The organism is Lancefieldella parvula DNF00906 (assembly GCF_000758945.1).
In the GTDB taxonomy this organism is placed as follows: Bacteria; Actinomycetota; Coriobacteriia; order Coriobacteriales; family Atopobiaceae; genus Lancefieldella; species Lancefieldella parvula_C.
In genome coordinates, this window is sequence record NZ_JRND01000024.1 from 1 (window position 1) to 57,671 (window position 57,671).

Genomic DNA, 57,671 nt, shown 5'->3' on the forward strand with positions numbered 1-57,671 from the left:
GCAAAAATTACGTATTCATGGAAATGAATATTACAACCGGATTATGCAAAAAAGGGTCAGAGCGGAACGTTCTAACCCTTTGATTTGCAATAAAACCTGCGACCAGCTTTGCCACAAGTAATTGGGCAAGTAATTTCTGCAAGTAGCAACAGGCAGTCTTAAACGACAGCTACTTAATCAGGACGTTTCCTTCATAGCTGTCATGAACATCCTGAGGCGTGACGCCCATGTGCTTCTTATATAGTCTGCTGAAATAGAACGGATCGCTATAGCCAACCGCCTCGGAAGTCTCTCGCACAGAAAGACCAGATTGAAGTAGCTGTTGAGCATGATCAAGACGCTTTGCAATAATGAATGTCATTGGGCGAACGCCAAATGTTTGGACAAAATTGTTGGAGAAACGTTGAGTGCTCATTCCGCAACGTTTAGCCAGGCCAGGGATGGTAATTGGATCTGCAAAGTGGAGCTCAATGTACGTGCGAGCCTCAGCCATGCTCTCCTGAACCTTTTGGCTGTTGGTGAGTAGGAACATAGACTTGATGAGCTCGGTGCCATTGACAATCTGAGCAACACGATTGTCCAGCGATGGGGTGGTGTTAAGTTTTTCCAGGTCAAGCACCTTATCAAGAATGCGGTCGAATCCCTGAGGATCAAATGCATAGGCATTGAAGATTGGGCTGGTGACATCGCCTTGAATGCCATCATAGTAGATGTTTACGTGGTCAAACGAGCGTCCATAAAGGGTTCGATACGTTACGGTCTGACCTGCAGGAACATGTACAACCGTGGTTCCTTCGCAGACAAATTCATTTCCACCAATAGTAATCTCGGCAGCTCCAAAAACAGGAATGATGAAAACAGAATGAGCAAGCGAAAAGGTAACTTGGGAGTCAGCAATCTTCTGTTGGCGGTTGATCGAAAACACACTATACGTCTGCCGCGAATAGGTCTCTTTTAGCTCCTGCAGATTAGTCTGCATAGAATCTCCTCATTTCAAAAGCGCTCTAATGCGCCGAATATTAAAAATAACATGGAGAGTATTTTAGCCAGCAGAACCGCGATTGCAACCCCAAAATCAAATAAAATGCCATTTCAGGGGTTAAATTTTGATTAACGAGAAAGACAATTGCCTACGTAACTTTTATAGAATGATTTTAAAAAGAACAATTTATGAATAAATTTTGTCCATTCAAATTAAAGATTTTACGTTTTGATTGTTCGCTTTAAACTGCCGATAAATAGCGTTTTTTGATACCATAAATTAGTTATGCACAAATGGTTTCTTCAGGTTAACTTTAGATACTACAAACTTCTTTGAGATGTCGTAGCTTTCTTTTAGTTTTCATGAATTCCATTGGTTTTGCAGGTTTTAGGTTTAGGTTTTATTGGCTTCTGTAGAGGTTTCTCGTAGAAGGTTTGTATATGGAGCAGCTTGCACACGTTTTTTCACTTATCGTTCAGCCCGCATACGACTTGACCGGCAGTTGGTGGGCGGCAATCTTCCTTTTTACTCTTGCGACTAAAATCATCCTGATGCCCCTGGCACTTTGGACGCAACAAAATTCTATTGTTATGGTGCGCCTTATGCCCGAGACCTTCCGCTTAAAGACTCGCTACTTCGGCGACAGGGAGACCATCGAGGAGCGCTCCAACGAGCTCAACAAAAAGGCAGGATATCACCCGCTATTGAGTCTTATTCCTCTGGCAATCCAGGTAGTCATCCTGTTCGGCCTAGTTGACGTTATCCATGGCATCACCGATTCTGGTGCGCCTGGCACAGAGTTTTTGGGCATGACCCCAATCATCGATGGCGGTATCACCTGGATTATGCCACTGGCAGCAGCTTTGTCCTCGGTTGCTCTTGGTCTTGCTTCCAACAAGCTGAATCCGCTTCAGCGCGAGCAGTCTCGTGCAGAGAAGAACACCACAAACGGCCTTTCTATTGCAATGTCGCTGGTACTTGCAGTCTACGTTGTCTGTGGCATGGCATTCTATTGGGTTTGCTCAAACCTTCTCTCAATCCTGGTCCAAATTGTCTGCAACATCATCATCGACCCTCGTAAGCAGGTTGATTACGACGATCTCAATGCTGCTCGTGACGAGTTTGAGGCAATGGATGCAGCAACCAAGTCTACTCACAAGTGGTTCCAGCGCGATCCTCATGCCGCTCGCGAAAAAGAGGACTACAAACGCTTCTTTGACACCATCGGCAAGCACCTGGTCTTCTACTCCGAATCAAGCGGTTTCTACAAGTACTTCCAGGGCGCCATCGAGTGGCTGCTGGCAAACTCTGACATTCGTATTCACTATGTCACCTCTGACCCTAACGACCAGGTCTTTGAACTGGCAAAACAGCAGCCTCGCCTGATTCCGTATTACTTGGGTCAGCGTCGCCTTATCACGCTTTTCATGAAGCTCGACGCTGATGTTGTGGTTACCTCCCTCGGCGACCTGGAGAGCTCCTACATGAAGCGCTCCTACGTGCGCAAAGACGCTGAGTACATGTACATGTGCCACCATATGACCTCCATGACGGTCACCTCAACGCGCAACGAGTACACCTACTACGACGACGTCCTCTGCGTTGGCCCTCACCAGCAGCACGATCTTGAGCTGGTCGAGAAGTACTACGGTACGCCATCCAAGAGAAAGCCAGCTATTGGCTACGATCTTCTCGACAGGTCAATCAAGAACTACCAGAAACAGAATCTGGGCCAGCGCAAACCTGGCGAGAAACCCCTGTTGCTGATTGGTCCTTCGTGGCAGTATGACAACTTGATGGATAGCTGCCTTGACGGCCTGCTTGAGCAGCTTATGGGTCGCGGCTGGCGCATTGTGGTTCGCCCGCACCCTGAGTATTTGAAGCGCTATCCTGCCCGTATGGAGGAGATTCTTGCTCGCTACGCTGATGCGGACCCAGAGGAGCTCTCCTTTGAGACCGACTTCAGCTCCAATACTTCGGTTCTCTCGGCTGACCTGCTGTTTACTGACTGGTCGAGTGTTGCTGAGGAGTTCTCGTTTACCACGCTCAAGCCGTCGGTCTTCATTGACACCGCGATGAAGGAGAATAACCCTGACTGGAGCAAGATTCATTCGGATCCATGCGACATTACGCTCAGAAACGAGATTGGCCGCAGCTTTGATCCTAAGGACCTCTCGGGCCTGGGCGACGCGGTTGCGCAGATGCTCGATGAGACTGATAGCTGGTCGCACAAGATTGAAGAGATTCGCAACAACATGATCTTTAATCTCGGTCATGGTGGAGAAGCTGCAGGTAAGTTCATCCTTGAGCGCGTTCTAGCACACCAGGAAGAGGCCGCCGCGGACGCCGCAGACGACGCTACTACCAAGAAGAACGCTGCTGCGGACGCTGCAGACGACGCCGAGAAAAGCGACGCCGTCAGCTCCACTAAAGACGCCACAAAGACAACTGATGAGGACGGTGTTTCTCGTGACTAAAACAACAACTTCTACCATGAGAAACTCTTGCAGCGCCGCTATTCAAAGCAGCGCGTCCTTCCTTCATGGAGCGTTTTTTGTCGCAGTACTGACATTTGTATGGTGGGCTCTTCTGCCTGCAACAGCGCAGGCTTACGTTGACCCATCTGTCATGACCTACACCATCCAGGCGCTGGCAGCAGTTGTAGTTGCACTCTCTGCGGTCCTTGGCGTTGCGTTTAGGCGCTCTCGTAAGGTGCTCTTCCGTCTGCTTAAGATTGATGAGAACGCCAATAAGATTGTCGAAGGCAAAGTTCACAAGGTTGACGCCAAAGGTGCAGAAGCTGCAAACGTTCAGATGAAAGAAATCCTTGCAGCAGAAGCTGTTCGTCTCAAGGAACAAAAAGAGGGAACCCTCAAACCTAAGGGTCGTATTGGTGTCGCATTTCTTGTCTCTTTCTTTACTGTCTTTACTATCTTGGTCGTAGCCCCACTTGAGCTGGTGGCAAGCAATGCGCGAGACCTTTCTTTCAACCTCAACGATGTTGCAGGTCCCGTTATTATTGCAGGTCTTATCCTTACGATCATTCTTACAGTGCTTCTATCACTCCTGCGTAAGCGTGTGTTTAACGTTGCCGTTGCATTTGTAGGCGCCGTCGGTGTGGCGTCATACGTTCAGGCAGTATTCTTGAACGGTGGTATGCCACTTGCAGATGGTCACGAGGTTATTTGGTCAGATTTCACAACCCAAATGATTGTCTCTGGCCTCATCTGGCTGGCAATCATTGCAGCTGCAGTGGCCTTCTCGCTCCTAAAAGCACGTCAGCTTAGAACAGGTCTTCTAGTAACCGCAACCGCTCTTATCATTGTCCAGACAGTGGGCGTTGCAAGTCTCTGGGGTCCTGCAATCGCAGCGTCGATAGATGCTCATGCCGAAAACCAGCAGGTTATCGCAACGCGCGAGGGCCTCTACAACGTTTCCTCCAAGAAGAACGTCGTGGTGTTTGTCCTTGATACTACCGACACCGCCTTTGTTCAGAGACTCTACGATGAACGTCCAGAGACATTTGCCGGTTTAACAGGATTTACGTGGTATAGAAACTCTGTAGGTTCTATGATTCCTACTCGATATGGTGTACCATCGCTGCTTTTTGGAACACGTCCTCAGCCTGGCGAGAATTTCAACGAGTTTGTTTATAACTGGGCACAGAGTGATCAGTATCTCAGGGATATCCAGAATGCTGGATTTGAGGCTGGCCTGTACACCGACCAGCTCAATTACAACCGTTATAGAGGAACAGCTCAGAAATATTCCGTTAACTACCATCCACCTGTTGGTAGGGGACTTGATAATCAGCTGGATGTTTTTGGTGCACTGCGCATTCTCTATAAGACGGCGTTCTGCAGGGACATGCCTTGGGTGTTTAAGCCTCGATTCTGGTATTATACCGAGGATCTTAATATGCGCATGCGCAAGTCAGTCAACATGGACGAAGTTGATCTCTCTTCACAGCCATACACCGAGGACGATCTCAAGTATTATCAGGAGTTGCAGCACTACGGACTCTCGATTGACAATACTGGTCAGAACGGTTCATTCCGTTTCATTCATCTGTTTGGCTCGCATCCACCTTACACGCTTGATCGCAACGTTGAGCGCACTGAAGATCCAAGCAAGCAAAACGTTGACGAGCAAACCATCGCGGCTTACAGAATTGTTGAAGCCTACATTGCTGAGCTCAAGCGTTTGGGAGTGTATGAGAATACGTCTTTCATCATTACCGCTGACCATGGTGATTGGTACTTGACGGGCGGCGATATTCAGACACCTTCCGCTCCAGTAATCATGTACAAGCCTGCAGGTCAGACTGCTGAAGAGGCGGCTCAGCCTATGCAGATTTCTGACGCACCTGTCTGGCACTACGATATCTTGGCGCAGACGCTTAAGGACATGGGTGTTGATCAGCAGACACTATCCAACTACACCACACCTCTCGATGAGGTCCACGAGGGAGATGTTCGTCCTCGCTACTACATCGAGACTATTTCAAATGGCAAGCGAGACATCTTTGTTAGGGAGTTTGTCATCAACGGCAATGCTAATGACATGAAAGACTGGAGTCTTACGGGCAACGAATGGCCTGTTGAACCATGGCACGACTAAGTTAGGTGTCCGGCAATCTGCCTGCTGGCGAGAAACCTGGTGTACCCGTCGTCGAGAAATCCAACTACAAGAAAAGCCGCGTCCACACGACGCGGCTTTTTTGGTGACCAGTTGTACGAGCTGTTTCGCGAAGGAAGCTTGTCTGTGAGCTGAGACTACTGTGGCAAAATCCAGGTAGGAAGACCATCAGAGAAGATACGTGCGAGGGGGTATGCCTCTTCAACAGTCAGTGTTGCAACAACGTGATAAGGGCCCTCTGCTGATGCATCAAATACCAGCGCAAGGGGTTTCTCGCCATCAGAGGTAGGAAGCGCAAGGTAGACGCAGTGCCTGGATGGATTGTAGAGCTCAACGGCCATGCGCCATCCATGTTTTGCTGCTCGCAGGGCGTTTTGCACCAGAGGCGAGTCGTCATCAAATCCGCACTCGGGATCAAAGAGCAGAGGCGCGGCACCTGGAACGGGAAGCGAAAAGTCAGCGTCAGTATGCATGAGCTGCTGCTCGTTCTTTCTGTAGACGTACGCTGCGGAAAGGCAAGCTTGCGCTGCCTGCAACGAGGGCGCGTCGCTCAGATAGGTGGTGCTAAGCGCATTCCAATCGGAGACAGGAGCCTCGTTCATGACCACGTCAACAGGGTTTATGGACAGCTGCTTTTCTGCGGCGGGCAGCTTCTCCCATGAAGCGATACCAGACTTAGGCAGACCGCGAAGCACGTCAACTGCCTGATCCTGCAGCTCACTTGCAGAAACGCTAAGCTCCAAGAGCGTCCAAGGACGCAGAGCTCCGCGTTTTGACTTGCGGATGGTAGCGGTAATTACCTCGTCTGTCTGCGGTTTTTTGTAACGCGTGTTAAACGTAAACGTGCCGCCCTTGGAAATGAGCGCGCGAGAAGACACTGCAAGTTTGAAGTCTTCCTCCAGCTGCTTGAGGACGTTGGCGTCAACGGGAGCCATCTGGTACAAAATGCCGAGAAGCTCGTTGTTGACGTGGAGTTCTTCTTCAAAATCGGCTGGGTATGTTGGGGCAGGGGCAGGAGCTTCATTCTGATTGATTACCTGCGTAGAAGTTTGGGATTCAGAAGCTGTAATGCTAGAGGCAGAACTTGTTGCACTCATTGCCTGCTGCAATACTGAAGGAGCAGCTTCAAGCGTCTTCTCTTCATCGGAGCCGTCGTAGGGGTTATAGGTTACGGTAAGCGAGATGGTTGGCTCAGGCACTACAGGTTCGGGCACTGTCGGCTCAGCAGTTTTAGACTCTGGAGCTGGCGTTTCGGTCTCGTCAGGTTCTGGAGATGCGTCATCAGCGGTTCCAGCGGGCTCTGGAGTGACATCATCGGCAGATTCTTGCTGGAGATCTTCCTCAGGCGCCTCTGCAGTAGGCGCTGTTGCAGCTGGCGCTTCAGCAGCAGACTCCTCTGCGATTGGTGCTGTTTCTGCAACAGACAGTTCCTCCGAGCTCTCCGCGATAGGCAGCTCCTCTGGCTCCGTTGGCTCTTCTTGGGTATGAAGTTCTTCCGCTTCAGGCTCCGTCTCAACTACCAGGTGCTTTGGCTTGAGAGCTCGAATGGACTTTGCTCCACGGCGACGCTTCCAAGGTTTGCCGTTGTTTTGCGACTCGACGTTTTTCTCGCCAGCTACAAGGGCAGCCTCAAAGGTGTCAAAGGTCAGAAGCGTTGCGTAGACGTAGCCTTTTTTGAACGCAGTGATTTTGATGAAATCGGGGCACGCCTCCATGAGAGCGCGGATGTCGTCAAAGCCAAAATCCTGCGGTGCAAGGTCGTCTTCAATGAGCACACCCTCAACGGTAGAGAGGGGAGTCTGTTTGGAGACGCCAATGGTTGATTTGAGTAGTTTATACAGGTAGAGAGCGTGTTCTTGTTTTATAACAGCCATGATGCTCCTGAGATAGTAGTTAGTGGACTACATACTACTCGATTTTGAACAGACAAAGATACTGATTACGCACAGAAAGTCGCAATACGTAGCGAAAAAGCGAGAACTGGACTGATAGAATAAGGCTAGATTGAAGGGAGCTTACATGATTGGTCGTTTTATTAAGAGAGCTGCAGTTAGAGCCGCAGGTTTAGCAATTACTCAGTATGCCGCAAAGGCAGCACTTCAATCCGAGGCTGGAAGAAAGTTGCTTGCCACAACGGCTTCTAAAGCTGCCAACTTGGCTGGCAATATCGCTAAAGAGCAGCTTACCGCTGGGTTTAATGCTCATATTAGGCCAGCACTGCCAAGTGGCGATGCTATTCAGTCATCAGTCGCTCGTGCTCAGTCTGCGCTTCGTTCGGCTCAGACTTCAGTTTTGGCTGCTCAGGCACAGCTTCAGTCTAATCTAGAGAATCGTTTTTCTCGCCCAAAGAACAAGCTTTCAAAGCAGCTTGCAAGCACTGCAGAGTCGCTTGAAGAGATGGGGGAGACCCTGGCCGAGCACCAGGATGCTGCCGCAGATATCGCAGTTGCAGATGTTGCTGAGGAAATTGCTGCTCAAAGCGGACAGGAATCTGACGCTCTGTTAGCTTCTACCAAGAAGCGTAAATCGTTTAGAAACGTTGCAATTGCCGGTGGCGTTGTGGCTGGTGCTGCTCTTGGTTTAGCTGCATACGGCGCTTATTCCATTGCTCCACGCAAGCAAAATGATCGCCTGCTTCTGGAGCGCTGGCACGAGATTGCTCGTCATCGCTATGCTCACCGTGGCCTCTACAACAACGAGGCGGGCATTCCAGAGAACTCCCTGCTTGCTTTCCGCGCAGCTGTCGAGAAGGGCTTTGGCTCCGAGGTTGATGTTCACCTGACCGCAGACAACAAGTTGGTAGTTGTTCACGATTCAGCACTTGATCGCCTCTGTGGCGTACAGAAGATTGTTGAGGAGTCCACGCTAGAGGAGCTTCGTGGTTTGAGGCTTCTTGCTACCGACGAGCAGATTCCAACATTTGAGGAAGTCCTTGAGGTTTATGCATGGAGTGGCTCCGGTGAGCTACCTGCACCTTTGATTATTGAGGCTAAGACACGCAACAATAACGCTGAGCAGCTGACAGAAAAGATTATGCAGGCTCTTGATCTTCGTCCCGTTCGTGCATGCATCGAGAGCTTTGACCCTCGCATTTTGCAGTGGCTGCGTCAGAACCGTCCTGAGATGCTTCGCGGCCAGCTCTCAGAGAATTTCCTGGTTGACCGTCAGACTAAGCACATGAACATTGCTACACGAGCTGGCGCTACAGCTCTCTTTGGTAATTCTGTTGGTCGCCCAGACTTCATTTCATACAAGTTTGAAGATCGCAAGAATCCCTTTGTTAAGCTGGCTTGCAATACCATGGGCGCACATCTCATTACCTGGACCGTTAGGAGCGAGGAGGACATGATTGCCTCCGAGCTTGAAGGTGCGCCTGTCATTTTTGAGGGATTCATTCCAACTCCCGCGTCGCTGATCAACTAGCTTTCCAGCTGGCGAGAAGAACGTTTGGCTTAAATTACGGCCAAAATTTATAGGTTTATCTGGGACTCCACGGGTTTCTCGCCCGTGGAGTTTCTTGTAAAAGTTCCTTAAGATTGTTGTATGAATATATGTACATATATCAATTTAAGGAGTAGACTAGGCATAACAACAACCCAAGGAGGAGCTATGAGCTCAAAGACAAAGGTGAAAATTGCTCGCATTGTCTGTTCTGCTGTTTTGCTAGGTATTGCTTACGCGGTTGAACACGCATTTGACCTGCAGCTCTGGCAGGCACTGCTGCTTTACCTGTTGCCTTACGCTGTTGCGGGATACGATGTTGTTCTAGAAGCATGGGAGAGCATCACTGAGGGCGAGTGCTTTAACGAAGACTTGCTCATGACCATTGCTACTGTTGGTGCCTTGCTCATTGGCTTTGTGCCTAACGGTTCTCCTATGTTTGATGAGGCTGTCTTTGTCATGCTGTTCTTCCAGGTAGGAGAGGTGTTTGAACACCTTGCTTCCGATAACAGCAAGAAGTCTATTGCCAAGCTTATGGATATTCGCCCTGACAGCGCAACGGTTGAACGTGACGGACAGCTGCTCACTATCTCTCCAGAAGAGATTAAGCTGGGAGAGATTATTTTGGTTAAACCCGGCGACCGTGTTCCTGTTGACGCAGAGATCGTCGAGGGTTCTACCAGTCTTGATACCGTCGCTCTTACTGGTGAGAGCGTGCCTCGTGACGCAACGGTGGGGGATAACATTATCTCAGGCTGTGTAAACCTTTCTGGTGTGGTACGAGCCCGCGTTACTCACCTCTTTGAAGACTCTACTGCTTCCCGCATCATTAAGCTGGTAGAGAGCTCAAACCAAAACAAGTCCAAGAGCGAGAGGTTTATTCGTCGTTTTTCTCGCGTGTATACTCCAGCAGTTGTTTACAGTGCCATTGCGCTGGCGTTTTTGCCACCACTGCTTTCGGGAGACTTTGTAGCTAACGTTTCTACCTGGGTTGTAAGGGCGCTCACCTTCCTTATTGCGTCTTGCCCATGCGCGCTGGTAGTTTCTGTGCCACTGGCCTTCTTTGGCGGTATTGGCGCTGCTTCAAAGGAGGGCATCCTAATCAAGGGCTCTGCGTACATTGATATGCTTTCTACCCTTGATACCGTTGCATTTGATAAGACCGGTACGCTGACCGAGGGTGTTTTTGAGGTCCTTGCTGTCCATCCTCAGGCCATTGGCGAGAAGGACCTTCTGCACCTAGCTTCTCACGTTGAGATGCACTCCACGCATCCCATTGCTGCAGCTCTTCGTGCTGCTTATCCAAGCGAGGACGATGACTGTGTTATCACGGACATCAAAGAAATTGCTGGTCAGGGCATTTGCGCTAACGTAAATGGTAAGAGCGTTGCTGTTGGCAACTGCGCACTTATGGAGAGTGTAGGAGCTTCTTGGAAAGCGTGCGAGAACCACGGAACCATCATTCACGTAGCTGTTGATGGGACCTACATGGGCCACATTGTTATTTCTGATCGCGAACGAGCTGATGCTCCAGCAGCAATCGCTTCCCTCAAAAACGTTGGCGTTTCTAAGGTTGTTATGCTCACGGGCGATAAACGCGACGTTGCAGAAGAGATTGCAGCTCAGATGGGTATCACCGAGGTTCGCTCTGAACTGCTTCCACAGGATAAGGTAGCTGCGGTCGAAGGCCTTCTCGCCCAAAAGACAGCTGGTAAGTCCCTTGCTTTTGTCGGTGACGGCATCAATGATGCACCCGTTCTTGCACGCGCTGATGTAGGCGTTGCTATGGGCGGTTTGGGGTCTGATGCTGCTATTGAGGCCGCCGACGTAGTTCTTATGGACGACAAGCTTTCTAAGCTCTCAAAGGCCGTAAAGATTGCTCGTCATACCTTGGGTATTGCAAAGCAAAATATTGTGTTTGCTATTGGCGTTAAGGTTGCTGTTTTGATCCTTGCAGCCTTTGGTTTGGCTCCCATGTGGCTAGCGGTCTTTGGAGACATAGGCGTTATGGTGCTTGCGGTTCTTAATTCCACTAGAGCTTTGAATATAAAGTCGATTAAGTAAAAGAGTCAGGGCTGCTGGCCTAAAAAAGAGCGCTCGCAAAGGAGCGCTCCTACAAAGGTTTTTTTGGCAAACGGCTGTTTCTACACATAGCCAATTACAAATTACTGAGCCTTCTTACGAAGTCTACGAGCACGGTTTGCAAGATTGCGGACCGTGCTTTCCATTCCATGAGGAACGTAGGTTAGCGATTCTAAATCTTCTGGAAGGTAGTCAACAAGACTGACAGGCTCTGTGGGTGTGAAATCTGCTGGTACAGGACCCGGAGCAATTAGGTAGGCATGAACCTTAGCGCCCTGGGCGCCAAGTTTTTGTTCGTACTCACTGGGAACATCGTGAGGAAAATCGGCTTGAGCATCTCGCGTTTTCCAAATAAAGTTGTAACCAGCAACTCCAACTTGCTCAAGAGAAAAATCAAAAAGTGGCTGACTGTCCGTTTTAAGACGAACAACACCCTCTTTAGCCAAAACATTTCTATACTGCATAAGACGCTCAGCATCAGTGAGGCGCAACTTTGCCTGCCTGATTCGAGGAAATGGTGCAGGGAAGTTGAGGTAAATAACAGAGACCTCTTCTGGCGAGAAGTACTCATCAATCTTCATACCAGTACCAGGAACTACGATGGCATTAGGTATTCCTGCCTCGTAGATTGTTTTTGCAGCGTATGAAATGCAGATAGGCTCTGTATCAATGGCTACAAAAAGCACGTTAGGATTTGCCTTAGCTTGAGCGGCAGTAAAAGATCCCTTGCCGCAGCCAAGGTCTACACGGACCTCAGAGAAGGGAACATGCCCCTCAGCAGTAATTGGCGCACACGCAGAAGCCCACGTACCTCTCAAAGCCTCTGGATGAGGTTCAATGACGCTGGAATACGCCTCTAAGCGCTCTTCCAGAACAAAGTTTTTAGGCAAACGTGCATGTAGTGCGCGCAAAGCAACTCCTCAAAAGCAGGCAAAATCAGCGTTTCTTTACAGAAGCTGATCAAGCGTTTCTCCGTACGAAGGTAGGAATTCTGTCATAAAATCGTGCACTTCTGGAAGAGAATCTGCTAAATCTTCAACAACTCCACGAGTTGAGGCTTCAGCGGTAATAAACTCTGAGTTTCCAGACTGAGCCTCCTCAATACACTTAATGAGTGCTGCAATCTTATCTGCAGCTTTAATAAGCTTTCTAAGATAAGCTTCACTCTCTGAAGCCTCAGCGCTGTGAGTAAGCACCTGAGCATAGGCATCTTGCAGGTCTTCTGGCAGTGTGGAGAGAATGGTTTTCTCGGCACGTGCCTCTACCTGATGATACGCATCTCTAATCTCTGAATTAGCATACTTTACAGGCGTGGGCATGTCTCCGGTGATAATCTCTGATGCATCGTGATATATACCAATAAGAGCTGCACGATCTGCGTCAAGATTTCTGTGATAGCGCACATTTGCAATAGTTGCGAGGCAGTGAGAAATAACGGCCACGTCAAGGGCGTGTTCAGCAAGGCTTTCTGATCGAGAATTGCGCATAAGCGACCAGCGCTCAATGTAGCGCATGCGAGAAATAAGTGCAAAAAAGCTGGATTGCGACGAAGAATTCTGAGACATTGCCCCTCCTTAATTTGTTTTCTCAACCTTACCACGGATACCGGACAAAAACTGTTTTGACACAACTATGCAATGTAGTCATAGCAAATATGAAGTAATCAAATACTTTAGATGTTTATATGAAATTATTGATATCTGAACATCCGTTCATGGGTATTTTTGCTCCGCTTACCGGCAACCATGGCTAACTTATTCTAAAGGAGTTAACCCGGGCTTACTATGCAAGTAAACCTTGTCCGTTTAAAAGAAGTGAGCGGACAACAAAGGAAGGATGGGAAACATGAGTAAGTATGCTTTTGTAGGCGGCAAGCTCGTTGACGGTACTGGCGCTGCTCCAGTTGAGGACTCCCTTGTCCTTATCGATGACGACAAGATTACCTATGCTGGTCCTCGCAAAGAGGTCCCAGAGGGATATGAGGTACGTGACGCATCCGGTCATACCGTAATGCCTGGTCTTGTTGATACACACCTGCACTTCTCCGGCAACCTGACCGACAACGATAACGACTGGGTTATCGAGTCCGTTGCTCAGAAGCAGGCATGCGCAGTCAAGCAGGCTTATGATGCTCTTACCCACGGCCTCACAACCGTCGTTGAGATTGGCCGTAACGGTATTGCTATCCGCGACCTCGTTAACATGGGCATTATGCAGGGTCCTCGTATCTTTGCTACCGGCCTTGGCCTTTGCCGCGTTGCTGGTCATGGTGACTCTCACCACCTGCCACTGCAGATTTCCAAGGACGGACACCCTTGGGGCGACCAGGTAGACGGTCCATGGGAGCTTCGTAAGGCAATTCGTCGTCGTCTCCGTGAAGAGCCTGACGGCATCAAGATCTGGGCAACCGGTGGCGGCATTTGGCGCTGGGACTCCGACCGTCTGCAGCTCTTCTGCACCGAGGAAATCAAGGCAATTGCTGACGAGTGCGCACTGGTAGGCATTCCTCTGTACGCTCACTCCTACAATAACTTTGACGCTGCATATGACTGCGTCCGCTTTGGTTGCAAGCAGCTTATTCACGGCTTCGAGCTTGACGAGCGCACCATGAAGCTTATGGCTGAGCAGGGAACATACTTCACCCCAACCATCGGCTTCCTGCCAACTTGGTACGGAACTTATCCACCAGACTGGACTCCAGAGCTTGACGCATTCCCAGGCGAGACTGTTGTCGAGAAGGGCCTTGCACGCACCTACGCTAACCTGCGTAAGGCTTATGACATGGGCATCACCATTACCATCGGCTCCGACTCCTTCAGCTTTGTCACTCCTTACGGCTACGTCACCATCGATGAGATGTATGACTTTGTCGAGAAGGTTGGCATCTCCATCCTTGATACTGTTGCAGCTGCTACTTACAACGGCGCAAAGATGCTTGGCAAGGAGAACGAGTTTGGTGCTGTCAAGGAAGGCCTCTCCGCTGATATCCTCGTAGTCAAGGGCGACGTTGCTAACAACATCCGCGACCTCACGCCTGAGAACATGGACGTCATCATGAAGGAAGGCAAGATTATTGATCGCGGTAGCTTCTAAGCTTCCAGCTCGATAATTTGTAACGCGAAGGTTGGGCCCTGACTCACTTAAGCGTCAGGGCCCACTTTTACAAGCAAGAAGTTTATTCTTTGATATAAAAGTTTGACATTTGAAGGAGCTCACTATGTCTGAACCAAAGCAGGTGAAAATTGTGCTGCTTACCGGCTATTTAGGCGCAGGTAAGACCACTATTTTGAACCACATTCTCTCTAACACTGAAGGTATTCACGCAGCAGTTATCGTCAACGACATTGGCGAGATTAACGTTGATGCTGGTCTTATTAAAGACGGCGGCTACGCTAAAGAAGGCGACGTTATTCCTCTTACTAACGGTTGCCTCTGCTGCACCCTTTCTAATGACTTGGCACTTCAGTTGGGTGATTTGGCCGATACCGAGGAGTTTGACTACATCATTATTGAGGCTTCGGGCATCTGCGAGCCAATCCCCATTACCTATAACATTTCTGCATTCTGCAATCAGAGCCAGCATGCAACTAATCACTCTCACCTCAACCTTGATAACATCGTCGCAGTTGTTGACTGTGCTCGCATGTTTGAGGAGTTCCACAACGGCGCCGATCTTCTCGACCCAGATATTGAAGAGGACGACATTGAGAACCTGCTTATTCAGCAGATTGAGTTCTGCTCTACGCTGGTACTCAACAAGACCGATCTGGTTACTCCAGAGCAGCTCCACGAGCTCAAGGCGCTTGTTCGTGGCCTGCAGAAAGACGCCGTTATTGTTGAGGCGGTCAACGGTGACATTCCAATGAGCGAGCTTATCAATACGGGCCGTTTTGACTTTGACAAAGCCTACGCCTCCGCTGCCTGGATGGATGCAATGGAGCACCCTGAGGAGCACGAGGACCCAGAGGTCTTGGAGTATGAGATTACTACCTTTGTATATCGCCGCCGTCAGCCATTTGACCTGGACAAACTTAACCAGTTTGTGGCTAGCTGGCCAAAGAACATTATTCGCGTCAAGGGTAGCATTTGGATTTCGCAAGACCCCGAGATGAGCTACGTATTTGAGCAGGCTGGCAAGCAGGTCCAGTTCTACGAGAATGGCATGTTCTACGCATCGCTGCCAGAGGATGAGCGAGAAACCCTTCTTGACGAGAAACCCGAGCTACGCGCAGAATGGGATGATGAACTGGGCGATCGTCAAACTAAGCTGTGCTTCATTGGCCGTCATATGAACCATGAGGAAATTGAAGCCGGTCTGGATGCATGCCTTACTGAATATGCTCCTGACGAGTTTGACTACTAGCGTTTTCAGCGCCAAGAGCTCCGGCGCTTGAGACGAGGGACCCAGTTTATCCGGGTCCCTTTTTTAGGTTAGAGGTGCCTAATGACCAAGATTGAGCAGCTTAAAGACTGGATTCAGTCGTCAGATAACATTGTTTTCTTTGGTGGCGCAGGCGTGTCAACGGAAAGCGGTATTCCTGATTTTAGGGGTACTAACGGTCTGTATCGCCAGGGCGGCATCAAGGTAGAAAACATGACCATTGGCCTGGGCCAAGACGGCTATGACATGGGAAAAGAAGCCTACGACCTAGGAAATGGAGTAACGGTTGACCCCGATAACGAGGAGTCTTTTGCCTACAGCAAGGCGCCAGACTTTACGCTTGAAGAGATATTCTCGCTCGATGTGTTTTTAGATTATCCTGCAGCGTATTACACGTATTTTAGAAACTCTCATCATTTGGGGGAGGCTCAGCCAAACATTGCTCACAAGTGGCTGGCAGACTTGGAAGCTGCGGGAAAGTTGCGCGCGGTGGTAACGCAAAACATCGACGGACTGCATCAAGCTGCTGGTAGCAAGCGTGTGTTTGAGCTCCACGGCAACGAGACGCGTTTTTACTGTCCCGAGTGCGGCCACACCTACACGCTTGATCAGATTGAAGAGCAGCCGTCTGTGGTGCCGCTCTGTCAATGCGGCGCAGTTATTAGGCCTGATATCGTCTTTTACGGAGAGGGCCTTGATATGGACACGGTTTATGGTGCCTTGAACGCCATCTCTCAAGCGGAGGTCCTTGTGGTTGCAGGAAGTTCGCTGGTAGTGCAGCCTGCCGCCGGTCTTCTCGACTACTATGAGGGCAACAAAATGGCCATCATCAACGACCAACCTACGCCGTACGATGCTCGCGCTAACCTGGTGATCAGAGACAGAATTGGCGCCGTCATAGAACAGCTCCTGTAAACAGCTCCTGTAGAAAAACGCCTACCCGCAAAAGTGCAGGTAGGCGTTATCATTTCAAGCAATAGCAAGAAACCCGACGCGCGAGAAACCCGTGTTAGTTGGCGTTTTCCTCGGCGAGCGTTTGAAGCGTTGCCATGAGAGATGGAACAACCTGCTTCTTACGACTGACAACACCTGGAAGAACAGCAATGTTGCCGTCAACCTTTACGTTAAAGGCGCGCTCGATGACATTGGCAGCATTTGCACCGTAGAAGAGCATCTCGGTGACCTGGCTCTTAACGTCGGTGAACATGTAGAAGACCATTGGGAGTTCTTCGGACTTAGCGGCAGTCTCCAAGAATGGTCCAACAAGTTCCTCTGCAGCTTTGCGGCTGGACTCGGTCATGAAGGAGCCCTGGCCAACGCCAAACTTTACGCCGCCACGGCTGAATACCTTGTAGTCACCATGGAAGACTTCTTCTGCAGTACGACCAGTGAGGTCTGCGCCAGCGTCGAACATCTGCTCAGAGTAGGTGTCAATGTCTTCTCCGCAAATCTCCGCAAGCTTCTTACCAGCAACGATATCGCGCTCGGTGCAGGTAGGGGAGCGGAATGCAAGGGTGTCAGAAAGAATTGCAGAGAGCATAAGGCCAGCAATATTCTTTGGAATCTCGATGCCGTACTCGTGGTAGAGGCCATAGATGATGGTGCAGGTGCAACCAACAGGGACGTTTCTAAAGGTAATTGGGTTAGAAGTCTCAATGGAGCCGATGCGGTGGTGATCAACAATCTCCATGATCTCTGCCTGCTCAAGACCATCAACTGCCTGAGTGCGCTCGTTGTGGTCAACAAGAATGACATGCTTCTTGCGAGGGTTCAAAAGACCAGGACCGCTGATAAGACCTGCAAAGGTGCCGTTCTCGTTGATAACAGGGAAGAAGCGGTGCCTTGAGTTGGTCATTTCCTTACGAGCATCATCAATTGCGGTGTTGACGCTGAACTTAAGGATGTCGTCAGTGAGCATCTTCTCACGTACAGGCATAGACATGATAAGCAGGCGAGCTACCTCAAAGGTATCGCGAGGAGTGCTAATAATAGCGCAATCACGCTTTTTAGCCAGGTCAATAACGTCCTGAGCAATTGGAGCATCGCAAGAGACAATAAGGCAGGAAGCACCGTGCTCAACTGCGATAGTCTGGTTCTCATGGTTACCAGCAACAACAATGATATCGCCAGCGTCAACAATCTCTGAAAGAGCGGAAGCGCTGGTACCAACACGAATATTGCCCTGCTTAACAACGCCCTGAGGGTCACCTAGAACCATGGTGCCGCCAAGCGTAGAAACGATATTTTCATAGCTTGTCTTAGCCTTAGAGAGCAGGTTTGGCTCGGAAAGACTCATGTTTGCATTTGCAATATCTTTAACGGCAATCAGGCCGGTAAGCTCTTCTTCCTCATCAGTAACGCAGAGTGTATCAAGCTTAACGTCCTGCATAAGCTGCCAAGCAGCATAGAGGCTCATTCCAGCATCAACTTTTGGCTGTGCCTGAATCTCTGCATCTTTAATCTGAGGAGTAACTGTAGTAATAAGCTGCGGCTCTTCAAAGCCAAAGTGATTTAGGACAAACGCAGTCTCACGGTTGAGTGAGCCAGCGCGACGAGCTTCATAGATAGGGTTGTCAATCTGATTTTTGAGATACGCATAAGAAATTGCAGCACAAATGCTGTCTGTATCTGGGTTCAAATGGCCAATGATATTTACTTTACGAATTGCTTCTGCCATCTTCGCCTCCCTGATAATGTCGATGATGTAACTTTCTAATTAGAACACACTTTAGTAAGCACATTTTGTTTCTTTTTTAATACCACCTTGTAGTGTACCCCTCTCTCTTTTTACTTAGAACAGAAAATCGCAGAAAAACAGCGGGCGTACCTGTGAATCTGGTAAATGTGTATAGGACAAATGACAATTCAAAAGTTGAAGGAAATTAGTACAATGAAATAGTTAACAAATCGATTGAATTGGAATACCTAGTGAGTTCTCCTACGCGTTTTTCTGCTAAAAAAAGAAACGCTCGTCATATGGTTAAAGCAGCGCACGTCCCTGAGCCTTCATCTGAGGCAGGGGAAGTTGCACCTGTAGAAGCACCTCAGGCTCCCGTAGAGAAGGCTGATACCACGGCAAGTCCAGTGGCCTCTCTGCAGACTGCATCTGAGCAGCTTTCGTCTGCTTTTGCGTCGTTTGCGCAGCGTAAGCCTGCAGAAGTGTCTGCTGCACAGCCCGTAGAAAAACCTGCAGAAAAATCTGCTACACAGCCCGTAGAAAAACCTGCAGAAAAATCTGTAGAAAATATGCGGTCTAAAGTTGCGCCAGAGAAAAAGAAGCGCCAGAAAACGCCTCTATCTGCACGCAAAAGCATTCGTGTGGAGAAGCGTCCTCGCAATCAAGCAGATCCAGAACCAGAGCAGCGCCATTCTCGCCCGGTGAGTGCGGGCAGAAGAAAGCTTGAGCTGGTAAGCGTTGTTGCAATTTTGGTGCTTGCGGTGCTCTCGATTGTTTTGGTTAACCGACCAAGTCAAAAAACGCTGGTATTCGGCGACAATCAGGTAACGTATACCGGCACTACCATTCAAGGAAAGATGAATGGTCAAGGCAAGATGACTTTTGAGAATGGCGATACCTACGAGGGAGAATTTGTCGATGGGTATTTCCAAGGTACGGGAACGTATACCTCAGTAGATGGCTGGGTTTACGAGGGACAATTTGTAAAAGGCCAGGCAGACGGCCAGGGAAAGCTCACTACGCAAGACGGCATTGTGTACGAAGGAACTTTTAAGCAAGGGATTTATCAAAGTGCGAATTAAATGGTTTTCGCTTGTACGTATAACAGGACTTGTTTTAGTCCTCATATATCACTTTTTTAAGGACGCACTTCCAGGCGGCTTCATTGGTGTCGACGTATTCTTTACGTTCTCGGGCTATCTCATCACGGCTCTTTTGATTGATGAGTTTGCTCGCTTTAGATCCATCGACGTCATTGGGTTCCTACGCAGGCGTTTCTACAGAATTGTGCCGCCACTTGTGTTTATGGTACTGGTCTGCACGCCATTTCTTCTGCTTGTACGTACCGAGTTTATTGCCGGTATTAAGTATCAGATTGCTGCAGCTCTTGGTTTTGTGACTAACTACTTTGAGATAGTTCTGGGCAACAGCTATGAGAACCAATTTGCTCCTCATGTGTATCTGCACACCTGGAGTCTTGCCGTTGAAATGCACTTTTATGTGCTCTGGGGTTTGTGCGCCTGGCTGCTTGCTTGCATGAGCAAAACAATTAGAAGCTATAAGGTAAAGATTGCTGGAGCTTCCCTGGTACTGCTGGTTACTACCTATTTGGCAATGGCCACAGGTGCATCTACCTCTACAAATCTTTCTATTCAGTATTTCTCAACGCAAACGCATGTATTCCCCTTCTTTATTGGCGCGCTGTTGGCGTGCGTTGCAGGAATTGCTCAAACAGGCGAGCTCTTTGACCAGCTCGAGCAGAAGCTTTCTACTCCGTTGACGCTCGCTGGCCTTGTGGCAAGCTGCGGCGTTCTTGTCTTCTTGAGCGTTTTCATGCACTTCGAGGATCTCTTTACGTATACCTTTGGTTTCCTTTTTGCCTCGCTCGCAGCAGCTGCAATGATTTTCTTTGCTCGTATGCTGCATCAAAAAACCGAGGGCATCCAAGAGCCCGGAATTGTTTCTTTTGTGGCAGATACCAGCTACGGCGTGTACCTGTTCCACTGGCCTTTGTACATTATTTTTGCCGAGAAGACCGATCCCATCCTGGCCGCACTCTTAACCTTGGTGCTTTCGTTTGTGTTTGCAAGCTGCTCGTTCTACGTGCTCGAGCCAGCGTTGGCAGGAAAATCTCCAGAGATCTTCTCGCGCATCAAGCTTGATGGTCAGAAGGTTTTGCGAGGTACCGGTCTTGCGCTTATTCCTTTTGCTGCGGCCGTTGCCTTTATTGCGCTAACCGCTCCACAGCTCAGCGATTTCCAGAACGATCTGCTGCTCAATGCTTCGTTGCAGGAGCAGAGCGCCATGACCCTGACTCGCAAGCATGCGGATACCTCGCAGGCAAGCAACTACAACGTTGTTGAGGGAGTCACCTACATTGGCGATTCTGTTTCGCTGCGCGCTCGTTCTTACCTGCAGGATGCGCTGCCCGATGCTCAAATTGACGCTTCTGTTAGTAGAAACGTGGCGATGGGTGTAGATTTGCTGCAGTCTGCGATCGATAACAACACCCTCTACCAGGACGTTGTTGTTGCCCTGGGCACCAACCCTGTTGGCGGCTCCGATGCGGTTGATAAGATTGTGGACATGCTGCCGCGCGGACATCGCCTGATTTTTGTCACTCCGTATGACGGTAGAAACTCTGATCCAAATGCTGGTGCAAATGCTATCCGTGCTCATGAGCTTGAGCTCGCTCAACAGTACGACTTCATTACCATTGCGGATTGGGCACAGATTGCTCAGGATAATCCTGACATTTGGGCAGGTACTGACTACGTTCACTTTGGCTCTGATTCAGATTCCATTAATCGTGGTGGCACCCTCTACGCGCAGATGGTCAAAGATGCCGTAGAAAAAGCAAATCAGGGCCACGTAAAACCATAAAAGCCTACGTCAAACCATAAGCTCACTTAAACCACAAAGGGCCACGTCAAACAAAAAAGCCTACGTTAGCTCACAATTTTGTTGCCATTCTTCCTACTCGTTCGCAACGACGCGGTTGAACGGCAATTTACAGTGCGATTGTGCTATATAGCTTGGAGATTTGGTGTCCCTTGCGATAAACCATCCGAAGTCGGCTATCTAACGCGAGCCATGATCACATTTAATGGGTCAATTCATTATTATGTATAAATAATGATAAATATTCGTAATGGTGAATACTGATATATAAATAGTTTAACTACCCCTATTTTCGAGCCTCTAGCTACACACCTATGTCAGATAATCTGCTAAATGCGAGGCAAAAAACACACCTAAGTCCAATAATCTGCAAGATATAGAGGTTTTGAGTGCAATGTATACGCCTTTTGAGCAGATTATCTGACATAGGTGTGTTCTCGCGTTCCACGTCGCACCCTCGCATCTCGCATCGCGCCCTTGCGTTCCGCATCGCGCCCTCGCGTTCCGCATCGCGCCCTCGCGTTCCGCGTCGCACTCTCGCGCACCACATCGCACATGCGTGCAGTGCAACGTGACCTCGCGTTTTGCAGGCATATCCTCTTTCCAGCTTCTCTACTGTGGAGTCCTCGCAATATTTCATTAGAATGGACTATGTGAATATTTCATCTGACAGCCCCTTAAGGAGGAGCACATGGCAGAGTTTGTCTATCAGATGTACAAGGCTCGCAAAGCAGTCGGCGAGAAGGTCATTCTTGATGACGTCACCGTCGGCGTGTACCCTGGCGCAAAAATCGGCGTCGTGGGTCCAAACGGCATGGGAAAGTCCACCCTGCTCAAGGTTATTGCCGGCATGGAGGACGTCTCTAACGGCGAGGCAAAGCTCACTCCAGGTTACACCGTTGGCCTGCTCCAGCAGGAGCCGCCGCTGGATGAGACCAAAACGGTCAAGGAGAACATCGAGCTTGCCTTCGGTGACCTGCTTGCCAAGATTGCACGCTTCAATGAGATTGGCGTTGAGATGGGTAATCCTGACGCCGATTTTGACGCCCTGATGGCAGAGATGGGCCAGCTCCAGACCGAGATTGACGCAGCTAACGGCTGGGATCTGGACAGCCAGCTCTCTCAGGCAATGGATGCGCTCCAGTGCCCTGATTCAGACTCTCCCGTCACCCATCTCTCTGGTGGCGAGAAACGCCGTGTAGCCCTGTGTCGTCTGCTTCTCGAGGCACCTGACCTGCTGCTTCTTGATGAGCCCACCAACCACCTTGACGCGGAGTCGGTGCTCTGGCTTGAGAAGTTCCTGCACGATTACCCCGGCGCTGTCATGGCCGTCACGCACGACCGCTACTTCCTCGACGACGTCGCCGAGTGGATCTGTGAGGTTGACCGCGGACAGCTCTATCCTTACGAGGGCAACTACTCAACTTACCTGGAGAACAAGGCCGCACGTCTCGAGGCTCAGAACCAGCAGGACGCCAAGCGCGCAAAGAAAATGCGTGCTGAGCTGGAGTGGGTTCGTTCGTCTCCTAAGGCTCGCCAGGCAAAGAACCGCGCACGTCTCGATCGCTATGAGCAGATGGAAGCAGAAGCTCGCGCATCCAAGAAGCTCGACTTCACCGAGATTCAGATTCCTGTGGGTCCGCGTCTGGGCCAGAAGGTCCTGGAGGCCGATCACATCCACAAGGCCTTTGGCGACCGCGTTCTTATCGACGACCTTTCGTTTAGCCTGCCAAGAAACGGCATTGTTGGCGTGATTGGTCCCAACGGTGTTGGTAAATCCACGCTGTTCAAGGCTATTGTTGGCCAGGAGGAGCTCACTTCCGGTACGCTTGAGATTGGCGAGACGGTTCAAATTTCTTACGTTGACCAGCTCAGGCAAGGAATCGATCCAGATAAAACTATCTGGGAGGTTGTTTCCGACGGAAACGACTTCATCAAGGTGGGAGACACGGAGATTCCAAGCCGCGCCTATGTGGCCAGCTTCGGCTTTAAAGGACCTGACCAGCAGAAACGCGCTGGCGTCCTTTCTGGTGGCGAGAGGAACCGTCTAAACCTTGCCCTTACGCTTAAGCAGGGTGGAAACCTCCTGCTTCTGGACGAGCCTACCAACGACCTCGATATTGAGACGCTGGAAAGCCTTGAGGATGCACTTGAGCGCTTCCCAGGATGCTCGGTGGTAACCAGCCACGACCGTTGGTTCTTGGACCGCATTGCTACGCACATCCTTGCGTGGGAGGGCAACGACGAGAACCCAGGTAAGTGGTTCTGGTTTGAGGGTAACTTTGAGGCTTACCAGGCCAATCGTATCGAAAGACTTGGTCAGGAGGCTGCTCGTCCTCATCGCATTCACCGCAAGCTCACCCGCGACTAACGTATAGGTGGCGCAAGCGCAGCGCATTCAAATAGAAGATAAAAATAGTAACTATTTTTATCATTAAGATTTTGTGCAATCTGTTTAAGAGACTAACAACTGGGTATCAAAAATGAGAAGCCAAAGAGCTTCTCATTTTTGAGAAAAAGTTACGAGGAAAGAGAAGAACATGGCACTTGACACAAACGTTGGTAACATCCTTAATCTGCAGATCAACAAAGAGTTTTATTCCGCATATCTCTATCTGACCTTTGCAGATTTCTATGAGGAGCAGGGCCTGAAGGGCTTTGCAAACTGGTATGTTATTCAGTCTCAGGAAGAGCTTGCTCACGCACGTATTCTTCGTCGCTACCTGCTTGACAACGATTGGACTCCAACCATGGAGGCAATCGCAAAGCCAGACCTTACCTTTACCAAGGTAGTTGAGCCAATCAAGGCAGCATACGAGCACGAGCAGTTCATTACCGCAAGCATTAACGAGTGCTATGCCGTTGCTCAGAAGGCAAACGATTTCCGCACTATGCAGCTGCTTGACTGGTACGTTAAGGAGCAGGGTGAGGAAGAGGCAAATGCCTCCGATCTTCTCAAGGCAGTAGAGCTCTTTGGTGGAGATCCAAAGAACCTGTTTGATCTTGACCGCGAGAACGCTGCTCGCGTCTTTGTGGCTCCTACTATGCCAATGTAAGCTCGCCGCGCTTCTGCGTTATTGCTTACAGTGGAGTTTCAATAGCCTCTGATTTGTTTGAAGAGGAACCTGAAAGCTCAGCAAAGATGGCACCGCCTATGATGCAGGTGGTGCCTATTATTTTGAGAAGACCAAAAGGCTCGCCAAGGATAAGTGCCGAGAAAATAACTGCAGATAGTGGCTCAAGGTAGCCAAAGACTGCCACGCGCTGAACTGGAATCTTGGTAAGTTGTGGAAAATACAAAAATGATCCAAGGCCTGTGTTAAAGAGGCCGATGGTCAAAACGGCTAGCCAGTTTACCGACGCTGGATCTGTGGGCAGCTCAATGCCATGGAATACAACAGTAACCAGAGCAACAATAGCGCAGCCAATGCCCAGCTGAATGCTGGTGCCTTCAATACCAGAAACATCTTTGAGCTGCCTGTTACAAATAACCATAACGGCATAAAGAACAGCAGAGAGAGCGCCTAGAAGAAGACCAACTGGCGAGAGGTTCAGTCCAACTCCATAGCCAATAATAAGGGCAGCCCCAATAACAACTACAAGAAATCCTAGTATCTTTTTAGCAGTGAGTTTCTCGCCAAATAAAAGGGGAGAGAGCGCCATTACAATAACGGGACCGCAGTAATACTCAAGCGTTGCAATACCAACGCCTACCAGGTGATACGCCTCAAAAAGGAAGGTCCACTGAAGACCCAAGGCAATGCCTGATCCAACAAGCGCCTGGAAGTCCTTGGGGTAGTTTTGAATGGTAAAAGCCTCTTTTTGCACAAGTTTAACCGCGAGCAAAAAGAGCGTGCCCAAAAGCATGCGGAAGAAGACAATTTGGTAGCTAGGAAGATTGATAAAGCTTGCAACGATTCCGTTAGAACCGCAGATGATAAGCGCAATTAGGTAGAGCACGGTAGGTTTAAATGTGGCGTCTCTCATCGGCTACTCGCAAATTTCTGTATCCACGGACTGTGGAATTCTGTCGTTACAAATTACCTGGTAGAACAGTTTTTCTTGCTCTCGTTGATCGGAGGTCTGACCAAGCATCCACATAGTTTTTGCAACCAGGGCTTCGGTAGTCATATCGTCTCCAGAGAGAACGCCGGGCATATCTTGATAGGTTCTACCGACCTCATATACACCCAGGTCAAGACCCTCTTCCGGAACTTGCGTAGTAATAACAACTGTTCGACCAGACGCAATCCAATCGGTGATAGCTTCCTCAAAAGAGCCATCGTATGAGGGGATGCCGCCAATACCAAAGGTTTCAAGCACAATGGCGTCGTAGTCATTTTTCAGAAGGTAGAAGATAGATGGATTAAGCTCGGGGGTTAGTTTAAGCACAATGACACGCGTATTGAGCGTTTCATAGGTTGTAAGACCGCCATCTACCTGCTCTTCATTTGGTGCACTACGAATAATCTTGTTGCCACGGATGTGTGCAAGCGGTGGATAATTCATGCTCGTAAATGCATTGAAGCTCAGTGTGCGCTGTTTATGAGCGCGGGTGCCGGCAATAACCTCGTTGCCAAAAACCACCACAACTCCGGCGCTTCTGTCGTCGAGTGCGTAGAGAACGGAGTGGTAGAGGTTGAGTTTGGCGTCGGTAAACGGATTTGCCATTGGCTGTTGAGAGCCTGTGAGCACAATGGGTTTCTCGCTATTTTGAATGAGGTAGGAGAGGGCAGCGGCAGTATATGCCATGGTATCGGTGCCGTGAAGGATAATAAAGCCGTCGTAGGCATCATACGACTCAATAATGGCGTCTCTGATTTGGAGCCAGTCTTGAGGACGCATATTGGTGCTGTCGATATTCATGACTTGTTTGAAATCAAATTCACAGAGGTCATGAACAAGAGGGACGTTGGCTAAAAGCTCTTCTCCTGAAAGTGAGGGAGCCAAGCCCGATTCAGTGGAAACAGAAGCAATAGTTCCTCCTGTTGCCATCAGTAAAAGTTTCTTCACACGTCCCCCATGAACTCCAATTGTGCAGACTTTACAGAAAATAAGTCTGTATAGCGCTTTATTGTAACGGGATAGATGCTTTTCAAGGCGAGAAAAGCAAAGTCGGTGTATTCTTTTTTCGGTAAATGAATTTTTTAGCAAGGATTGTTGATGGCAGAGAATAACCTTTTTGGTTTTGGTAAGAAAAAGCGTCCAGCTCAGGTTCCACCTACTGTCTCCCGTAATGGGGAGTCTTCTACCTCTCCGCGTGCGGTACGAGGTCGTCACGCAGCTGTTGGAAGCCGTGCACAGACGCAGCGTAGGATGACGCAAGATCGCCCAACAAATCCCGTTAACCATGCCCGTGCAGATGCCGCCCGTGCACGTGGTCGAGCAAGAACTGCTTACGGCAATCACTATGGTACGCTCAACCCCAGAGATGAAGCTCAGGCAGCATATGCGGCTAGAAGACGTCGTTCTTCTCGCATGAGACTGGGTCGTGTGGCGCTGGCGGTATTGCTTGCAGCCATCATCTTGTGGGTAGTGTTTACGCTGGTAAGTTCATGTAGCCCAGGAGGCGCTTTTGCGCATGCTCAGGCGCTTGATCCTACCGTTACCCTGGCTGGTTCCGTGAAGGTCGGATAGCCTTACGGGCTGCGGCGTGACTAGCATCTGCGGCATAGTGAGTGTCTACCGCGCATTCAACGGTTTTGGACTGAAATCCTACTTTGGGCTCTTACTTGTAGAGACGCGTGAGAAGTCCAAATTCAAATCAACTGAACCGGTAATACCGTCAACTTGTCCTGTTGAGGTGTATTGCCATATCAAAAAGTTAAAGTTTACGTCTGGCTGATCAACGTATTGAGCCAGCCAGATAGGCTCGTCAAGCGAGACCAGGTCAAAGCGATTTAGATCAACTTTGTTGCCATACACAATAACGCGATATCCCGCTTCTTGAATGGTGGTGCAAAACGCGCGCGCAATTGCGTTAGTTTCTGCGGGGGAAAGGTTGTCGGCGCGACCGCTGTAATCGGGAGAAGGCTCCAGATCAAACGCAACAGGAAGAGCAAGCTTTGTAACTCCCGCTTCCCGTAACTGTTGCAGAACAAAAGCGGCCTCCTCGCGAGCTTCTTCCACGTTAATAGCCTGTGAGAAGAAGTACACGCCTACATCAAGACCAGCGCTTTGCGCACCCTTTAGGTTGGTCTCAAACAGTTCATCTGCGCGAATACCACCCTCGGTGGAGCCGCGGTAGCCAATGCGAAGCATGGCAAACTGAATGTCATCGGCAGCAACGGCCTCCCAGTCAATAAACCCCTGGTGAGAAGAGACGTCAACGCCCGTGCGTGTGAGCTCTTCTCCGTCCACCACATAATGCGCACGTCCCGTTGCATCATAGGTGAGGTTTTCCCACTCATAGGGGACTTCGTTTTTGATGATCAGGTTGTTGTCAAAAGAGAGGGAGAAAAGTCCCTGGCACGATTGCAACAATGCCAGCACAAACACAATGGCCAGCGTAATGAGCCCCCATGTAACAACAGGATTGTTCTGGGAATTTTGCTCAAGTGTATGCATCGCCCGCTGCTTACGTTTTGAAGCGTTTGCAGAAGCAGGTGTATGTTTAGTTTTAGAACGAGTCGTAGAGTTTCTCGTTTTCTTACTTTTATGTGAGCTCTTAAAAATCACTGGTGAAAGAATTGTCCTTGTTCAAAAATTGGCTCGCAACACACGTTAATGCCCAGCTTGTGATAGATGGACTCGTCATCGCTTGGAATAATTGACGAGAAATACGCGTCGCATCCACGGAGTAACTGCGTGGCATCAACGGCTTTTCCGGCCAATGGATTGGTAATTGAGCTGATGGAGAGCGCAATGAGCATCTCATCAGCGCAGAGGCTGGTGCGAGCCAGCTTAAAGTTGTTCTCTTTTAGTGCGCAAATAGGCCTTAGGACCTCATCTGAGACAATAAACGTCTTCTTCTCAATACCAACTACGTATTTGAGGGCGTTGAGCAAAAGCGACGCTGGCGCACCTAACAGCTCCGAAGTCTTGCCGGTAATAATGGTGCCGTCAGGCATAACCATAGCGCCCGCAAGCTTTCCTGTCTCTTCTGCTTTATGCAAACAAGCTGCATGAGCTGGCGAGAAGTTCTGGTCAACGTTAACGTCTTTCATCAAGAGATTAATCTTTGTGAGTTCACGCTCACCCATGCCCGTACGCTCGAGTTTCTCGGCAGCCCTAAACCACCTGCGTACAATCTCTGCCTTGGAAGCTTCCTGGCAAACCTCATCATCAATAATGCAGTTGCCAACCATATTGACACCCATATCGGTTGGAGACTGATACGGGCTGGTACCTGCGATTTTCTCCATCATGGCCTTGAGCACAGGAAAAGCCTCAACGTCGCGGTTGTAGTTAACGGTAACTTTGCCGTGAGCCTCAAGGTGATATGGATCGATGATGTTGTTGTCGCCCAAGTCTGCTGTGGCTGCCTCGTAGGCAACGTTTACGGGGTGCTTGAGAGGAAGGTTCCAAACAGGGAAGGTCTCAAACTTTGCATAACCTGCGCGGACTCCACGGGCGTTCTCGTTGTAGAGCTGCGAGAGGCAGACAGCAAGCTTGCCTGAGCCAGGACCAGGTGCTGTTACAACTACCAGAGGATGCGTAGTCTTTACGTACTCGTTTTTACCGTAGCCCTCCGCCGAGACGATCAGGTCAATATTGGAGGGGTAACCCTCAATGGGGTAGTGACGGTACACGGCAATGCCCATGTTTTCTAGGCGCGCACGATAGGCCTTTGCCTTTGGCTGACCAGAGTACTGCGTAATGACAACACCGCCAATAGCAAGACCGCGTGCACGGAAGATATCCATAAGCCTCAGTACGTCATCGGCATAGGTAACGCCAATATCGCTTCTGCGCTTACCGTTTTCAATGTCATTTGCGTTGATGGCAAAGACAACCTCTGCCTCGTGAGCAAGCTGCTGAAGCATCTGAGCTTTTGCATCTGGAGCAAATCCAGGGAGGATGCGAGAAGCGTGGTTGTCGTCGAGCAGTTTACCGCCAAACTCAAGGTAGAGCTTGCCGCCAAACTCACTGATACGCTGGTGGATTCGATCCGCCTGCATAGTGATGTACTTCTCGTTATCAAAGCCGATACGCATGCGTCCTCCTGCCAAGATTTACTGTAGAAATTGTATCATCAAGCAAAGACTTCCTATACGCTATAAGCTATACAGAAAACAAATAAACAACCAAGGAGTTGTGTATGGATAGCAAGTTTTCACAAACGCCTTCTCGTGGCGAGAAGTTCAAAGAGCTGGTGCTGAGTGCCTTGCGTGCATTTGGTTATGGTTGTCTTGCTGCGGCTGGTATGAGTGCGCTTATCTTTGCATTTGCGTACTTTACCAGCGGTATGGATATGTTTACGGGCATCGACTGGGTGCGCCGTGTTATGTACGTCATTTCTTCTTTGGGAATTATTGCTTGCGGCGTTGGTCTGCTCTTTAGCGGAAAAGAGTACGAGGACCGCCAGATGGGCTTTACGCGCGATATTGATGACCCCATCAGCCTTAAAGAAGGAAAGCTTGATCCTCGTATTTCAAAAATCGAGACCAATCACCTTTCTTGGCAAGCAGCAATTCTTTATGCCTCAATTGGTATGTTTGTAGTTACCACTATCTTTGACGAGGTTATGAGCCACACCTTCTTGATGTAGGTATCCTCGCTAGTACAGAGATAACTCACTAGTACAGAGGCAGCTTTCTAGTACAGAGGCAGATTGCCTAGTACAAAGGTAGAGCGCCTAGTATAAAGGCAGCTCGCCCGTTAACGGATCAATATCTTCTGCAGCCAGTGGCTCAAATGCCAGGCAGGTAAATGTTGGTTCTCCATGGAACTCGGTAAAGCCCGCGTCCCTAATAAGGGCCACGACAAAACCACGAGCTTTTCCCTCGACAGCAAGCTCAAGCAACGCTTCTTCAGAATCAACATAGACACATACTTTTGCAACGCCAGCATCAAACCAGTTAGTGATTGCAGAGGTATCTTCGTCAGCATGGTCCAAATAGACCCAATTCTGATCATCGGTAACACGAACCTGATCAAGTCGACGCTCTTTTGCAAGTGCCATCAGCGTGGCTTCAACACATGCATGGCTTGCCTGAGCGGCAATTTTACCTTTTCGCATCTTAAGATCGCGACGAATAACAATCATTTGTTTTGATTTATATGAAGAACTTGGCATGAAAAACCTTTCTAGAAACTGAGTGCTAAGTGTACCATTCACGGCTTTCCGATTTTTGTCGCAAGTAAATCTCGAAGGATCAAAAAGGCTCTCTAAAACCAAGAGCGGCGAGAAGAACGTTGAATGTTCAGCTTGTTACATCAATAAGTTAAATAACGGCACCTGAGTAGAAAGTTGATTCTTGTCTATGTTGCTATGGTTGACTGAGGAGGTGTCTATGAGAGAGTTGGTTATTTTTGTCATGTATATCTGGGCTTCAATATCGGATATGCGAAATCGCACTATTCCAAATAGAATCCCTATTTTGCTCGTTATTTTATGGCCTATTTGGCTTGCCGCAAATGAAAAACCCGCTGAGTTACTGATGAATGCATTATGGAGTGAGCTCTTTGTTATAGGTGTACTGATTACAGTAGGTATAGTTACAAAATTTATAGGTCATATGTCTTCTCTGGGAGGGGGAGATATTAAACTTATTCTCTCAACATGCCTTTATCTTGAAATAAAAGAGACATTTGTCTTTTTATTTTCGGCAAATATTTTAGGTGTTATGTTTTCTCTTCTGTTCTTTATTCGGCAAAAATTTTTAAAAAGAGAAGATAGAAATAAAGAAGAAATTACCAGTTCAGATAGTATATTTATGTATACATTTCCTTTTGCACCATTTCTTGGATTTGGTGTGGCACTTGCGCTATTTTTACGCTAAAATCGAGAAGTGTTATATGAATTTAAAAATTCTTCTAATTCCCGAATATATAAAAAGTTTTTTCTGCTATCAATAGTTTACACGTTGCGTTGAGAGATTGAGTACCCCCAACACTCAATTTCATTACTGAATGGCCCCGACTGTTCAGATCTCTCGTTATGCGAGGCAACGTATGCCATGGAGGCAGGACGACTATTAACGTGGTCGCACACATGTCGCCCTGCCTCATGGCAACCTTTAAGAGCAAGAAGCTCTGCTTCTGATATACCCATTATTTCAAGTATTTAAAAGTAAATATACAGCTACTAAGCTATTTTCCTGTGGTTTTATACGTGCCAGAAACCAGCTGCATGGATCATCCAAAATCTTAAAAGCCAGATGGCGTAGAGGTCTTTGTTATTGCATAAAATCGCTGATACATTATTTTGCATAGAGGAATTGATTTTTGCATATCTTTTGTATAGCCAATTAATCCCAGACAGAAAAGTCACTTACGATTTATTTACGTAACAGGTATGCAATTTTCTTTAAATTTCCGCTTGTAAAACAACATAACAAATTGTATCTGAAGATATTTTAGTGTAGTATGATACGGTAACAGCACGAGACTATGCATAAAACATACGCATGTTTTTAAGGCATCGTTTGAGCAGATGGGGCTGTGAGATGGCTAAGGCAGGTGTTACCAAAAAGACCGACCCAGGTTTGGGTAGGACAGTAGCAAGGTTGTTACAAGAAAGTGGCAAGCGCCAGGTAGACCTGTGCGAATTCTCACATTGGTCACGTGCGTATGTCTCTTATATTTGCACCGAGCGCCGTAAGTGGCCTTCATTTGATAAAGCAAAGGTTATCGCTGACTTTTTCTCCTTAAGTCTTGATCAACTCTGGGTTGAGCATCTTAAAGATCTTGTTGATGCTGGCGTGGAGCTTACAGAGATGCAGAAGAAGAATTTAGCCGAGGGTGTTAATCTTCCAAATCCTACTGTTATGCATGACGGAAATGACAATAGAGAATACCTTCAACCTGTTGTTTCCTCGGGGAACGGTTTAGATTACACGCTCCCGGAAATTCTTGGCGTCGAATAAGTATTTTTGACTATTTTTATTGTTTTCAATGCCATACTTGCTGTATACGCGTATGATTCAGCGTTGTTCAGATTGCATGGGGCTATCTGAAGAGTAGGAGATGTGCAAGATGGCTGGACTACACTGTTCAGACTGCGCTTTTAGCTCGTTCAAATTTAACGAGGACGCCCAGATGTATCAGGCGTACTGCTCGCGCGGCTATTTGCTGGCTGATCCACATATCCATGAGCTTTTCGCCATGCACTTTGCTAAGTCTCCAGAGGATTTTGTTCCCGTCAAAGATCCGTTTAATCGCGAGTATCTAAGGAAGTCATATATCTGCGGAGAATTTATTAAGCGTAAGGATAATTTGGGTTAACGGTATGTCTTAAAACCCTGTTATGTAACATAGCAGGGTTTTATTATGCCTCTGACGTGTTTCTCGTCTAATCAATATCAAAGAATTAAGTAAATATCACAAAAGTTGTTATGTAACGATTATAGATTTCTGCATAATTAGTTAACTTTCTGTTATATGTTCCTCTTAAAACAAGATAGTATTGATTTGGGGGAATCTCCTTATTACAAGGGGATTTAAAACATTTATAAAGGAGCGGCAGCAATGTCGAGGCGACCACAAACAGAAAGTTGTGACACACGTCACAAGCTTCTTAAATCCGCAGAGCAAGAGTTTGCTTTACAGGGATACGATAAAGCTTCACTTCGACAGATTTGTGCACATGCAGGCGTTACCACGGGCGCGCTTTATTTCTTCTTTGATAACAAAGAGGACCTCTTTAAGAATGTTTTGATTCCTGTCACTGAAGGCGCAATTCAGATTCTTGAGGATTACAAAGATCATCTGCTGGTCTCTGGCGAAAGAAATCTTGAAGACACTCCTTTGGGTGATAAAGAAACGCTCGAGAAATTCTTGGACCTTCTGTACGGCAATAGGTACGTGGCGCAGATTCTTGTGAATAATCGAGAAAACCCACATGTTTCCTATTTCTTTGAAGAGTTGACCGAGGTTATCTCTGCAACCATCAGAGCTATTCTTTATCCTAACGTTACACAGGTTAAACCCTATGATGAGTTTATTATTACCTGGCTTGCTCAAACTGAAATGACCACCATTGTCAATATTCTTAAAAATGATGAGACTCGTGAAGAGGCTGACGGTCACATAAATTCAGCAGTAATGTTTACGCAAGGTGGCATCAAGGCTTTAGTTGCAGAGCATTAAGTGTTCATCTATGCATAAAAATTGACAATATCTACTTATTTCCGTTATCCTCTTACAAGGTATAAATCACCCGAAGGAGACCTTTATGAAGTTCAATAAGCTCGGCCTCGTAGCAGCATCCGCTTCTGCCGTTCTTGCACTTGCTGGCTGCAATCTTATTCCAAATCTTGCTGATCCAGGAACCACTACTGGCGGTGGTCAGCAGCAACAGCAGCAACAGCAGACTGCACCTGATGCAAATACCGCAACCAAGCCTTCAGATACTCGTGCTGGTGACTCTGACTCTAAGGACCTCTATAACACTCTGATGGATAAGCACAACACTTCAGAGCAGGTTACCAACGTTCAGAAGTACGTTGATGATATTAAGAAGACTGGCGATAAGACTGAGGTTCTTATCGACACCGATAAGATTACCGTTACCGTTACCGGCATTGGTGTTGACTTTGAGAACTCCAACGGCTATCTGGTTGAGGTTGTTAACAAGACCGATACCAACATCTTCATTCAGACCACCGACACCGCTATTGGCAAGGATGAGCTGAGCTTGTTTGTTAACGCAGCTCCTAACGCAACTACCAAGGGCTTTGCATTCTTTGACCCAGGTGTAAAGATGGATCCATCCGCAACTGTTCGTGGTACCATCCTTGCTCTTTATGGTTCTGATTACAGCATGGATTCCTTCAGTGTTATGTTCTAAGTTTTATTTAGTTCATTGACTGCAAAGGCTCAGCTTTTCAGCTGAGCCTTTTTTGTTAGCGAGAAACCCCGTCAAAAGCAGTTAAATAAGTCAGTGTTGAGGTTATTAGAATCCATTAGACTATAGAGTTGTTAGCTATTAGAAAAGCATGTATGCACTGCATATAAGGAGCTACGATGCTAGATTTAGATAAAAACACAGACAGGTCATATAACGATCTTATCTTCTTAAAACCTCTTTTTCACAACAAAATTTGGGGCGGTAGAAGGCTTGCTGAAGAGTATGGTTACGACATCCCCGAAGGCTCAGTAGGAGAGTGCTGGGCGATTAGTGCACATCCTAGTGGAGACTGTGAAGTTGCCTCTGGTGCATATGCTGGCAAAACTCTTTCTGAGCTTTGGTCAACGCATCGAGAGCTTTTTGGTAATGCAGAGGGAGACCGTTTCCCACTTCTCATTAAAATTCTTGATGCAAAAGATGACCTCTCTGTTCAGGTTCATCCAGATGACACGTACGCAGCAGAACACGAGAATGGTTCTCTGGGAAAGTCTGAGTGCTGGTATATTCTTGATGCAAAAGAGAATGGCGATATTGTTGTAGGACAAAATGCCTCCTCAAAAGAAGAGTTTGCAGCCATGGTTGAGCAGGGAAAGTGGTCTGAACTGCTCAATTACGTTCCTATCAAGGCTGGAGATTTCTTTAGGATTGATCCTGGAACCGTTCATGCCATTAGAACAGGCACGCTTATTCTTGAAACTCAGCAGAGCTCCGATATTACGTATCGTGTGTATGACTATGATCGTTTGGGAGACGATGGCAAGCCTCGTGATTTACATCTGGCACAGAGCTTAGAGGTTATTGATTACGCTCAGGAAGCTCCAACATCTGGAGAAATCACAGCTCCAGAAATTGACGGCAAAACTGAGCTTATGAGTTGCAAGTATTTCTCGGTAGAAAAATACGAGATTCATGAGGCAAAAACTATTTCTCAGCCATGGCCGTTTATGTGCGTAAGTGTCATTGAGGGAGAAGGTACGGTTTGCGCTGACGGCGGCAACGGAGTAGAGCATAGGATTTGCAAGGGCTCACATTTTATTGCACCTGCGTCTTCTGGTAGCCTGCGCTTTACGGGTACTATGACGTTGATTACCTCTCATCTTCCTCATACAAAGTAGGATGATACATAAGTCGAATACAGTTTAATTTGTAACATTTGACTCGTTTCAAGTAGAATATAAAAAGTTGAGCCTTTTATACGTTTATAGGAGGAACGTATGAATAAAGAGATGATTACTCGTCGCGCTTTTGCGGGATTGGCTGCAGGCGGTGCTGCCAGCACGCTTGCTGCTTGTAATAGTGACGTGATGCAGGCAATCTTAAACCCTGATTCTATTCTTGGTGGAGCTGGTCAAGATCCTCAGAATGGCGGTCAAGGCGGTACTGGTGATGCACCTTCTCAGTCAGAATTTGTAAAGCTTGAGGAGACTCCAGATAATCCAACGCTAACCGGAGATTTTTCTAAGATTATTACTGGCGTCTGGTGTGTTGACGATGGTGTTGGAACTAAAGGTGGATCAAAGGAAGGCAAAACCTTTGACCATGGTGGCATGCTTAATCAGGGCTATAACGATGGAACCGTTCTTTACTATTCATTCAAAGAAGACGGCACTTTCTTCATGCATAATTTTAAAGGTGTGAAGAATGATGGTAAGTGGGAAGCAAAAGGAACTATTGCCATTCAATGTACGTATGATGATGGCGATAGTGTGCCAATGCTTTTTGATAAGGACGACAACAACTATCTGAAGTACAGTGATGCCAAGAGTGAGATTACGTTTAATTTCAAAAAACTTTCTGACAATCCAGACGATACTTCACAGATAGCTTATATTGAAGGACAGGTAATCAATTTTGCTGCCACCATTCCTGGTACGTATTATCTCTTTGGCTTGCACTATGCAGATGGTTCTAAAGAAGATTTGACCAGTGATCAGATTGAGTCTATGAATAAGGGTTCTGGCGGAGCGTATACCTTCTCTGCTCATAAGGATGGAGCTGCTGCACTGTTCTATCCAGACGGTAGCGTTTCTCCTATTCAGATTGTTGCAGAAGAGCCTTCGGCAGATGGTCTTTCTTTCCCCATTCTTGCTCAGGGCTTTTCAGAAACTGAACAGATATCTAAGTCTGTTCTATACACTACTGCGGAAAATAAAAAGCTTCTCAGTATTGATGCTCCTGGATTTACTCTTAAGTTTGCCCTCCTTAATCACCGTGAGGATGATTGGGCTAAATATGAGTATCCACCAAAGGCAGAGTTCCCTTGGCAACCAGATGGTAAGGGTGGCTATAAGCTAGTAACTCCTACTTCTTCTGGTTCTGGCGGTAGCTCTTCAGGAAATGGCGGCAGCTCATCTGGAAATGGTGGTAGCTCCTCAGGAAATGGCGGCGGCAAGGGCGGCTCAGGTAAGAAATAACCCAGCCTTTTCTGGTTTCTTTTACTAACAAAAAAGCAGGCATATGATATGCCTGCTTTTTTGTTGCCAACTTTTACATGTGTAAAAGGGCGGTGATGTAAAGCTTAGTGTAAAGCTTACGCAGCGTGTGCGCCGCCCTCAATCTCACCAGTGCAGTGTGGGCAGCGAGTTGCGCCTTCCTTAACCTCTTCAAGGCAGTGTGGGCAGTGTGGAGCTGTAACCTCTTCACCAGCTTCTTCTTCGTCCTTCTTAAGCTTGGAAGCCTTCATGAACTTATTGAGGGCCTTAACCATGCAGAAGACAATGAATGCAATGATCAGGAAGTTGATGATTGCGCTGATAAACGCACCAAAGTCAATGCCGTTCTGGGTGCCAGGAACTGGAATAGAAAGACCAGAAACCTCGGTGCCACCGCCAGAGATCAGCTTAATAAATGGGTTGATGATGTCATTGACAAGGGAGGTAACAATAGCGGTAAATGCGCCGCCAATGATGATACCAATAGCCATGTCCATAACATTGCCCTGCTGGATAAACTCTTTAAACTCCTCGACAAACTTTTTCATTTCATCCCTTTCGTGTAGTTAATAGAGGACAGGTATTTCTACTCGCGCCTACGGCGTGCGCTTATGCGCTGGCCAGACCATAGATGCGAGAGTATTTATCAGTTAGATACTTGGTGTAGTAGTGGACGTCAAAAGGCTCACCGCATGCACCCAAGATAAGCTCCTTAGAGTCCTTTGCTCGGCCCCAGGTCCAAATGCGACTGCCCAGCCACTCTTTGATAGGTGCTAGGTCTCCTGATGCACAGACGGCGTCAAAGTCCATGCCCTCAGCAATCATGGCGTGCTTGTACTGTGCGCCATAAGCGCTGCCAAGAGCATAGGTTGGGAAGTAGCCAAACTCACCCCATGACCAGTGAACATCCTGAAGAGCGCCTTCGGTGTTGTTTGGAACCGTAACGCCCAGGTACTGCTTGTACTTCTCGGCCCAAAGAGCTGGAACGTCCTTTGCAGTAATCTCGCCAGAAAGGAGTGCCTGCTCCATTTCGTAACGGATGAGGATGTGCAGAGGATAGGTGAGCTCGTCCGCCTCAGTGCGGATGAGACTTGGCTGTACCTTATTAGCTGCCGAGAAGAGCTGGAAGGCAGTGACACGATTCAGCTGGCCAGGGAAATGCTTGCGCATAAGCTGAATAAGAGGCTCAGCAAAAGCCTCAGAAAGGCCAACGTAGTTCTCAAAGAACCTAGACTGGGACTCGTGCATACCCATAGAAGTACCAGTGCTCAGAGAGGTAAAGCGGTACTCCCAGTTAATGCCCTGCTCGTAGAGGGCGTGACCGTTCTCATGCAGCATGGAATAGACATTGGAGAGAACGTTATTCTCGTAAGCGTGGCTGGCAACCATAACAAAGCCGATACCAGGGCCACCGGTGTAAGGGTGCTCAGTTTTACCAAGCCAATAAGCGTCCTCGTCAAGACCCTGAAGCTTTACCAGGTCTTTTGCAAGGTCCCACTGACGGTTGACATCAAACTTACCCTCAAGAGGTTTGGTGCTTGGTTGGCGCTTAGAAGCCATACAATCGGCAACTAGAGGAACTACCACTTCTTTAACGTTATTGAAGAAGGTGTTGTAGAACTCTCTGTTGGTGCCGTGCTCAAAATCGCTGAGTAAGAGATCATATGGGTCTTTGGAAGCATCACGTGCCTGGCACATCTCTTTGCGAAGCTCAATTAAGCTATCCAGCTTTGGAGCAAAGAGTGACCAGTCATCGCTGTTCTTTGCCTGCTCCCAGACCTCATTAGCCTCTGTGGTAAGACGAACAAAGTTGCTCTGAAGCTCAACAGGTACATCTACCAGCTGGCTTCTATCGCGACGAAGAATTTTAACTTGTGCGCGATGAGTCTCATCAAGTAGGGCGCGGTTCTCGTGAAGTCTATCAAGCAGTGCGCCAACAGCAGGATCACAGAAGGTCTCCTGGACCTGCTCGCCAAGGATTGCCAGGGCTTCTCCGCGCTCTTCAGCAGCCTTTTTTGGATCAATGCATGGTCCAAAAGAGCCAATCTCATTAGCTGCGTAGTTGAGAGCAAAGAGCTTCTTCTCAAGTTCATCAAGTTTAGCGATATCATCGCGGGGATTTGAAAGCGCTGCGTTCAGTTCAACAGTGTTATGTGCGCTGTCCATAAAAATCCTCTCTACAAAATTTAGGAGCGACCAGTATGTTTGCCGGTTATATGTAACCGTTTAGCAATTGCGTCATATTTTACCCTGTAATTTATTGATATTTGAGCGATACTAAAAAGACTACGTCCTAAAACAATAAGTACATTTTTTCGGCACAATTTTTGCCCAAAGATGGCTTGTAAGGAGTAAGAGTTCTATGGATGACAGCAGAATCTCGTTTGACGTATGGAGTGATCTTTACGCAGATCGCGTTCAAACCATGCGAAAAAGCGAAGTACGAGATTTGTTTGCGGCCCTGTCTCGTCCAGGTGTCATTGCGCTGTCTGGTGGTCTGCCAGACATTTCTTCGCTGCCACTTGACCAGGTTGCAGAGTGCGCTCGACGCTGCGTTGCTGTTGAGGGACTTAGGTCTCTTCAGTACGGCAACTCCGATGGCCGTATTGAGTGCAGAAGGACCATCTGCAAGATTTTAGCTGCTCAGGGCGTCGAGGCCGATCCTGACGAGATGATTTTGACTTCTGGTTCTCAACAGGCGCTTGATTTCTTAGGACGCGTCTTCTTAAACCCTGGAGATGACGTTATTTGTGAGGGTCCAAGCTATCTTGGCGCGTTCCAGGCGTTTTCTGCATACGAGCCTACTGTTCACACCATTGATATGGACGAAGAAGGCATTAGGACAGATCTTCTCGAGACAAAGCTTAAAGAGCTTGCAGACCAAGGCAGAAAGCCTAAGTTCATCTACGTTATTCCTAACTTTAACAATCCTGCCGGCATCACCATGTCTATGCCAAGGCGCCTCCGTCTTCTTGAGCTGGCTCGCCAGTACAACATCCCTGTTGTTGAGGATGATCCGTATGGCCTTATCCGCTTTGAGGGAGAAGATCTAACACGCCTTAAGACGCTTGATCCAAATGTCATTTATTTGGGAACCACGTCAAAGATTTTTGCCCCTGGACTGCGTCTTGCATGGATGGTTGCACCTCGTCACTTCCTTGAGCGCATCAACCTTGCTAAGTCTGGCTCTGATCTGTGTACCAGCCCCTTTAACATGATTCTTGCTGAGCACTACTTCAATGAGGTTGATTGGCAAGCAGCGCTTGAGGTGTCTAAGTCTCGCTATAAAGAGAGAAAAGACGCCATGCTGGCTGCGCTTGCGGAGTTCTTCCCCAAAGACGTTACCTGGACTAAGCCAGAGGGCGGTTTGTTCCTGTGGGTAACCTTCCCGCCATACCTCAACACTGAGCAGTTGCTTCCTCGTGCAATCGAAGAGGGAGTTGCCTTTGTACCAGGTGTTTATTGCTATCCTGACCAGCGTATTAGTTCAAGTATGCGCCTGTGCTACTCATTTGAGACGCCAGAGCGCATCCACGAGGCAATCCGCAGGCTGTCTTTGTGCGTCCAAGATCGCATGGCGCTGTATCGCGCATTCCTAGAGGCGGGCGCTCTACCTGAGTCTTCTCATTCTGAATCTCAATCCTCTGCAAGGGAGTGTTAAGTATGGCTACAAAAGTTGCTGTCATTATGGGTGGAGCCTCATTTGAGAGGAACTTCTCGCTCAAAAGTGGAGCTCTTGTCTCTGAGGCTTTAGAGAAGCACGGGTATGAGGTATTACCACTTGATGCTGATGCGCACCTGGTAGACACCCTCCGTGCCGAGAAGCCTGATGTTGCGTTTGTGTGCCTTCACGGTGCAGGCGGAGAAGATGGTGCAGTACCTGCGCTTTTAGAGTTCCTCAAGATTCCGTATGTGGGCTCAAGGCCTGCATCTTGTAGGGCAGCCTGGAACAAAGCTGACATGCCATTTATTGTGCGTCAGGCCTGGTCAAAGGAGGAGTCCGAGGTCATCTGGCCTCCTCAGATTGTACTAACTGCCAGCGCTTTTAAAGATCTTGGAGCCGCAGCCGCTCTTGATCTGGTTCCCGAGCGCCTTGGCGGTGGCGTTGGCTTCCCTCTTGCGGTCAAGCCTGTTCACGGCGGCTCTGCTATGGGCCTTTCTAAGGTTGATAGCGCTGACCAGCTAGGACCAGCACTTCTCGGCGCACTTGGTTTTGACGATTCCGTCATTATCCAGCAGTGGGTTGATGGTGTTGAAGTAAGCGTTACTGTGCTCTCTGATGCAGACGGCGAGAAAACCCTGCCACCGGTAGAGATTTCAGTGGTCAAGGGTATTTATGACACGGATGCTCGCCTTGATCCAGAGCGTATTCAGCATTTCTGTCCAGTTCGTCCTGAGTCTTTGGCAGCACTTGGCGCAGATCCAGCCGCTGCTCGTGAGGCTCTTGAGCGCGCAGCTCTTGAGGTGTACACCGCTTATGGCTGCAGAGATCTTGCTCGTATTGATTTTATTTGGGATGGACATCACGTTATGGTCATGGGTCTGAAGACATTCCCAGGACTCACTGAGACCTCCCTTGTTCCAATGGCTATTGAGGCTGCAGGATACGCTGTTGAAGACGTTCTTGCGCAACTTGTTGAGGGTGCGCTTAAGCGCGGTAACTAGGGGGTTTTATGGAATACGTATTGGGCATTGATGTTGGTGGCACCACCATCAAGCTGGGACTCTTCTCTGCAGAGGGAGAGCTACTTTCTGAGCAGAAGGTCAAGACGCCCGCACTTGATAACCAGGATGGTTATCAGACGGTAACCGATGCTATTAAGCTGATTGTTCATGGCCAAAAAGCAAGCCGTAACGATGTTATTGCGTGTGGTTTGGATATTCCAGGTCCTGTTGCAGATGACGGAACCGTTGGTCTTCTCGCCAATGTAGATATTGATCCTGAAGGATTGGTGCAGGCAATCAATATGTGCCTGCCAAACGCAACTATCGCGTTTGTCAACGATGCTAACGCCGCTGCTCTGGGCGAAGCGTGGGCTGGCGTTGCCGTGGGCGTGCCGTCGTTTGTGCTGATTGCGCTGGGTACCGGCGTTGGTGCAGGTGTTGTTGTAGACGGCAAGCTTGCTGCGGGTGCTTTTGGCGCGGGCGGTGAGATTGGTCACATCATTGTTGAGCCAGAAGAGACGTTGACCTGCGGTTGTGGTCGCCACGGTTGCCTGGAGCAGTATGCTTCTGCTAAGGGTGTTGTCCGCTTGTACCTGGAGGAATGCGTTTCTCGAGGTGTTGTTCCTGTGACTATTGAGCACGAGACTGATACGGTGTCCGTGTTTAGGGCTCATGCTCAAGGCGATGAGTGCGCAACCCTTGCTATCCATAAGATGTGCCACTACCTGGGTCTTGCTATGGCGCAGGTTTCGTGCGTAGTTGATCCTGCCATGTTCTTGATTGGAGGCGGTGTTGCGGGTTCGTTTGCAACGTTTGCTACCGAGCTTCGCGAGTGTTTTGAGCAGTACGCTCTACCGGTAAGCAAGGGCGCTCGTATTGAGGCTGCGAGCTTGGGCAATCAGGCTGCAATGTATGGTTGCGCATACGAGGCGCTGCGCCTGAGGCAAGAGCGTTTTGGCCAGGAGAGCGCTGAGTAGAAGCAAGTTTTTGGCGCATGATCTTCTCGTCTGGAAAAGGGTACGTACGTGAGGGCTCTTGGCGAGAAAAACATCAAAGTTTTTGTCATAAACGCTGTACTAAATGAAAGTACGTTCAATAACATAATTTTCTGATTACAATTTATGTAAAAACGTAGTTGTCAAAGCTGCTCAGTGCTAACATTGAGCAGCTTTTTTGGTTGTGTTTGGAATAGTTCCGAGCACTAGGATGAAAGGGGAGTGCTGTGGCTGACGAGTCAAAGTATGACATCGTTGCTGCTACTGGTTGCCCAACCGGTATTGCGCACACCTTTATGGCTAAGGAGGCCCTTGAGAAGGCCGCCGCAGCTAAAGGTCTTACCATTAAGGTTGAGACGCACGGCCAGGTCGGTGTAGAGAACGAGCTCACCGCAGCTGAAATCAAGAACGCCAAGGCAGTAGTTGTTGCTGCCGATAAGGACGTTCAGGCTGAGCGTTTTGCCGGAAAACCAATGGTAAATGTTGGTGTTACTGCAGCTATTAAGGATGCAGAGGGTCTTATCGACCGCGCTCTTGTTGCTCAGCCTGAGGGCGAGCTTGCAGAGGCAGACGACGCTCCAGTCTCAAGCACTATTGAGAAGGAGTCTGTAGGCCACATCATCTACAAGCACCTCATGAACGGCGTTAGCCACATGCTGGTCTTTGTTGTTGCTGGTGGTGTTCTGACGGCTGTTTCATTCCTCTGGGGTATTACTTCCTTCAGCTCCACTGCACCTGACTACAACAGCTTTGCTGCCATGCTCAAGATCATCGGCGGCATTGCAATGGGCCTTATGGTTCCAGTGCTTTCTGCTTACATTGCAGAGTCTATCGGCAAGCGTCCTGCTCTGGTTCCTGGTTTTGTTGCAGGTATGATTGCTATCCAGGGTCTTCCAATCAACCCTAACACTGGCATGATTGATGCTGGTGGCGCTGGTGTTGGTTTTGGCTTCCTGGGCGGCATCGTCGGCGGTTTCCTTGCTGGTTATGTCATCGTTGGTCTTGAGAAGCTCCTTGCTGGCCTTCCAAAGAACCTTGATGGCCTGAAGGCAATCTTCCTGTATCCTCTGCTTTCCACCACCATTGTTGGCCTGGTTATGCTCGGCATCTCTGGTCCAATGGCAGCAATCAACACCGGCATGATGAACTTCCTGCGCGGCCTTTCTGCTTCTGGTCCAATTGTCCTTGGTCTTGCAATTGGTTGCATGTGCGCATTTGACATGGGCGGCCCAGTCAACAAGGCAGCTTACGTCACCGGTACTGCTCTTCTGACCGAGGCTCTTGCTGCTGGTGTTGGTACCCCAACTTATGAGTTTGGCACCAACTTTATGGCTGCAGTTTCTGCTGCTTGTATTGTTCCTCCACTGATTACCACCTTTGCTGTTGTCGTTGGTAAGAAGTACTTCACCAAGTCCGACTTCAACGCTGGTCTGGTCAACTTCATTCTTGGCTGCACCCACATTACCGAGGGCGCTATTCCATTCATGACCAAGAACATTTGGCCTGTCATGCCTATCATGATGATCGGTTCTTCCATCGGCTCCATCCTGACGCTGCTCTTTGGTGTCCACGACCCAGCACCTCACGGTGGTTTCCTGGTTCTTCCCGTTGTCGATGGCGGCCTCAAGTGGGTTCTCGCCATTCTCATCGGCGCTGTTGTTGGCGGTATTCTCTTTGTTGCTTTCAAGGCATACGAGTACCGCAAGAACGGCAACCAGATTGTCGAGGGCTAAGCGTTACGCTTAGCACACTCGGCGGCGTTTGAGTTTTGCCCAGAATTTACGTACAGTTTGGGTGCAGACTCAGATAATCGAAGTAAAATATGGACTCGGCGATTTCGTCGAGTCCATATTTGTTTCAGAGGGAGCTTTGATGATTTACACACTTACCACTAATCCTGCAATCGACATGAACGTCAATTCGGGAGTTCCTTCTTATACACACGTCAACCGCACAACTGATGCCGTATATACACCAAACGGCAAGGGTCTGAACGTTTCATTTACGCTTGCTCACTACGGCGTTGAGTCCACTATCCTGGGATTTTTTGGCGGCTTCTCGGGCAACTATATTGTTGAAGAGGCATCTAAGATTTGCTCGGTCAAGCCTGTGTGGATTGACGGCATCACCCGCGTAAATATTTTTGTGACCACGCCAGAAGGCGAGCTTAAGTTCCCTAACGCAGGCGCTCCCGTTATTCGCTCCAAGCAAGACGAGATGCTTGAGCTGCTGCGCACTGCGCCCGACCTGGACGTGCTGGTGGTCTCTGGCTCGCTTTCCCCTGAGATGGATCCAACCTTCTACGACGAGCTCTTTGATCTGTGTCATGAGTGCGGCGCTGAGCTGGTCCTGGACATCTCTCATAAACACCTCGCAGAACTTGTCGAGAAAAAACCGCTGCTCATCAAGCCAAACGACGAAGAAGTGGCAGAGATCTTTGGTGTCGACGTTCATAACGAGGCCGACGTTCTTCTCGCCCTCCACAAGATTCATGAGCGCGGCGCAAAGAACATCCTGCTTACGCTGGGCGGCGAGGGTGCGTACTTCTTCAACGGTGAACATGTCTGGCACGCAAATGCTGCGCAGGTAGAGGTGCTTTCGACGGCATGCGCGGGCGATTCGACACTGGCAAGCTTCATGTCGGTTTGGCTTGAGGATCCGTCGGCTGTCGAGAAGGCTTTGACGCGCGCGATGGCTACCGGCGGAAACGTTGCGATGAGCGCTGGCTTGGGCGACTTTGCGCTGGTCGAGAAGATCGCGGAGTCCATTCACGTTGAGTTGGTGGAGTAGGAGCGGACGTGTTGCGCGTGGAGGTGTGCGATGGTGCGCGGACTTGCGTGGAGGTGCGCAGGCTTACGAGCTCACGGGTTTCTCGGCGTATGGCGTGCGTAAGTCTCCATATCTGCAAAATAAGTCTTTTCTCGCTTCTTGATTTCGTGTAACGTATAAGGGCTAATGTGATAATTAGGTTTTCAAACCTCTAAAGAAGGAGAGTGCAATGTCCGGACACTCTAAGTGGGCCACAACCAAGCACAAGAAAGCAGCTATCGACGCTAAGCGTTCCTCGCTGTTCTCTAAGCTTTCCCGCAACATTACTGTTGCTGCAAAGATGGGTGGCGACCCAAATCCGGACAACAACGCTAGCTTGTCTGCCGCTGTTGCCCGTGCTCGCATGGTCTCCATGCCTAACGCAAAGATTCAGGCCGCTATCGATAAGGCATTTGGCGCTGGTGCTGATGCTGCCATTTACGAGGAGATCGTTTACGAGGGATACGGTCCTGCAGGCGTCGCAGTTTACGTTGACTGCCTGACTGACAACAAGAACCGCACCGCAGCAGACGTTCGTTCCGCATTTACCCACTCCGGCGGCAATCTTGGTACCGCTGGTTCCGTTGCGTTCCAGTTTGAGCGCAAGGGCTCCATCGCAGTTGACAAGGTTATTGTCTCCGAGGAGAAGAAGGTTGCTGACCGCGAGAACGCTGTCGACGAGGACGAGTTCATGATGGCAGTTGCCGAGGCTGGCGGAAACGATTACGAGGACGCTGGCGATCAGTGGATTGTTTGGACTGCATACGACAAGATGCAGGATGTCCAGAAGGGCCTCGAGGCTCAGGGCATTGAGGTCAAGGGTTCCGAGCTTACTATGGTTCCAACCACCCCAACTGACGTCTCTGTTTCTGATGCAAAGAAGGTTCAGCGTCTTATCGATAAGCTCGACGAGCTCGACGACGTTCAGAACGTCTACAGCACCATGAACATCACCGACGAGATTGCTGCTGCTCTCGAGGAGGAGTAAGCTCTCTGGTCCGCGCCACGCGACGAGCGTGATGCACGCGACGATGCGCGACGAGCGCGACGATGCGCGACGAGTGCGAAATCGCGACCGGCGACAAAACTGCACTTCAAAGCCCTGCCAGTTGGTGGGGCTTTTTGTTTTGGGTAGCGTTGATGCTGTCAGAACACACCTATGTCGGATAATCTACACGTTTTTAGAAGCCCGAACACACCTAAGTCGGATAATCTGTATATACAGAGCCAAAAACATAACTTACAGCCCTAAAAAACACAGCAAATGACGATATTCTGAGAAAAATAGGACTTTTGAGGGTCAATTTTGCAGAATAAGTGACTTTGCTGTGTTTTCAAAACGTCAAAAATAGGCCTCTAAAAAATTTATGCATACAAATGAATTCACCCTCATGAATATTCATGAAGGTGAATATTTTCGTATCATGGTAGTTAAAATTTTGATGTCTTCTTTGCTGGGCGAGAGAACCGATGGACTACAGCAGCGAAAACTTGCGATTAAAGCCGAATCTCATCGTCCGACGCATGTGGACATGCAGCTCTACAGGCTAACGCGGACAACCTTACGAACGCCGGCAGCTTCGAGGGCTGCTACCTGCGAAATCGATGCGGATTCGTCCGTCATAAGTACGTCGATATCAGCAGGTGATCCATATTGGAAGCTGGAGTTGACACCCAGCTTGCTTGCATCGGCCAAGACAATGTGCTGCTCAGAGTGCTTAAGCATCAGCGAGTTCACGCGCATCTCGTTTGAAACCAGCGTGGTAAGGCCGCGCTCAGCTGAAATTCCCGAGCATCCCAAGATGCATTTCGCGGCACGAATCTGGTTGATTGAAGCAAGTGCAAAATCGCCGGTTAGTGACTTCTTAGCTGGTCGAACTTCTCCGCCCGTGACTAAAACGGTCATCGATGGGGGATAGTCGGCGGCCAGAACGCTACCATTATTGGTAACAACCGTGATGTTCTTGGCGGTGATAAATTCCAGGACTTTTATAGCGGTTGAGCTGGTGTTAATGAAGACCGTGTCACCGTCTTTAATCAGCTTGGCGGCGGCCTGGGCAAGCTTGAACTTTGCGGTTACCTGGTTAGAACTGAGTCCTGTCGAGAGCGGGTCAAGCAGCGTGGCCATGCCATAGCTTCGGGAAATGAGGCCTTGAGCTTCGAGTTCGTCAAGATCGCGGCGGATGGTAAGCGAAGAAACTTCAAATCTATCGGCAAGATCGCTAACGGAAACCTGGCGATATTGTTCAAGAAGGCTCATGATTGAGCTTCTGCGTGATGCTACAAATGAACGACTTGTGGCCATAAATCCCCCAATAGAGCTCAACTGCTGATAAACCTGTAGAATTACATTTAACTAATTCAGTTCTGTGAAAAACAACGTACAAATTGATAACACCTTTTGAACGGTTGTCGAACAATTGTGTAGACGCTTTTCTGTAGAACTGAGTGTATCTTACCTTATTCAATGAACGTTTTGAATACTTAAACGGATATTATTTAGCGGTCAACGGTTTTTATGACGTAAATCTCTAAAGTGAGCATGGATAAGTATTGCTTAACTCTCAACTTTAGCTATACTAACATTATCGATTCGATTGATAAAACGTTCTAAACGTTCAACAAATAGGGAAATTTGTTATACGACAAGTCAAATGTCATATAAGTTATTTATCTAATTGTTGAAGCGTTCAGAAGATTCAAGTTTTTGTCGTTAAGCGATGTGTTCTTGTGTGCTCTTGCTATAGTCCAACACAAGGAAAAGATTCACAGTAGTCTACTGGAGAGGAGTGAATCGCATGCTACTTCGCGATATCTACGAGCAGAATCACTATGCTTTCGTGAAGACTCCCATGACTTGGGAAGAGTCTATTAGAGAGTGCTGCAAACCACTGGAGGCTGACGGAACAGTCAATCCAGAGTATGCAGACGATATTATCGAGTGCGTAAACAAGTTTGGTCCTTACATTGTTATCGTTCCAAACGTTGCAATGCCACACTCAACTGCTCGCATTGGCTCTAATGGAAAGACTGCTATTGGCTTTATGCACTCTGATGTTCCTGTCAATTTTGAGGATGGCGACGATGAGAAGCAGGTTAAGACTTTCTTCACTCTGAGCGCAACCGATCAGGAAGCACACCTTAAGAATATGCAGATGCTCGTTCAGGTTCTTATGAACGAGGAGGTTCTAGAGCGTCTTAAGAACATTCAGTCTCCTGAGGAGCTTTTGGAGATTGACAAGCTTATCTCCGAGTAAACACGCCCGTTTGGGCACGTAATTGAGGATTTCCTTTTGTAGTGTGGGCTGCAGAAGGTACGTATGTAGGACCCTTTGAAAGGGGTATCAATGGATATTGTTCTTGGTATTTGGAAATGGTTTGCGAGCAACTTCTTGACTCAGCCAGCCTATTTCATCGGTTTGATTGTTGCTATCGGCTACATTCTTCTTAAGAAGAAGTGGTACGACGTACTCGCTGGCTTCCTTAAGGCAGTCATTGGTTATCAGATCCTCCTGGTTGGTTCCGGCGGCCTGGTAACTGCATTCCGTCCAGTTCTTGTTGGACTTCAGGCTCGCTTCAACCTTTCTGCAATGGTCATTGACCCATACTTTGGCCAGAACGCAGTACAGGCAGGCATGGAGGCAGCTGACGCTCCTGCATTTATCGCAGGTCGTTCCTTCTCCTCCGTTATGCTTCTTCTGCTCTTCGCTTTCATTCTGAACATTGTTCTGGTTGCTTTTAAGAAGCAGACTAAGCTTCGCGCAATCTTTACTACTGGTCACGTCCAGGTTCAGCAGGCAGCAACTGCATTTTGGCTTATCCTCTTCTGCTTCCCACAGCTTAACGACGTTACCATCCTTGCAGTTATGACCGTTCTCCTTGGCCTTTACTGGGCAGTTGGTTCCAACCTTTGTATTGGACCTACCCAGGACCTTACTGATGGCGCTGGCCTTACCATTGCTCACCAGCAGATGTTTGGTGTTTACTGCGCATCCAAGGCTTCCGAGTGGCTCGCCAAGCACTCCAAGAAGGAGTCTAAGCGCATTGAGGACATCGAGCTTCCAGGCTTCCTTAAGATCTTCAACGAGAACCTCGTTGCAACTGCAATTCTCATGACAGCATTCTTTGGTGTCATCCTTGCTGTTCTTGGTCAGGAGTTCCTGCTTGAGAACAAGTTCATGAAGCCAGGTCAGGATTTCTTCTTCTACATCATGACCACTTCCTTCCAGTTTGCTGTTTACCTCTCCATCCTGCAGCTTGGTGTTCGTACCTTCGTTACCGAGCTCACCAACTCCTTCCAGGGTATTTCCAACAAGCTCCTCAAAGGTTCCGTCCCAGGCGTTGACTGTGCAGTTACCTACGGCTTTGGTTCTCCAAACGCAGTTACCCTCGGCTTCCTCATGGGTGCTGCTGGCCAGTTCCTGGCAATCGCAACTCTGCTGCTTTTGAAGTCCCCAGTTATTGTTATCGCAGGCTTTGTTCCACTGTTCTTCGATAACGCTACTATCGGCGTTTACGCAAACAACAAGGGCGGCCTCCGCGCAGTTCTTATCATGCCTTTCATCTCTGGTCTTCTCCAGGTCTTCGGTTCAGCTCTTATCGCTGGCTGGGTTGGCATGGCTGCATACGGTGGATACCTTGGCATGTGGGACTGGGCAGTTGTCTGGCCAATCATGACCGGCATCATGAAGTTCCTGTCCTACGCAGGTCTCGCAATTGTTGTCATCGCTCTTATTGCAATCCCACAGCTCCAGTACCGCGCCAACAAGGACACGTACTTCATGGAGGTTGAGGATTACCAGAAGTGCAAGGAAATCCGCGCACAGAAGGCCGCCGCAGCTAGTGCGGAAAGCAAGTAGCCCTCTTTCTTCCTACCCTGAGCAGACCCCCATCTGCTCAGGGTTATTAGTAATACTCGGCACATTGTTTGATGCGGTATTTGCTTTAAATGCGAGCATCATAGCGCCCAAATGGGTACAAACACAATGTGTCCGTAATCAGTTTGTTTGATCGAAGGAGTCAACATGAACGCAAAGATTTTGGTCGCATGTGCAAACGGTGCAGGTACCTCTCTGATGATGAAGATGACCGCTGAGCGCGTCACTCAGAAGCTCAACATGGGCGTCGATAAGATTCACCACTGTGCACTTTCCGAGGGCGTAAGCTCTGCTCGTCAGTATGACATTGTTTTTGCACCACTTAACTTCCTGAATATGTACGAGGATGCTGCTAAGGCTGGCGTTACCGTCATTGGTCTGCGTAACGTTCTTTCTGACGCAGAGATGGAAGAGAAGCTCAAGGAAACCGGCGCTGCAGAGAAGTATTCCGCATAGTTTAGGTTTCTAAAGAATCGAGCACTTTAATGACTTTTGAAAAGAAAATTCTTGCCGAGATGCCTAAGTGCTATGCGCTTGGCATGTTTGAGGGAGAAGACGCATCAAGCTTTTTAGCTGCTGTCGAGAAGGACGGTCCAATCCGTCGTTTTACGCTTGATGGTGAGCCTCTGGAGACTGTTGCTCCAGGCCCTGGCGGCGTCATGACCATTACTCAGGTCCCTGGCAGGAAAGATCAGTTCCTCGCAACTCGCAAGTTCTTCTCGCCAAACTTTGGTGGAGACGACGCGGCAATTGCATCCTATACCAAGCAAGCAGACGGTTCTTGGTCTGAGCAGATTCTCTGCGACCTCCCGTATGTTCACCGTTTTGGCATTTTGAAGGCTGCTGACGGTCAGCTTTGGGTTCTTGCTTGCTCTATCAAGGGTGGAGCTGAGACAGGCGTCAAGGATGATTGGCGCACTCCAGGTGCTGTTTGGGCTGCTCCTCTGAGCGATAACCTTGAGCAGTACACAGCAGACAACCAGCTTAAGTTGACTTGTGTTGCTAATTATCAGGTTCAGAATCACGGTTTCTGGACTGCACCTGATAAATCGTATGCTTTGATCTCAACCGCCGCAGGCGTGTTTAGATATGTGCCACCAACCACCCCTCAAGGTCATTGGGATGTCACCTGCCTTCTGGTCCAGCCAACAAGCGACATTGTTGCAACGGATTTTGACGGCGACGGCAAGCTGGAGATTCTTACCTTCTCCAAGTTCCATGGTGACACGCTGGCAATTTGGCATGAGGGCCAGACTCGCGATCGCTACGAGCAGGTTTGGTGCGACCCACAGAAGCGCAGCTTCCTTCACGCGCTTTGGGCAGCAGACCTTAATGGCGAGAAGTGCGCAGTCATTGGCAACCGTAAAGATGGTCGCGACTTGTTGCTTGTTAGATACGTTGACGGTGAGTACACCGTAGACGTTATCGACCACGACCTCGGACCAGCAAACTGCATGGTGTATAGGCATGACGGCAGCGATTACATTGTTGCTGCATATCGTGAGACAGACCAGCTGGCTCTCTACAAAGTAGTGGAGTAGGGCTGCGTTTTGTAGCGAGCGCTCAGGATGAGCTTCTGAGCATGCAGGCAAAGTCCTGAGCGCCGCTCAAGTTACCTGCGTATACATCAAAGTACTAGTCCTATGTTTTAGAAAGGAGCGCGTAATGGCAGGTTTGAAAGACGTCACACGCGACAGTTGGATTATGAGCACCTTCCCTGAGTGGGGAACTTGGCTCAACGAAGAGATTGACAATGCCGTAGTAGAGCCAGGCCAGGTTGAGATGTGGTGGCTCGGCTGCGTTGGTATTTGGTTTAAGACTCCTGGTGGAGCAAACGTTGCTGTCGACTTCTGGGCAGGCAATGGTAAGCGCACCCACGGTGACGGCCTCATGAAGCCTGGTCACCAGATGGCAAACATGGCTGGCGTTCGTAAGATGCAGCCAAACCTGCGCAACGTCCCCTTTGTTATTGATCCATTTGCTATCAAGAACCTTGACGCAGTTGTAGTAACTCACATTCACCAGGACCACATGTCCAAGGAGCTTGCAGCTCACGTTGTTAACAACAACATGACTACTACTGACGAGAATGGCAATGAGATCCCAGTTCCCTTTATTGGTCCTAAGGATGCAGTTGACATTTGGGTTGGCTGGGGCGTTCCACGTGAGCAGTGCATTGTTGTTAAGCCTGGCGACCGTGTTAAGGTTAAGGACATGGAGATCGTTGCATACGATTCCTTTGACCGCACCATTATCGTTACCACTACTGATACTTCTGAGAACCGCCCAGACCTCTGGGGTAAGTGCCCAATGGACATGGACGAGAAGGCAGTTAACTACCTCTTTGTCACCCCTGGTGGAAACATCTATCACTCCGGCGACTCTCACTACTCCATTTACTTTGCTAAGCACGGTAAAGACATCGCTCAGGAGTTTGGCGGCGTAGACGTCTGCTTTGGTGCTTTTGGCTGCAACCCAATTGGTATCCAGGACAAGATGGAAGCAACCGATATGCTTCGCATGGCTGAGGCTCTTCAGTCCAAGGTTGTTATCCCAATTCACCACGATGTTTGGACTAACTTCCAGGCAGACGTCCAGGAGATTAAGGTTCTTTGGGACATGCGTAAGGATCGCCTTGACTACAAGTTCCACCCATTCTTCTGGGAGGTCGGCGGCCACTACACGTATCCACAGGATAAGGATCGCTTTGCTTACCATCACGACCGTGGCTTCCATGATTGCTTCGATCACGAGCCAAACGTTCCATTCCGTAGCGTTCTCTAAGGAGCAGTCTCTATGATGCTTAAAGAGCTTCGCGATGAAGTGTATGAAGCAAACATGGACCTGCCAAAGCATGGCCTGGTAGTATTTACCTGGGGAAATGCTTCTGGGCTTGACCGTGAGCGTGGCCTGTTTGTTATCAAGCCATCGGGCGTTTCCTATGAGGAGCTCAGCCCAGAGAATCTGGTCATCTGCGACCTAGACGGTAACGTTGTTGAAGGTGAGATGAACCCATCTTCCGATACTCCAACTCATGCATGCTTGTATCGTGCATGGGGCGATAAGATCGGCGGAATTGTTCACACTCACTCAACCCACGCTGTTTCTTGGGCACAGGCAGGACGCTCTATTCCTTGCTATGGCACCACACATGCAGATTATTTCTACGGAGATATTCCTTGCGTGCGCAGCCTTACTAAGGACGAGGTAGAAAGTGCCTATGAGCTTGAGACCGGAAACGTTATTGTTGAGGGCTTTGCTAACTTGGACCCCATTGCGGTTCCTGGAACGCTCCTTCACAACCACGGTCCTTTCTCTTGGGGTAAAGACGCAATGGCTGCTGTGTATCACGCTGTAGTCATTGAGGAGGTTGCTAAGATGGCAACACTCACCGAGCTCAATAACCCTAAGGTTCAGGAAGCACCACAGTACCTTCAGGACAAGCACTACATGCGCAAGCACGGTCCAAATGCCTACTACGGACAGGGTAATCACTAAAGCCTGTTCAGTGAGTAGAATCTGTTTCAGTCAGGCGGTCTTTTTAAGGCCGCCTGTTTTTAAAAGGAGAAGATATGTCCAAGTATCAGCTAGGACTTTACGAGAAGGCCACTCCAACTGATCTTTCTTGGGAAGAGCGCCTCATCGTAGCAGGAGAGTCTGGCTTTGATTATGTTGAGATCTCCGTTGATGAGTCTGACGCTCGTCTTTCTCGCCTTGAGTGGACTGGTGAGGAGCGTGTAGCAGTTCGTCAGGCAATGGTAAACTCTGGCGTTCGCCTGGGCTCTATGTGCCTTTCTGGTCACCGTAAGTATCCTTTTGGTTCTCGCGATCAGGCTACTCGTGAGCGTGGCCTTGAGATTATGCAGAAGGCGCTTGACCTTGCAGGCGACCTGGGACTTCATACCATCCAGCTTGCTGGCTATGACGTGTACTACGAGGACGGCGCAGAGGATACGCGTAAGTACTTTGAGGAGAATTTGGCAAAGGCTGTAGAAATGGCTGCTCAGGCGGGCATTGTTATGGGTTTTGAGACCATGGAGACTCCTTTTATGGATACGGTCGAGAAGGCCATGCACTACGTAAAACTTATCAACAGCCCTTACCTTGGTGTGTATCCCGACGCTGGTAACCTCACCAATGCATCGTTTATTTACGGCAACACCGTTGCTGACGATATTGCTTTTGGTGCAGGTCATATCTTTGCAGCTCATCTCAAGGAGACTGTTGCTGGTGCGTATCGCGAGATTCCATTCTCTACCGGCACCACTGACTACGAGGGAGCTCTGTCGCAGCTTGTTCCTCAGGGCGTCAGGCGCTTTGTTGCAGAGATGTGGTACACCGGCAACGAGAACTGGAAAGAAGATCTTGTCTTTGCTTCCACTTACGTTCGCAGCAAAATTGATAAGGCGTTTGAGGGGTAAACGGCCTTTTTGCACTTGTTTTGGGTTTCTCGCCACAGACGGTACATAAGAATCTGTACAATGTGGATGAGCTCTTTCTTAGTACGACGTACGTTTCCAAACTCGTTTAGGTTTGTACAGGAAAGGATTACACATGAAGTTCTTTATTGACACGGCAGATATCGATGAGATTTCTGAGGCTCTTAGCTGGGGCTGTTTAGCAGGTGTTACTACCAACCCATCGCTGTATGCAAAGATTGGTGGGAAGCTAGCAGACTTTGAGTCTCATATGGTTAAGATTGCTCAGCTTTGCGAGGGACTCCCTGTATCTGCTGAGTCAACAGCAACAACAACTGAGGGCATGATTGAAGAGGGCCGTCACCTGGCTTCTCTTGCTCCAAACATTGTTGTTAAGCTTCCTATCTGCGCAGAGAGCCTTGCTGCTACTCATCAGCTTGCTTCTGAGGGAATTCGCGTCAACATGACGCTGATTTTCTCGGCACCTCAGGCTCTTCTTGCGGCAAATGCTGGTGCTCGTTACATTTCTCCATTTGTTGGTCGCTTTGATGATATCGGCGAGGACGGCATTGAGCAGCTGGGAACGGTAGTTTCTTGCATTGAGAACTATGCATGGGATAAAAACGTTGATCACACCGTAGAGATTATTACGGCTTCTGTCCGTACGCCTAACCATGTGACTCAGGCAGCTCTGCTTGGTGCTGACATTGCAACCGTTCCATTTGGAGCTTTGAAGAAGTGTCTGAAGCACCCTCTGACCGACGCCGGTCTTAAGTCTTTTGAGGCAGACTGGGAAAAGGTTAAGGTTCAGCAATAAATAGTGATTGTGGTACGCCCAGCTTAGGTTGGGCGTACTTGTTTTGAGAGGATGAGAATGGGAACATCTGCATTACCCGAGCGCAACCTCACCGATGATGAGCTCAAGCTTGCAGCTAATACGCTGAGGCGCGATGTCATTGACATGCTCGAGAAAAGCAAGTCAGGTCATCCCGGTGGCTCACTGAGTGCGGCAGATATTGTGGCTACACTGTTCTTCTCGGGAGTTATGAAGTACAACCACAACAACCCAGAGGATCACACCGAGGATAGGTTCTTTTTGTCTAAGGGTCACGTGGCTCCTGTGCTGTATGCTGCGTACCACCTACTTGATTGGCTCCATGACGAGGATATGGTTACCCTCCGCCAGCTTGGCAGCCGTCTGCAGGGTCATCCAGACTGCCACGCATGCCCTGGTATTGAGGTTTGCTCTGGCTCTCTTGGTCAGGGTCTCTCGGTAGCGGCAGGATGCGCTCTGGGACTTTCTATGGACGCTCTGGCAAGCGGAGAGCGCGCTAAGAAGGTATTTGTCCTTCTGGGCGACGGCGAGCTGCAGGAGGGCTCTAACTGGGAGGCATGCATGTTTGCTGCTCACCAGAAGCTGGATAACCTTATTGCTATTGTGGACCTCAACAACCTGCAGATTGACGGCCACGTCACCGATGTGTGCTCTCTTGGCGATATTGACGAGAAGTTCCGTTCTTTTGGCTGGAACGTACTGCGCGTTAACGGTCATGAGGTTACTGAGGTGCGCCAGGCCCTTCTCGCTGCACGAGATGGTCGCGAGGCAGGAAACACGGCTCCTACCGTGGTCATTTGCCAGACCGTCAAGGGCAAGGGTGTCTCGTTTATGGAGGACAAGGCTTCCTGGCACGGAAACGCTCCTTCTGCCGAGCAGGCTGACCTTGCGCGAGAAGAACTTGATGCAGCTAGAGAGCTTCTTTTGATTGATCTTCAAGGTGATGGTAAGGAGGTTGCCAATGTCTAGAGCAACTCGTGAGGCATATGGTCAGACTCTTGTTGAGCTGGTAAACGAGGGCCACGACATCGTTGCTGTTGACGCAGACCTTGCCGGCTCCACCAAGCTTGCCGACCTCCAGAAGGCCTTCCCGCAGCGTATGGTTGACGTGGGCATTGCTGAGCAGAACATGGTTGGCGTTGCATCAGGACTTTCGCTTACTGGACGCACCGTGTTTACCGGCTCGTTTGCTGTGTTTGCAACCGGCCGCGCTTACGACCAGATTAGAAACACCGTCTGCGATTCCGGCCTTAACGTGAAGATTTGCCCAACGCACGCAGGCATTACGGTAGGAGAGGACGGCGCTACCCACCAGTCCCTTGAGGACATTGGTATGATGCGCGCCCTGCCTCAGATGCGCGTGCTTGTTCCTGCAGATTACAACGCTACCAAGGCAGCGCTCAGACTTGCTGCCGAGGCAGATGGCCCCTTCTACGTGCGCATGGGTCGCCACAAGGTTGCCGACATCTACGACGAGTCCTTCAAGGGTGGTCTGCCTTTTGCAAACGTCCTGCGTGAGGGCACAGACGTGACGATTGCTGCCTGCGGTGTTGAGGTTGCCCAGGCACTCGCAGCTGCAGACTTGCTTGCAGAGGAGAAGATTTCTGCCGAGGTCATTGACGTGTTCTCCATCAAGCCTTTGGACGAAGAAGTCATTTTGGCATCTGCCGAGAAGACCCGTCATGTGGTAACCGTTGAGGAGCACAACGTGGCAACGGGCCTTGGAGCTGCAGTTGCCGAGCTTCTGGCCGAGCAGCTGCCCACGCCCATGCGCTTTGCTGGTATGCGCACCTTTGGCACTTCTGCTCCTGGTGACGTGCTGCTTTCGCACTTTGGCTTGGACGCTGAGGGTATTGCCGCTCGCGTCAGGGAGTTTTTGCTCTCGTAGCCGCGCTCAGCTCGCTGCAACGGCAACGCTGCAGGTCAGCGGTGCGTGTGCGGTTCACAGGTTACGAGTGATTTTGACTCGGTATCTATTTCGTGTGGATACCGGGTTTCTTGTGCGAAAGCGCTGCTAGAGGATGGGTTTCTTGCCAGGTGGGCGGTATGAGCCCGGAGTGAGCCAGGCGTATGCTTGGTGCGCCTGATTTTCTCGCCATGTCTGAACGATTTGCCGGAAAAGTACACCATATCTGAGCTATTTGCCGGTTTTTCTCGCCATGTCTGAGTAAATTTACTCAGACATGATGCAGCTTTCAGGCTCAAAAATTCAGGGCCACGTAGTCTATCTTTTACGCGCCTGATTTCTGCAAAGAATCTGTAAATTTTGCCTAAAAATGTAAAAGAATCGGTGGATTTGCCTGATTTCTGCAAAGAATCGGTGCTGCAATTACAGATTCTTTGCACTTTTCAGGCGCGCGATGGCGAGAAGAGCGCTTGACGAGAAATCCGTGCGCTCGGGTGTTGGGCCGCGGAGTTTTTGGCCATGAAAAAAGACCTGGCACCGTGTGGTACCAGGTCTTTTGTGATTGCATGTTAGCTTGCTGTGTCAGCTGTAACTGAACTGCGAGCCAAAGCTACGCCAGGC

General features: G+C 49.0%; 49 protein-coding genes. 36 read left to right on the plus strand and 13 right to left on the minus strand.

Annotated elements, in window-relative coordinates; translation table 11 throughout:
- Positions 1 to 169 precede the first annotated feature (169 nt).
- Positions 170 to 979, minus strand: coding sequence for an AraC family transcriptional regulator (locus HMPREF1647_RS05040; protein ID WP_035432660.1), 810 nt, complete (start codon positions 977 to 979; stop codon positions 170 to 172).
- Between the two features lie 443 nt (positions 980 to 1,422).
- Here HMPREF1647_RS05040 and HMPREF1647_RS05045 point away from each other — a divergent pair, with 443 nt between their 5' ends.
- Positions 1,423 to 3,459: a YidC/Oxa1 family membrane protein insertase gene (locus HMPREF1647_RS05045; RefSeq protein WP_035432662.1), complete on the plus strand. Its 2,037-nt coding sequence runs from the start codon at positions 1,423 to 1,425 to the stop codon at positions 3,457 to 3,459.
- Entirely contained in the window at positions 3,452 to 5,602 is a 2,151-nt protein-coding gene (locus HMPREF1647_RS05050; protein WP_035432663.1) for a membrane protein, read from the plus strand. The genes HMPREF1647_RS05045 and HMPREF1647_RS05050 overlap by 8 nt, the downstream gene beginning before the upstream one ends.
- A 155-nt stretch (positions 5,603 to 5,757) precedes the next feature.
- Here the strand turns inward: HMPREF1647_RS05050 and HMPREF1647_RS05055 are convergent, their stop codons facing one another.
- Entirely contained in the window at positions 5,758 to 7,494 is a 1,737-nt protein-coding gene (locus tag HMPREF1647_RS05055; protein ID WP_035432665.1) for a hypothetical protein, read from the minus strand.
- A gap of 145 nt (positions 7,495 to 7,639) precedes the next feature.
- On the opposite strand from HMPREF1647_RS05055, the gene HMPREF1647_RS05060 reads away from it, so the two are divergent.
- Together HMPREF1647_RS05060 and HMPREF1647_RS05065 are read left to right on the plus strand one after the other, a co-directional pair.
- Positions 7,640 to 9,043: a glycerophosphodiester phosphodiesterase gene (locus HMPREF1647_RS05060; RefSeq protein WP_035432667.1), complete on the plus strand. Its 1,404-nt coding sequence runs from the start codon at positions 7,640 to 7,642 to the stop codon at positions 9,041 to 9,043.
- A 186-nt stretch (positions 9,044 to 9,229) separates the two neighbouring features.
- Positions 9,230 to 11,125, plus strand: coding sequence for a heavy metal translocating P-type ATPase (locus HMPREF1647_RS05065; RefSeq protein WP_035432674.1), 1,896 nt, complete (start codon positions 9,230 to 9,232; stop codon positions 11,123 to 11,125).
- Positions 11,126 to 11,226: 101 nt separating this feature from the next.
- On the opposite strand, the gene trmB is transcribed toward HMPREF1647_RS05065, so the two are convergent.
- Both trmB and yfbR read right to left on the minus strand, forming a co-directional pair.
- Positions 11,227 to 12,054, minus strand: a complete 828-nt coding sequence (gene trmB, locus HMPREF1647_RS05070) for a tRNA (guanine(46)-N(7))-methyltransferase TrmB (RefSeq protein WP_035432679.1) — start codon at positions 12,052 to 12,054, stop codon at positions 11,227 to 11,229.
- Positions 12,055 to 12,090: 36 nt separating this feature from the next.
- The gene (gene yfbR, locus HMPREF1647_RS05075; RefSeq protein WP_035432681.1) at positions 12,091 to 12,708 is read right to left on the minus strand and encodes a 5'-deoxynucleotidase; all 618 of its coding nucleotides are present in this window, start codon (positions 12,706 to 12,708) and stop codon (positions 12,091 to 12,093) included.
- Between the two features lie 280 nt (positions 12,709 to 12,988).
- Here yfbR and HMPREF1647_RS05080 point away from each other — a divergent pair, with 280 nt between their 5' ends.
- The 3 genes from HMPREF1647_RS05080 (at position 12,989) to HMPREF1647_RS05090 (ending at position 16,439) form a co-directional block, all read left to right on the plus strand.
- Positions 12,989 to 14,236, plus strand: coding sequence for a metal-dependent hydrolase family protein (locus HMPREF1647_RS05080; RefSeq protein ID WP_081933327.1), 1,248 nt, complete (start codon positions 12,989 to 12,991; stop codon positions 14,234 to 14,236).
- A gap of 124 nt (positions 14,237 to 14,360) precedes the next feature.
- The gene (locus HMPREF1647_RS05085) at positions 14,361 to 15,506 is read left to right on the plus strand and encodes a CobW family GTP-binding protein (protein WP_035432683.1); all 1,146 of its coding nucleotides are present in this window, start codon (positions 14,361 to 14,363) and stop codon (positions 15,504 to 15,506) included.
- Between the two features lie 81 nt (positions 15,507 to 15,587).
- Complete coding sequence (locus HMPREF1647_RS05090) at positions 15,588 to 16,439, plus strand: SIR2 family NAD-dependent protein deacylase (protein ID WP_035432685.1); 852 nt, start codon at positions 15,588 to 15,590, stop codon at positions 16,437 to 16,439.
- Positions 16,440 to 16,533: 94 nt separating this feature from the next.
- On the opposite strand, the gene HMPREF1647_RS05095 is transcribed toward HMPREF1647_RS05090, so the two are convergent.
- The gene (locus HMPREF1647_RS05095) at positions 16,534 to 18,201 is read right to left on the minus strand and encodes a putative manganese-dependent inorganic diphosphatase (RefSeq protein WP_035432687.1); all 1,668 of its coding nucleotides are present in this window, start codon (positions 18,199 to 18,201) and stop codon (positions 16,534 to 16,536) included.
- Between the two features lie 299 nt (positions 18,202 to 18,500).
- Here HMPREF1647_RS05095 and HMPREF1647_RS05100 point away from each other — a divergent pair, with 299 nt between their 5' ends.
- The 4 genes from HMPREF1647_RS05100 (at position 18,501) to HMPREF1647_RS05115 (ending at position 24,158) form a co-directional block, all read left to right on the plus strand.
- The gene (locus tag HMPREF1647_RS05100) at positions 18,501 to 19,283 is read left to right on the plus strand and encodes an MORN repeat-containing protein (protein WP_262363814.1); all 783 of its coding nucleotides are present in this window, start codon (positions 18,501 to 18,503) and stop codon (positions 19,281 to 19,283) included.
- Positions 19,273 to 21,084: an acyltransferase family protein gene (locus HMPREF1647_RS05105; RefSeq protein ID WP_035432688.1), complete on the plus strand. Its 1,812-nt coding sequence runs from the start codon at positions 19,273 to 19,275 to the stop codon at positions 21,082 to 21,084. The genes HMPREF1647_RS05100 and HMPREF1647_RS05105 overlap by 11 nt, the downstream gene beginning before the upstream one ends.
- A 709-nt stretch (positions 21,085 to 21,793) precedes the next feature.
- The gene (gene ettA, locus HMPREF1647_RS05110) at positions 21,794 to 23,473 is read left to right on the plus strand and encodes an energy-dependent translational throttle protein EttA (RefSeq protein WP_035432689.1); all 1,680 of its coding nucleotides are present in this window, start codon (positions 21,794 to 21,796) and stop codon (positions 23,471 to 23,473) included.
- Positions 23,474 to 23,642: 169 nt separating this feature from the next.
- Entirely contained in the window at positions 23,643 to 24,158 is a 516-nt protein-coding gene (locus HMPREF1647_RS05115; RefSeq protein ID WP_035432690.1) for a ferritin, read from the plus strand.
- Positions 24,159 to 24,183: 25 nt separating this feature from the next.
- Here HMPREF1647_RS05115 and HMPREF1647_RS05120 read toward each other — a convergent pair whose 3' ends face one another.
- Both HMPREF1647_RS05120 and HMPREF1647_RS05125 read right to left on the minus strand, forming a co-directional pair.
- On the minus strand, positions 24,184 to 25,062 hold the full coding sequence (locus HMPREF1647_RS05120; RefSeq protein WP_262363815.1) for a DMT family transporter: 879 nt from the start codon (positions 25,060 to 25,062) through the stop codon (positions 24,184 to 24,186).
- Positions 25,063 to 25,092: 30 nt separating this feature from the next.
- On the minus strand, positions 25,093 to 26,115 hold the full coding sequence (locus HMPREF1647_RS05125) for an asparaginase (protein ID WP_035432694.1): 1,023 nt from the start codon (positions 26,113 to 26,115) through the stop codon (positions 25,093 to 25,095).
- A gap of 150 nt (positions 26,116 to 26,265) precedes the next feature.
- On the opposite strand from HMPREF1647_RS05125, the gene HMPREF1647_RS05130 reads away from it, so the two are divergent.
- A complete protein-coding gene (locus HMPREF1647_RS05130) occupies positions 26,266 to 26,739 on the plus strand; it encodes a hypothetical protein (RefSeq protein WP_035432696.1) in 474 nt (157 codons plus the stop codon).
- Between the two features lie 78 nt (positions 26,740 to 26,817).
- Here the strand turns inward: HMPREF1647_RS05130 and HMPREF1647_RS05135 are convergent, their stop codons facing one another.
- Together HMPREF1647_RS05135 and HMPREF1647_RS05140 are read right to left on the minus strand one after the other, a co-directional pair.
- The gene (locus HMPREF1647_RS05135) at positions 26,818 to 27,669 is read right to left on the minus strand and encodes a glycoside hydrolase family 25 protein (protein ID WP_262363816.1); all 852 of its coding nucleotides are present in this window, start codon (positions 27,667 to 27,669) and stop codon (positions 26,818 to 26,820) included.
- Positions 27,670 to 27,776: 107 nt separating this feature from the next.
- Positions 27,777 to 29,258, minus strand: a complete 1,482-nt coding sequence (locus tag HMPREF1647_RS05140) for a DUF1846 domain-containing protein (protein WP_035432701.1) — start codon at positions 29,256 to 29,258, stop codon at positions 27,777 to 27,779.
- 104 nt (positions 29,259 to 29,362) lie between these two features.
- Here HMPREF1647_RS05140 and HMPREF1647_RS05145 point away from each other — a divergent pair, with 104 nt between their 5' ends.
- The gene (locus HMPREF1647_RS05145) at positions 29,363 to 29,812 is read left to right on the plus strand and encodes a hypothetical protein (RefSeq protein WP_035432704.1); all 450 of its coding nucleotides are present in this window, start codon (positions 29,363 to 29,365) and stop codon (positions 29,810 to 29,812) included.
- An 87-nt stretch (positions 29,813 to 29,899) separates the two neighbouring features.
- On the opposite strand, the gene pth2 is transcribed toward HMPREF1647_RS05145, so the two are convergent.
- The gene (gene pth2, locus HMPREF1647_RS05150; RefSeq protein WP_035428325.1) at positions 29,900 to 30,340 is read right to left on the minus strand and encodes an aminoacyl-tRNA hydrolase; all 441 of its coding nucleotides are present in this window, start codon (positions 30,338 to 30,340) and stop codon (positions 29,900 to 29,902) included.
- 217 nt (positions 30,341 to 30,557) lie between these two features.
- Here pth2 and HMPREF1647_RS05155 point away from each other — a divergent pair, with 217 nt between their 5' ends.
- The 7 genes from HMPREF1647_RS05155 to HMPREF1647_RS05185 all read left to right on the plus strand — a co-directional run bounded on the left by HMPREF1647_RS05155 (position 30,558) and on the right by HMPREF1647_RS05185 (position 36,528).
- On the plus strand, positions 30,558 to 31,046 hold the full coding sequence (locus tag HMPREF1647_RS05155; protein ID WP_035432714.1) for a prepilin peptidase: 489 nt from the start codon (positions 30,558 to 30,560) through the stop codon (positions 31,044 to 31,046).
- Between the two features lie 666 nt (positions 31,047 to 31,712).
- Complete coding sequence (locus HMPREF1647_RS07135) at positions 31,713 to 32,132, plus strand: helix-turn-helix domain-containing protein (protein ID WP_262363817.1); 420 nt, start codon at positions 31,713 to 31,715, stop codon at positions 32,130 to 32,132.
- 109 nt (positions 32,133 to 32,241) lie between these two features.
- A complete protein-coding gene (locus tag HMPREF1647_RS05165) occupies positions 32,242 to 32,490 on the plus strand; it encodes a hypothetical protein (protein ID WP_035428329.1) in 249 nt (82 codons plus the stop codon).
- A 243-nt stretch (positions 32,491 to 32,733) separates the two neighbouring features.
- Entirely contained in the window at positions 32,734 to 33,354 is a 621-nt protein-coding gene (locus HMPREF1647_RS05170) for a TetR/AcrR family transcriptional regulator (RefSeq protein ID WP_035432720.1), read from the plus strand.
- Positions 33,355 to 33,439: 85 nt separating this feature from the next.
- The gene (locus HMPREF1647_RS05175; protein ID WP_035432726.1) at positions 33,440 to 34,054 is read left to right on the plus strand and encodes a hypothetical protein; all 615 of its coding nucleotides are present in this window, start codon (positions 33,440 to 33,442) and stop codon (positions 34,052 to 34,054) included.
- A gap of 176 nt (positions 34,055 to 34,230) precedes the next feature.
- The gene (manA, locus tag HMPREF1647_RS05180; RefSeq protein WP_035432728.1) at positions 34,231 to 35,229 is read left to right on the plus strand and encodes a mannose-6-phosphate isomerase, class I; all 999 of its coding nucleotides are present in this window, start codon (positions 34,231 to 34,233) and stop codon (positions 35,227 to 35,229) included.
- Positions 35,230 to 35,328: 99 nt separating this feature from the next.
- Entirely contained in the window at positions 35,329 to 36,528 is a 1,200-nt protein-coding gene (locus HMPREF1647_RS05185; protein WP_051479430.1) for a hypothetical protein, read from the plus strand.
- Between the two features lie 116 nt (positions 36,529 to 36,644).
- Here HMPREF1647_RS05185 and mscL read toward each other — a convergent pair whose 3' ends face one another.
- Positions 36,645 to 37,094, minus strand: coding sequence for a large conductance mechanosensitive channel protein MscL (mscL, locus tag HMPREF1647_RS05190; RefSeq protein WP_035432730.1), 450 nt, complete (start codon positions 37,092 to 37,094; stop codon positions 36,645 to 36,647).
- A gap of 61 nt (positions 37,095 to 37,155) precedes the next feature.
- Positions 37,156 to 38,712 (minus strand): carboxypeptidase M32, encoded by a 1,557-nt coding sequence (locus HMPREF1647_RS05195; RefSeq protein ID WP_035432731.1) that lies wholly within the window; start codon positions 38,710 to 38,712, stop codon positions 37,156 to 37,158.
- Between the two features lie 196 nt (positions 38,713 to 38,908).
- Here HMPREF1647_RS05195 and HMPREF1647_RS05200 point away from each other — a divergent pair, with 196 nt between their 5' ends.
- The 6 genes from HMPREF1647_RS05200 to HMPREF1647_RS05225 all read left to right on the plus strand — a co-directional run bounded on the left by HMPREF1647_RS05200 (position 38,909) and on the right by HMPREF1647_RS05225 (position 46,002).
- Complete coding sequence (locus tag HMPREF1647_RS05200) at positions 38,909 to 40,207, plus strand: aminotransferase-like domain-containing protein (RefSeq protein WP_035432733.1); 1,299 nt, start codon at positions 38,909 to 38,911, stop codon at positions 40,205 to 40,207.
- A gap of 2 nt (positions 40,208 to 40,209) precedes the next feature.
- The gene (locus tag HMPREF1647_RS05205) at positions 40,210 to 41,211 is read left to right on the plus strand and encodes a D-alanine--D-alanine ligase family protein (protein ID WP_035432735.1); all 1,002 of its coding nucleotides are present in this window, start codon (positions 40,210 to 40,212) and stop codon (positions 41,209 to 41,211) included.
- Positions 41,212 to 41,219: 8 nt separating this feature from the next.
- Positions 41,220 to 42,188, plus strand: a complete 969-nt coding sequence (locus HMPREF1647_RS05210; protein WP_035432737.1) for an ROK family protein — start codon at positions 41,220 to 41,222, stop codon at positions 42,186 to 42,188.
- Between the two features lie 245 nt (positions 42,189 to 42,433).
- Positions 42,434 to 43,939, plus strand: a complete 1,506-nt coding sequence (locus HMPREF1647_RS05215; protein ID WP_035432739.1) for a PTS fructose transporter subunit IIC — start codon at positions 42,434 to 42,436, stop codon at positions 43,937 to 43,939.
- A 139-nt stretch (positions 43,940 to 44,078) separates the two neighbouring features.
- A complete protein-coding gene (locus HMPREF1647_RS05220) occupies positions 44,079 to 44,996 on the plus strand; it encodes a 1-phosphofructokinase family hexose kinase (RefSeq protein WP_035432741.1) in 918 nt (305 codons plus the stop codon).
- A 208-nt stretch (positions 44,997 to 45,204) separates the two neighbouring features.
- Complete coding sequence (locus HMPREF1647_RS05225) at positions 45,205 to 46,002, plus strand: YebC/PmpR family DNA-binding transcriptional regulator (RefSeq protein WP_035428351.1); 798 nt, start codon at positions 45,205 to 45,207, stop codon at positions 46,000 to 46,002.
- A 552-nt stretch (positions 46,003 to 46,554) separates the two neighbouring features.
- Here HMPREF1647_RS05225 and HMPREF1647_RS05230 read toward each other — a convergent pair.
- Positions 46,555 to 47,319, minus strand: a complete 765-nt coding sequence (locus HMPREF1647_RS05230) for a DeoR/GlpR family DNA-binding transcription regulator (protein ID WP_035432743.1) — start codon at positions 47,317 to 47,319, stop codon at positions 46,555 to 46,557.
- 493 nt (positions 47,320 to 47,812) lie between these two features.
- Here HMPREF1647_RS05230 and HMPREF1647_RS05235 point away from each other — a divergent pair, with 493 nt between their 5' ends.
- From HMPREF1647_RS05235 to HMPREF1647_RS05280, 10 genes are all read left to right on the plus strand, one after another.
- Entirely contained in the window at positions 47,813 to 48,271 is a 459-nt protein-coding gene (locus HMPREF1647_RS05235; protein ID WP_035432745.1) for a PTS sugar transporter subunit IIA, read from the plus strand.
- A 90-nt stretch (positions 48,272 to 48,361) separates the two neighbouring features.
- Positions 48,362 to 49,873, plus strand: coding sequence for a PTS ascorbate transporter subunit IIC (locus HMPREF1647_RS05240; RefSeq protein ID WP_035432747.1), 1,512 nt, complete (start codon positions 48,362 to 48,364; stop codon positions 49,871 to 49,873).
- A 165-nt stretch (positions 49,874 to 50,038) separates the two neighbouring features.
- Positions 50,039 to 50,347: a PTS sugar transporter subunit IIB gene (locus HMPREF1647_RS05245; RefSeq protein ID WP_035432750.1), complete on the plus strand. Its 309-nt coding sequence runs from the start codon at positions 50,039 to 50,041 to the stop codon at positions 50,345 to 50,347.
- A gap of 29 nt (positions 50,348 to 50,376) precedes the next feature.
- Positions 50,377 to 51,432: a hypothetical protein gene (locus HMPREF1647_RS05250; protein ID WP_035432752.1), complete on the plus strand. Its 1,056-nt coding sequence runs from the start codon at positions 50,377 to 50,379 to the stop codon at positions 51,430 to 51,432.
- Between the two features lie 124 nt (positions 51,433 to 51,556).
- Positions 51,557 to 52,675 carry an L-ascorbate 6-phosphate lactonase gene (gene ulaG, locus HMPREF1647_RS05255; RefSeq protein WP_035432754.1) on the plus strand — a complete coding sequence of 373 codons (1,119 nt, stop codon included), beginning with the start codon at positions 51,557 to 51,559 and terminating at the stop codon, positions 52,673 to 52,675.
- Between the two features lie 12 nt (positions 52,676 to 52,687).
- Positions 52,688 to 53,389 (plus strand): L-ribulose-5-phosphate 4-epimerase, encoded by a 702-nt coding sequence (locus HMPREF1647_RS05260; protein ID WP_156095556.1) that lies wholly within the window; start codon positions 52,688 to 52,690, stop codon positions 53,387 to 53,389.
- A gap of 74 nt (positions 53,390 to 53,463) precedes the next feature.
- Positions 53,464 to 54,312, plus strand: a complete 849-nt coding sequence (locus HMPREF1647_RS05265; RefSeq protein WP_035432756.1) for an L-ribulose-5-phosphate 3-epimerase — start codon at positions 53,464 to 53,466, stop codon at positions 54,310 to 54,312.
- 133 nt (positions 54,313 to 54,445) lie between these two features.
- The gene (locus HMPREF1647_RS05270; protein WP_035432759.1) at positions 54,446 to 55,126 is read left to right on the plus strand and encodes a transaldolase family protein; all 681 of its coding nucleotides are present in this window, start codon (positions 54,446 to 54,448) and stop codon (positions 55,124 to 55,126) included.
- A 57-nt stretch (positions 55,127 to 55,183) separates the two neighbouring features.
- Entirely contained in the window at positions 55,184 to 56,113 is a 930-nt protein-coding gene (locus HMPREF1647_RS05275) for a transketolase (protein WP_035432761.1), read from the plus strand.
- Complete coding sequence (locus HMPREF1647_RS05280; protein ID WP_035432763.1) at positions 56,106 to 57,032, plus strand: transketolase family protein; 927 nt, start codon at positions 56,106 to 56,108, stop codon at positions 57,030 to 57,032. The genes HMPREF1647_RS05275 and HMPREF1647_RS05280 overlap by 8 nt, the downstream gene beginning before the upstream one ends.
- Positions 57,033 to 57,671: the final 639 nt, after the last annotated feature.

Coding starts and splice junctions, on each gene's coding strand:
- HMPREF1647_RS05040 (WP_035432660.1), bottom strand. CDS start 979: ATGCAGACTAATCTGCAGGAGCTAAAAGAGACCTATTCGCGGCAGACG.
- HMPREF1647_RS05045 (WP_035432662.1), top strand. CDS start 1,423: ATGGAGCAGCTTGCACACGTTTTTTCACTTATCGTTCAGCCCGCATAC.
- HMPREF1647_RS05055 (WP_035432665.1), bottom strand. CDS start 7,494: ATGGCTGTTATAAAACAAGAACACGCTCTCTACCTGTATAAACTACTC.
- HMPREF1647_RS05060 (WP_035432667.1), top strand. CDS start 7,640: ATGATTGGTCGTTTTATTAAGAGAGCTGCAGTTAGAGCCGCAGGTTTA.
- HMPREF1647_RS05065 (WP_035432674.1), top strand. CDS start 9,230: ATGAGCTCAAAGACAAAGGTGAAAATTGCTCGCATTGTCTGTTCTGCT.
- yfbR (WP_035432681.1), bottom strand. CDS start 12,708: ATGTCTCAGAATTCTTCGTCGCAATCCAGCTTTTTTGCACTTATTTCT.
- HMPREF1647_RS05080 (WP_081933327.1), top strand. CDS start 12,989: ATGAGTAAGTATGCTTTTGTAGGCGGCAAGCTCGTTGACGGTACTGGC.
- HMPREF1647_RS05085 (WP_035432683.1), top strand. CDS start 14,361: ATGTCTGAACCAAAGCAGGTGAAAATTGTGCTGCTTACCGGCTATTTA.
- HMPREF1647_RS05090 (WP_035432685.1), top strand. CDS start 15,588: ATGACCAAGATTGAGCAGCTTAAAGACTGGATTCAGTCGTCAGATAAC.
- HMPREF1647_RS05095 (WP_035432687.1), bottom strand. CDS start 18,201: ATGGCAGAAGCAATTCGTAAAGTAAATATCATTGGCCATTTGAACCCA.
- HMPREF1647_RS05100 (WP_262363814.1), top strand. CDS start 18,501: ATGGTTAAAGCAGCGCACGTCCCTGAGCCTTCATCTGAGGCAGGGGAA.
- ettA (WP_035432689.1), top strand. CDS start 21,794: ATGGCAGAGTTTGTCTATCAGATGTACAAGGCTCGCAAAGCAGTCGGC.
- HMPREF1647_RS05115 (WP_035432690.1), top strand. CDS start 23,643: ATGGCACTTGACACAAACGTTGGTAACATCCTTAATCTGCAGATCAAC.
- HMPREF1647_RS05130 (WP_035432696.1), top strand. CDS start 26,266: ATGGCAGAGAATAACCTTTTTGGTTTTGGTAAGAAAAAGCGTCCAGCT.
- HMPREF1647_RS05135 (WP_262363816.1), bottom strand. CDS start 27,669: ATGCATACACTTGAGCAAAATTCCCAGAACAATCCTGTTGTTACATGG.
- HMPREF1647_RS05140 (WP_035432701.1), bottom strand. CDS start 29,258: ATGCGTATCGGCTTTGATAACGAGAAGTACATCACTATGCAGGCGGAT.
- HMPREF1647_RS05145 (WP_035432704.1), top strand. CDS start 29,363: ATGGATAGCAAGTTTTCACAAACGCCTTCTCGTGGCGAGAAGTTCAAA.
- pth2 (WP_035428325.1), bottom strand. CDS start 30,340: ATGCCAAGTTCTTCATATAAATCAAAACAAATGATTGTTATTCGTCGC.
- HMPREF1647_RS05155 (WP_035432714.1), top strand. CDS start 30,558: ATGAGAGAGTTGGTTATTTTTGTCATGTATATCTGGGCTTCAATATCG.
- HMPREF1647_RS07135 (WP_262363817.1), top strand. CDS start 31,713: ATGGCTAAGGCAGGTGTTACCAAAAAGACCGACCCAGGTTTGGGTAGG.
- HMPREF1647_RS05165 (WP_035428329.1), top strand. CDS start 32,242: ATGGCTGGACTACACTGTTCAGACTGCGCTTTTAGCTCGTTCAAATTT.
- HMPREF1647_RS05170 (WP_035432720.1), top strand. CDS start 32,734: ATGTCGAGGCGACCACAAACAGAAAGTTGTGACACACGTCACAAGCTT.
- HMPREF1647_RS05175 (WP_035432726.1), top strand. CDS start 33,440: ATGAAGTTCAATAAGCTCGGCCTCGTAGCAGCATCCGCTTCTGCCGTT.
- manA (WP_035432728.1), top strand. CDS start 34,231: ATGCTAGATTTAGATAAAAACACAGACAGGTCATATAACGATCTTATC.
- HMPREF1647_RS05185 (WP_051479430.1), top strand. CDS start 35,329: ATGAATAAAGAGATGATTACTCGTCGCGCTTTTGCGGGATTGGCTGCA.
- mscL (WP_035432730.1), bottom strand. CDS start 37,094: ATGAAAAAGTTTGTCGAGGAGTTTAAAGAGTTTATCCAGCAGGGCAAT.
- HMPREF1647_RS05195 (WP_035432731.1), bottom strand. CDS start 38,712: ATGGACAGCGCACATAACACTGTTGAACTGAACGCAGCGCTTTCAAAT.
- HMPREF1647_RS05200 (WP_035432733.1), top strand. CDS start 38,909: ATGGATGACAGCAGAATCTCGTTTGACGTATGGAGTGATCTTTACGCA.
- HMPREF1647_RS05205 (WP_035432735.1), top strand. CDS start 40,210: ATGGCTACAAAAGTTGCTGTCATTATGGGTGGAGCCTCATTTGAGAGG.
- HMPREF1647_RS05210 (WP_035432737.1), top strand. CDS start 41,220: ATGGAATACGTATTGGGCATTGATGTTGGTGGCACCACCATCAAGCTG.
- HMPREF1647_RS05220 (WP_035432741.1), top strand. CDS start 44,079: ATGATTTACACACTTACCACTAATCCTGCAATCGACATGAACGTCAAT.
- HMPREF1647_RS05225 (WP_035428351.1), top strand. CDS start 45,205: ATGTCCGGACACTCTAAGTGGGCCACAACCAAGCACAAGAAAGCAGCT.
- HMPREF1647_RS05230 (WP_035432743.1), bottom strand. CDS start 47,319: ATGGCCACAAGTCGTTCATTTGTAGCATCACGCAGAAGCTCAATCATG.
- HMPREF1647_RS05235 (WP_035432745.1), top strand. CDS start 47,813: ATGCTACTTCGCGATATCTACGAGCAGAATCACTATGCTTTCGTGAAG.
- HMPREF1647_RS05240 (WP_035432747.1), top strand. CDS start 48,362: ATGGATATTGTTCTTGGTATTTGGAAATGGTTTGCGAGCAACTTCTTG.
- HMPREF1647_RS05245 (WP_035432750.1), top strand. CDS start 50,039: ATGAACGCAAAGATTTTGGTCGCATGTGCAAACGGTGCAGGTACCTCT.
- HMPREF1647_RS05250 (WP_035432752.1), top strand. CDS start 50,377: ATGACTTTTGAAAAGAAAATTCTTGCCGAGATGCCTAAGTGCTATGCG.
- ulaG (WP_035432754.1), top strand. CDS start 51,557: ATGGCAGGTTTGAAAGACGTCACACGCGACAGTTGGATTATGAGCACC.
- HMPREF1647_RS05260 (WP_156095556.1), top strand. CDS start 52,688: ATGATGCTTAAAGAGCTTCGCGATGAAGTGTATGAAGCAAACATGGAC.
- HMPREF1647_RS05265 (WP_035432756.1), top strand. CDS start 53,464: ATGTCCAAGTATCAGCTAGGACTTTACGAGAAGGCCACTCCAACTGAT.
- HMPREF1647_RS05270 (WP_035432759.1), top strand. CDS start 54,446: ATGAAGTTCTTTATTGACACGGCAGATATCGATGAGATTTCTGAGGCT.
- HMPREF1647_RS05275 (WP_035432761.1), top strand. CDS start 55,184: ATGGGAACATCTGCATTACCCGAGCGCAACCTCACCGATGATGAGCTC.
- HMPREF1647_RS05280 (WP_035432763.1), top strand. CDS start 56,106: ATGTCTAGAGCAACTCGTGAGGCATATGGTCAGACTCTTGTTGAGCTG.